This window comes from Citrobacter sp. B72 (genome assembly GCF_016894305.1).
Lineage (GTDB): Bacteria > Pseudomonadota > Gammaproteobacteria > Enterobacterales > Enterobacteriaceae > Citrobacter > Citrobacter portucalensis.
The window spans coordinates 1-53,640 of record NZ_CP069803.1; the positions used below are offsets into that span (position 1 = coordinate 1).

Genomic DNA, 53,640 nt, shown 5'->3' on the forward strand with positions numbered 1-53,640 from the left:
GTGAGTAAGCAGAATTCTGAAGCTACTACACTTTACCGCCAGGTAAAAAATCCGAATCCAGTGTTCATTCCTGAAAAGGGAAAGAAAACTCTGCCATTCTGTGAAAAAATTCGCGAGAAAGCTGTTGGCTTCACTCAGCGTGCAGAGTTTCAGGCTCTGGTTGCTATGCTGATCGCCCGTGGTGAGCGCAAAAAGCGCCCTCCAGTGTTGCGCATACGGGCTCTGGAAGCAGCTGTTCAGGCAATGTGCCATTATTTTAATCCCCTGGCTAATCGCGTTGGTTCATCGCTTACTACCATGAGCATTCGCTGCGGGCTGGCCACGGAAAAAAAACGTCTGTCGATCACCCGCCTGACGGGGGCTCTGAAGTTTCTCGCTCAGCTCAATCTCATTACCTATAACACCGAATACGACAAAGAAATTGGCTGCAATATCCCCACAGACATAACTTTCACGCCTCTGATGTGGCAGGTACTGGGGGTGTCTGAGGAAGCCGTTGCTGCAGCCCGTCGCAGCCGTATCGAGTGGGAGAACAAGCAGCGTGAGAAGAAAGGGCTACCCCGCGCCGGTGCTGATGAACTTATCAGTGCGGCCTGGTCATTCGTGCGTGAACGCTTCCGACAGTATCATAAGTCACGTTATGAACACGGCATGAAACGGCACAGGGCGCGTAAGGATGCTCCCCGAACGCGTAAAGAGATTGAGCAACTGGTTCGTCTGCAGCTCCAGAAAGAAATCAGTAAGGGCCGCTTCTTCGGTACTCTTGATTCGGTGCGCGACGAGATAGAACGTCGGGTCACTGAGCGAATGAAGCTCTCGCGTGGCCATTATGCTCGACTCGGTGATGCCTTGCTCGTCACAACTTAACGCCTGCTAATACACAATCTATATGACCTGGTGCCCTGGTGCCGGTATACGCCTGCCTGCTTTCCAGCTTGTATTGCCGTTTTCACCTATTCGAGTCCCTGTTTTATGTCTCTGAATGACAAACTCGTCCGGTAGCTCTCAGAGTGAATAAACTTAAACAAAATCCGACCTTTGTTGGTCACACATTTCTGTGACCGATCGCCCAATGTTTCGCCGCTTTTCGTTGTTCTTCTACTTATCCACACAAACTACAAGAGGGTATTGCTTCAATCCACTGGAAGGATATCGTTCAAACCACTAAATGGTTTTTTTACAAACTACGATGATCCTTTTAAACACCCGATCTTCTTTCTTTTAAACTTCAGTTATTACTTACTTTTAAAAATAAAACCTATTCAGCACCTGTCCTGTGGACATGTGTATAACGCCCGCCCTTGCAGCGGACGCTGTCCGCGCCGGTTCGGTTCAGGCGCTTTGCGCCTTAAAGTAGCTCCCGCCAAAAATGGCGGGCAGGGTGCAAAACTTTATAAACTGCCAACATCTGGTAACTGACCTTCCAAATCTTCAACTCCTCACACAAACTCACCACTGAAAAGCGCCGCCACCCGGCCCAAAGGGCCGGAAGACATCGCTTTTAATGATGGATGTTGTAACTAGATTCTGAGCCGCTTTAATTTATACTGTCGACAGGTCCAGGATAACACGCCCGTAAGCGGTCCTAACGGCCCGCTAACGCGGAGATACGCCCCGACTGCGGCTAAGCCTTGTCGTGACCACTCCGACGGCGCACATAGCTTTCTGTACAGCCTGTTTGCGGATTATGGCTTAACAGGGGGAAGGGATGGATTGGTGGAACCTATCAGAACTGTAACCGGCTACGCCGGGCAACGGCGCCACTCACTTTCAGTGTAATATTTAACATCTGTTGGCGCCTTTATGCCGCCACGCGGCATAATTATTCTCCGTTTATACCGGTAGCCGCTGGAACTGCCGAAATTTCCGTTGAGCATAAATTTTAGCGTTCGACAGCATGTGTACAAAAGACCTCGTCAACAAGACAACAAAGTAATAGCTGTTTGTAGCGTAAATATTCAGGGGTGATATTTATGGGTTAGTGTTTTTTACGGGACAACTACAGTAATATGTGATACCGATGCAGTGGATATTATTAACGGTATCGACTATGTATCAAATAGCTGGATAAAAGTAATAGTTGAATAAGGTATCAATACCCGTAATCTTACGTTCAAACCACCAAAATGGGGGGTATCATGTGCAAACTAAACAAAGTTCCTCTCAGAGTACTGGATGATGAGGAAAAGAACTACGCGCTGAACGAGGGAAAGTTTGGGATAGGGTTTTGAGGGAGTACAACGTGTGGCATAGCTCAGGTGGCGAACAAGCGTCCGCCATCCCTAAAAGGTATGGGCTTCAGATGGATTGTTTTCTCGAATTCTTATACTTTGTAAAAATAACTTTGTTGAAAACAATATTAATAACCCAGCAGATAAGCACTCCTAAAAAAGCTGCACCATAGATGCGTTGGTTCGGATCTGTAATCCAGTTTAATGGCCACACCGCATCAATTTGCGAATTATTATTTGACACAATTAGTTGAATTTCAGATAAACATGCGTAAGAAAAGGAAAACGTTATTACATACAGGACTGCAAAATAAAATGGTTTAGGAAAGGTTCTGTCACTCTTCTTATTCATTTTAGAACTCCTGAGGAAATTGTTAATGATATATATTTAATTAGACTTGTTTCTACTGCACATATATAAATTTATAGGTTATGTTCTGATATGTCCATTAGTTTTAACTTAAGTGCATTTTATTTCCGTCAATATATATCTGCGTGTTGCTATGTATAACAGGAAAAGAAAGGAGAAGGACGCGCACTGGCACTGGCAGTCAAATCGGCCGCCTGGCATCGTGAGAACTCGTAGCACAGGATGCAGGCATTTTCACACAGGCACAGGTAATCGGTTTCCCCTGCTGTCGGCAACGTTCGGATTCAGGGCGTCATTGAGAGAGCCTTATCCCTGATGTTGCTTCCGCCAACGCCAGGGTTCTGTCTGGTCGGGGGCTGACCAGAGTCCGATTGCCAGACGTCTGGCTTCGTCTTCGAGGGCAGCGTAGTCAGGTTTGATGGGTTTTCCGTGATATCGGTACGCCCAGGCCAGTCCCTTACGGATCTGTTCGGCATTCACGTCCTTAGCGTCAAGCCACACCGTACCCAATAGCCGTCCATAACGATCCGTATCTCCTCCCGTGACGGTTACGGTTCGCTGCGCCACCATCGATGAAAGAGCCTGACGGGAGCGCTGGCCAAAGGGCTGGCTCTTTTCGGGTGCATCAATGCCGGCCAGACGAACACGGGTCACTCTGTTCCCTGTTTCAAGAATCTCAACGGTATCTCCATCCAGCACGCGCACAACCCTGCCGCTGACATCCGCGCTGGCAGAAAACGTCAGAACGATCATAACTATTGAACATAACAGGCGGATCATGCATATAGGGGTCTGACGCTCAGTGGAACGAAAACTCACGTTAAGGGATTTTGGTCATGAGATTATCAAAAAGGATCTTCACCTAGATCCTTTTAAATTAAAAATGAAGTTTTAAATCAATCTAAAGTATATATGAGTAAACTTGGTCTGACAGTTACCAATGCTTAATCAGTGAGGCACCTATCTCAGCGATCTGTCTATTTCGTTCATCCATAGTTGCCTGACTCCCCGTCGTGTAGATAACTACGATACGGGAGGGCTTACCATCTGGCCCCAGTGCTGCAATGATACCGCGAGACCCACGCTCACCGGCTCCAGATTTATCAGCAATAAACCAGCCAGCCGGAAGGGCCGAGCGCAGAAGTGGTCCTGCAACTTTATCCGCCTCCATCCAGTCTATTAATTGTTGCCGGGAAGCTAGAGTAAGTAGTTCGCCAGTTAATAGTTTGCGCAACGTTGTTGCCATTGCTGCAGGCATCGTGGTGTCACGCTCGTCGTTTGGTATGGCTTCATTCAGCTCCGGTTCCCAACGATCAAGGCGAGTTACATGATCCCCCATGTTGTGCAAAAAAGCGGTTAGCTCCTTCGGTCCTCCGATCGTTGTCAGAAGTAAGTTGGCAGCAGTGTTATCACTCATGGTTATGGCAGCACTGCATAATTCTCTTACTGTCATGCCATCCGTAAGATGCTTTTCTGTGACTGGTGAGTACTCAACCAAGTCATTCTGAGAATAGTGTATGCGGCGACCGAGTTGCTCTTGCCCGGCGTCAACACGGGATAATACCGCACCACATAGCAGAACTTTAAAAGTGCTCATCATTGGAAAACGTTCTTCGGGGCGAAAACTCTCAAGGATCTTACCGCTGTTGAGATCCAGTTCGATGTAACCCACTCGTGCACCCAACTGATCTTCAGCATCTTTTACTTTCACCAGCGTTTCTGGGTGAGCAAAAACAGGAAGGCAAAATGCCGCAAAAAAGGGAATAAGGGCGACACGAAAATGTTGAATACTCATACTCTTCCTTTTTCAATATTATTGAAGCATTTACCAGGGTTATTGTCTCATGAGCGGATACATATTTGAATGTATTTAGAAAAATAAACAAATAGGGGTTCCGCGCACATTTCCCCGAAAAGTGCCACCTGACGTCTAAGAAACCATTATTATCATGACATTAACCTATAAAAATAGGCGTATCACGAGGCCTGTGGGAGGAAAATAAAGTGTCATCCTAACTACAGGACCCTGCAACGTAGCAATTCCTGCAAAAATCCATTTAAAACAATGACTTATTTCAATTCTGCCATCTGCAAGCGTTTTGTGGGGATGGAGGCCGGAATCATTAAAGTATCATCCTAATTTTCGCTCAACCTTGGAAAATGCTGAGAATCGTAAAAATAAAGTTTCATCCTTTCCGCTACTAGTTCAAGGCTTTCTTCCGGCCGCCGGCAACAACGCTGCTTGGCTGAGGCGATCCACTTGCGCTACCGCTCACTGATCAGATCGAACTTGAACTCGACGAGCAGCCAACCATCAGGCCGAGCGTGATCGCCAAAAAAAACGGATCATGCGAAATCCTTCGTTGAGTTTGGCGCGGGTTTTAGCAAATCAGCTGGCCCGCGATCCGGTTGAGAGTGATCCGAAGCGGTCCTTGACGACCGGCACAAATCGGCCGATTCTGTTGAAAAAGTAGCTTTAGCGGCAGCCTGCCGATCAGGTGTGCCTGCTGTCGAAGTGGCTGCAAGCCACTTCAAGTTGCCTTCCGGCGTTTCACTGAGCGTCCTTGCTCAGGTTTAAGGGTTAATTTGAGGGTTTCTGCTCGTAGCAGGCATACCTATCCCGTCAGCGGTGGCCCTTGAGGCAAAAGCTTGGCCATGCGGCGCAGGTTCTGCACCATCGCAGCCAAGGTGAATTCGTCAGTGGCACCCGTTAGGCCACGCAGTCGTAAACGGTCGAGTTTCATGATCCGTTTGAGGTGGGCGAAAAGCATCTCCACCTTCTTTCGTTCGCAGCGAGAGACGAGGTACTCCGGTGTCTTGGCGATGCGTCGAGCCACGTCGCGGGCAGCCTCATGGATGCTGCGGACGATCTTCCGATTCGGCGTGTTGGGGCAGCATTTCGCTTTCAACGGGCAGGTGGCGCAGTCGGTTTGGCTGGAGCGGTAAATGACGGTTTTGGCCTTAGTTACCCGCGACCTTTGCTGGGTGAAGGCGCGCCATTCACTGCGTAGCGGTTTGCCGGCTGGGCAGCGATATTCATTGGCGTCCTGACTCCAGTGAAAGTCGTTACTGGAGAGGCTGTCGTCCTTGCGCTCGGTCTTGTCCCACACCGGCACATGCGGTTCGATGTCCTTTTCTTCGACCATCCAGGCCAGCATCGGGGCGGTGCCATAAGCGGTATCGCCGATAAGGCGTTCCGGTGTGAGATCGAACTGCGCCTCGACACGCTCGACCATCGTCCTAGTCGAATCGACTTCGGCGGTACGGTGCGCCGGGGTAGCTTCCACGTCCATGATCACACCGTGCTCAGTGTCGATCAGGTAATTCGTGGAGTAGGCAAAAAAGGCCGGGCCACCTGGCGCTGCTGTCCAACGGGACTGAGGATCAGTGAGCGAAATTTTCTTGGGAAGAGCCTCAGCCAGCGCCTCTTCATCAAGGGCTTCGAGGTACTCGCGCACTGCGCGGCTGCTGAGCTTTGGATCGTTCCAATCGACCTCATCTCCCGCCACCCCACGTTGCCGGCTGGCATCCGCCTTAATGATGCTGGCGTCGACGGCGAAACCTTCACCCTTGACTAGGCCGGCTGCCATGCAGCGCCGCAGCACCTCATTGAATAACCAGCGGAATAGATCGCTGTCACGAAAACGCCCATGGCGATTCTTCGAGAAGGTCGAGTGATTGGGGACTTCGTCTTCCAGACCCAACCGGCAGAACCAGCGATAGGCCAGGTTCAGGTGCACCTCTTCGCACAATCGCCGCTCGGAACGAATGCCATAGCAGTAGCCGACGACCAGCATGCGCACCATCAACTCCGGGTCAATCGAGGGACGCCCGATGGGGCTATAGAAATCTGCCAGGTAGGCACGTAGATCACTGAGATCCAAGCACTGGTCGATGCTGCGCAGGAGATGTTGGGCCGGGACGTGATCTTCCAGATTGAACGAGTAGAACAGGCGCTGCTGTCCTCCCGGTAACTGTCCCATCATGCTGTTCGCCCCCACGCTCGCTGACAAAGCAATTTTGCCAACGGCATGGGGAGGCCGCTACTTTTTCAACAGAATCGGCCGCACACAGCCATTCGGCTCAACAGAACCCTGCCTTTACCCCACCAAACTCCGGAAACTCGCCCGGTAGTCCGTCGGCTTGAGATGCACATGTTGGCTGAGGTCGCCGGGTAGCGTGAACAGGCGCGGACCGTCCCGAAACTGGAACACGCGATACAGATGGAATTGATCGCCCGCCTCCTTGGAGAATTCGAGTTCGTTGTGGCTGACCAAGAAAGACGAGCCTACCCCGCCATTGGTGGTTTTCACCTCGATGAAGCGCTCATGGGCGTCCTCTTCGAACGACAGGATGTCGAACCCCGCACCGTCTCCCTGGGTGTCGGACACCCAATCCAGCCGCTGAAAAAGCTCTGGGTGGCCGAGCTCGGTCAGGCGTTGCTGTTCGTAGCCAATCACCCACTGCTCCCCTGCCCGGCCCAGCTTGCGGTTGGCTTCATCGCGAGCGGCATAATCGAACTTTCGCGGTAGGCGTTGCCGTAGAGATGCCGGGGTACGCACAAGCACTTCACGGGCGGGTGGTTCTACCAAAGCCGCTCGGTAGGTTTTGTCACCCGGAAGTTTTACCTCCTCCAGGGCATCGACAAGAGCGCCGACCGTCTGCTGATGTTCCAGAACGTAGGCGTGTACGGATTTACGCAGCAGCAGTTGGCTGTTGCCGCGTGGCTTGTAGCCGTTGATATAGGGCAGGCCCAGGGCATCGAGTACGGCGCTAATGTTCTGGTGCTTGAGCTCGACTGAAGACTTGCTGCGACCGTTCAGCAGTTGGCGCAGTGCCTGGTTGTGCTCGGACTTGTGGTACGGCTCCCCAGCCGCCTCGGCACGCAGCATGTCGAAATAGTCTTCGACCGTGGCCAGGACCTCTTCTTCGGACCAGTCTTCGCCGATGCGAATGATGCGAAACCCGAGCCGCGTCAGCGCCGGAACGACGGTCGTCTCGCCACCGGAGAAGCTGTCAGCAGTGAGCGGGCCCTGCTCGGGAAATTGCTTGCCGAAGGCCACACCGGCGATGGCCTTGGAATCGCAATCGGTGCCGGTCTTCGGATCACGTACCAGGAAGTCGCGGGACTTGCCGTAGCCGTGGCGCGCCAGGAATTTCGTGCGGCCCAGTTGCACGAACTCATCGATGGCAGCCTGCACGGCGGCGGGGCTTCGAAGCTGGGAGAGTTGAGACACAGGGTCCTTCCTTACTGTCATGGTGTGCCGGGAACCGCCGAGCCACGAGATTATGAGTAGCCCCTGAACAGAAACGTCACGATAAAAGCCGTGAACGCCACCAGGCCCATTAAATCCCTTGCGTATTTGCAGCCCGTGCTGTCCAAACCTGTACCAGGTCCGATCAACACGCTCCAACCATTGAGGTACGAAAACACCGCCTGACCGAACAAAAAATGCGTGATAGCCGCCGCAGCCATGACGCCGGAATCGTCAGACAGGCTGTAGCTGTTGACCATTGCCCTGTACGCCTGCATCTGAAATGGCTATTGCCCTGATGGGAGCCGGCTTTTCAGCCACCGACACCAGCGATGCCGTCAATATTCTTTACCCGATAACCATGACCGTACAAGCTAACAAGGCCTGGCAAGCCAGCGGACTTAAAAAGTCTTTTTTTCTACCATCCCACAAAAAAGTTCGTGGTGGAGAAAAGATAAGCTATGCAAGGCTTTAGGAGACGTGGTTTTTCAGGATGACGAAGAACGATTCGGCGCTAGGTGCAACATAGGTGCATCGCACGAGCGCTAGGAACGGCGAAAAAAGGCGGACGTGGCGAAATCGGTAGACGCAGCAGACTTTAAAATTGGAGTGCCCGCGGGGAAATCCGCGGAGTAGAACCGCTCAAAGTCGGGGAACGCTAACGGGCAATACCCTAAGCCAATCCCGAGCCAAGCCCCTTCGGGGGAAGGTGTAGAGACTGGACGGGCGGCGCCTAAAGCCTTCGGGCAATGGCGAAGGGACAGTCCAGACCACGAACGTCATCAGACGGCGGCGAAAGTCGAGGTGGTACGAAAATCTGCTTCTCTGTGAGAGTACGGGTTCGAGTCCCGTCGTCCGCACCACAAAGCCAAACATCCCTGCGATGATCGACCTCTGGGCGTTTGGTCGTGAGCCCGCCACCCTCGCGCTACGCTTTGCGCAGGCGTCGAAGGCGATCAGGTGCGCCCATCGATTCCGTCGAGCACCATCGCTGCGAGTTCATCGCTGGTGTGTGCACCACTATCGAGAACACGGGTTGTGCATGGAAGCCGTTCCCTTGCGGCCAAGCATCGGGCGACATTCGCTAATCGCCACTCTCGAATCTCCGCATTTCGATTCGGGTCAGGATGCATGGTCTGGTTCGCGATCCGGTGACGCAATAGGTCCTCGTTGAGCGTCAGAAAGATGTGCAGCAGCTGATCGTCGATCCGCCTTACCCCGTCGAGTATCTCAGTCAGATAGTCCGGGTGCACGAGCGTCATTGGGATGATGATGTCCTGCGAGTAATTCCTTCGAATCTCCCTGACCGCCGCGATCGTAAGTCCCCTCCACAAGGGGAGATCCTGATAGTCTCCGCTCGCTGGCATGGGGACCGTTTCTTTCACCACGAACCCGATTTCCTCGGGGTCAAAGATCAGCGATTTGGAACGCCGATCGCGCAGCCGCTTAGCGAGCGTCGTCTTTCCGGCGCCGAAAGGTCCGTTGATCCAGATTATCATTGTCGACGGCCTCTAACCTGAAGGCTCGCAAGAGCGCTCGACGGCCTCGTGCGGAGGCACGATCGGAGTGGTTCCGAAATGCTTCTCAAGATAGGTGACGCCGAACGTCACGATGTCCTGCGCGTCGAACAGGTAGCACTGAGCAAAGCCCACGACACCTTCTCGATGGCGACCGAGCTTCACGTAAGCATTTGCTATAGTTTCAACCGCATCCGGCTTTCCTTCGATAGCAAAGCAATCGAGAATGCCGTTTGAATCGTAATCCGATGCCGTTTTCCAGGCGACTTCACCGTCTCTTCCAAGCATCGGCATCTCATACGTCACCCACCGTTTGTTGGGGATATCGGCAACCGCCTCGGCGTAGTGCAATGCGGTAACGGAGTTTAGCGGCGCACCCAACAGCAGGGCCTTCCCGCCAAGGCGAACGAACCGCTCGACGGGCGATCCTTCCCCCAAGGCGTGACCGAGTTCGTGAGGCTCCGTCAGCGTTTCAGCCAGCGGACCAACCGCGACCATCGATGCATCGGGGTGCGCGCTGCGCCGCGCGCCGGGGGCTTGAACCAGAAATTGATTCAGCAGGCCGAACCCACGGTAAGTCCCGGCTGTTGCGGGATCGAACGGCAGCCAGGTACGGCGGGCTTCGTCATCCAGCCGAGCGCCATTCAGAGTCTCCTCGTAGGGTGATCGGTCCCACGACGCGTATCCCATCACAGTGCCAGTCGGCCCAACCGCGGAGCGTAACGCGGCAACGACCGTCTCCGCTCCTCCTTCGACCGGACCAATCGCTTTAAGTGAGGCATGCACCATCAAGAGGTCACCGGTTTGGACTCCGAGTTTTTGAAGCGCCTCCGTTATTGCCTTCCGCGTATGCATCGCGATATCTCCTCTAAACTGCAAAACACTATACGGGGTCTGACGCTCAGTGGAACGAAAACTCACGTTAAGGGATTTTGGTCATGAGATTATCAAAAAGGATCTTCACCTAGATCCTTTTAAATTAAAAATGAAGTTTTAAATCAATCTAAAGTATATATGAGTAAACGGCACTGTTGCAAATAGTCGGTGGTGATAAACTTATCATCCCCTTTTGCTGATGGAGCTGCACATGAACCCATTCAAAGGCCGGCATTTTCAGCGTGACATCATTCTGTGGGCCGTACGCTGGTACTGCAAATACGGCATCAGTTACCGTGAGCTGCAGGAGATGCTGGCTGAACGCGGAGTGAATGTCGATCACTCCACGATTTACCGCTGGGTTCAGCGTTATGCGCCTGAAATGGAAAAACGGCTGCGCTGGTACTGGCGTAACCCTTCCGATCTTTGCCCGTGGCACATGGATGAAACCTACGTGAAGGTCAATGGCCGCTGGGCGTATCTGTACCGGGCCGTCGACAGCCGGGGCCGCACTGTCGATTTTTATCTCTCCTCCCGTCGTAACAGCAAAGCTGCATACCGGTTTCTGGGTAAAATCCTCAACAACGTGAAGAAGTGGCAGATCCCGCGATTCATCAACACGGATAAAGCGCCCGCCTATGGTCGCGCGCTTGCTCTGCTCAAACGCGAAGGCCGGTGCCCGTCTGACGTTGAACACCGACAGATTAAGTACCGGAACAACGTGATTGAATGCGATCATGGCAAACTGAAACGGATAATCGGCGCCACGCTGGGATTTAAATCCATGAAGACGGCTTACGCCACCATCAAAGGTATTGAGGTGATGCGTGCACTACGCAAAGGCCAGGCCTCAGCATTTTATTATGGTGATCCCCTGGGCGAAATGCGCCTGGTAAGCAGAGTTTTTGAAATGTAAGGCCTTTGAATAAGACAAAAGGCTGCCTCATCGCTAACTTTGCAACAGTGCCAGAACGTCTGTGTTGAGCGACGATCTGTCCTAGCAACTTTAGCGAAATTTGGATATTTTTACTCAACTCTTCTGCAGAAGGTAATGGCAATGATCTTAATTAGGGCACCCGAATTAAAAGATATACCGTCTTTAAACAAACTTTTTTTACAATTGGGCTATCAGACAGATGCTGAACGCTTAAAACAACATATTAATCAGATGAATACCAATCTTAGTATCCTAGTTGCTGAATCAGAAAAGGAACTCTACGGGGTTATTGTGGTGAATTTTATCACGCCTGTTCATGAAGACGGCTTATGGGCATTAATTTCAGCTCTGGTCATAGATGAATCGTCGCGAGGGGCGGGAATCGGTCGGAAACTTCTCATCGCCTCTGAGCGACTCGCCCTTGATAAGGGATGTTCTCAGATTGAGCTTTCAAGCAGTGAAAGAAGAGTCAGAGCGCATAAGTTTTATGAAAGCAACGGTTATAAGGAAGTGAGAAAACGTCTTGTTAAACTCCTCGCTAACATGCCCATTGCTAACTAATTCCCCATCAGTTTTGCAACGTCCGCTGCTGGCACGGTGCGGACAGAAAACCAGGTCATAAGGTCCGCTTTGAGCGAAGTATAGTCATTCGCACCCTGAGAATTACACTTTTAAGTGATTCAGGGTATGCGCTTACTGGTTACGAATATTGAGCGAGAATCACGTGATGATCGCTGCTTTTCTTTCGAGCCAGTGGGTGTTCCACGTTCGCTAACGAATACTCAGGGCATGCAGATAAACTGCTGGCTATATTTCTTTCGAAGAGCGTGGAATGCATACCAATCCCCGATAAAAAGGAGTTGGTGATGACTGCGACTAATCAATTTGCTGCGCATGTTGGTCTGGACTGGGCAGATAAAAAGCACGATGTCTGTGTTCAGTTTAAAAACGGTGAATGTACATTCCAAGTGATTGCCCATACGCTCCTCCTTGTATCTCGAAAGTGGATTACTATGAACTGGCTTAGATTTGGCAAGGTGTGTGTAGTCCGATTCCTCCCGGGGTTATTGAAGCCCGTAGCATAGCGATTGACGCACAGGCTGAGCCGTTCATCTGAAGCCCGAACAGTTGTCCGAACTTCAAATCGTATTTGCAAGGAGGGGTATAGATGAGCGTGTCAAATCAACGTTGTGCAGGCATAGATGTTTCAAAAGGTACTCTGGATATTGCAATCAGCAATATTGCCAGCCAGCTCGCTGTACCAAATGGAACTGACGGGTTTACTCAAATTATCGGAGAATTAAAGAGAAATGAGACAAGATTGATCCTCATGGAAGCAACAGGAGGGCTGGAGTCAGGTGTGGCTTGTTATCTTCAATCAGAAGGCTTTGACGTTGTCGTCATTAACCCCCGTCAGGCTCGAGATTTTGCCCGTGCAATGGGCTATCTGGCGAAGACTGATCGTATAGATGCCAGAGTATTGCTTCAGATGTCGGAAGTTATTAACCAGCACCCGGAGCGGGAAAAATACATTAGTCCCTTGCCTGATGCCCACAGGCAGATTCTGGCTGCGATGGTGGTCAGACGCAGACAGCTTACAGCCGAACGAAACCGATTACATCCCTCGCATCCTCTGAGCCATGCAAGCATTAGATCAATTATTTCGGCTCTAAAGGGCGAGTTGGCGCGTATTGAAAGTGAAATGGCGATTCACATCAAGGAGCATTTCTGTGAATTATCCGAGCTTCTGAACGCAGTTAAAGGCATTGGAACTGCGACAGTCGCCGTGCTACTGGCAGAAGTTCCGGAACTTGGCTCACTGTCACGACGAGAAATTAGCGCCCTTATTGGGGTTGCTCCAGTAAACAGGGATTCCGGTACGATGCGCGGTCGCCGAACAGTATTCGGAGGGCGAGCTTCAGTCCGTACAGCGCTCTATATGTCAGCCCTGGTTGGGACGAGGCACAACCCGATAATTAAAGAGTTCTATACACGCCTGGTTGCCGCAGGAAAACCCAAAAAAGTTGCACTGACAGCCTGCATCAGAAAATTGTTGACCATCCTGAACGCAATGCTGAAAAGGAATGAAGTATGGGATCCAATGTATCACCAACATGCTTCGTAAACGGGCGCTAAAGACAGTTGCTATGCTCACTTTAGTTTCCCTGAACTGATTTGTAACAACGCACTTAGCTCTTACCCTCAAGTCTCACAATCAGCGTACGTAGAAAATCCCTTAATCGCTGAGCCGGAACTGACAGCTGTTGTCCGTTGTTGGTGACCACGCCGACGTCCATGTAGGTGATACAGTCCTCAATCGTCCGGCGAATGACTCGTTGACCATTTAGCGACCAGGGGCGGTAGACCAGATCGGATAAGATGGTGATACCGTTACCTTGGGCGACGAGGCTGCGAACAGCTTCAAAGGAGTTACTGCGGAAGTGGATGCTGGGCTGATAGCCAGCGTGCTGCCAGAGTTGGGTGATCACCGTGGGATACTGGTCGGTTTCGAGCATCAAAAAGGGCAGCGTCTCGATATCCTGTAGACGGATAACAGACTGACTCAGCAAAGCATGTCCCGGGGCGATCCACAACTGGCGCAGCGATCGAATAATGGTTTCGACCCCAAGGTTGCTGTCGCGCTCAATGTTCGAAGTGAGCAGTAGACAAAAATCAACCTGCTGCTGGCGCAGAGCGGTCAGCAGGTCAGGTGCCGTGGCTTCGAAATAGTCGATTTCCAGTAAGGGAAAACGGTTTTCAATGTCACTAAGCATCTCCGGTAGTAGGTATGCCGAGAGCGTCTGAGCTATCCCTATCCGCACTTTTCCGGCAGTCGTTTCCGGTTGGCGATGCAAATCCTCCAGGGCAATGTAGCTGTTGCTGATGATCGTGCGGGCATGCGTCAGAAAGCGCTCCCCTGCCAAAGTGAGCCGGATCCCTTTTGGCTGACGCAGAAAGAGCTGCGCATTAAGTGCTTCTTCCAGATTCCGTAACGCGACTGTCATGGAAGACTGCGAAACGTGACAACGACTGGCAGCTTTAGAAACTTGCAATGTCTCTGCTAATGCGATGTAAAATTCAAGTTGCCTGAGGGTAAATTTCATAGTTTAAAACGATTCCATCTGAGCAAAACTTTATATTAGCATCTCCATTTTCTTCGCGGTAATGTTCCGGGGAACAAAATCGTATTATTGAGGGTTGTAGTTATGCCTTATTTATTACTCACTATCGCCGCGTGCTTTTGGGGCGGAAATTATGTGGTAGGACATCTTTTAGTCAGTCTTGTTGACCCTGTTCTATTATCTTCTGCTCGCTGGATATTCACTTCCATATTGCTTGTAGCTCTCTACTACAGGCAGATTCGTGGGCAATGGAACGCTATGCAGCGCTCTTTTCACATAATCATTTTCCTGGCTTTGTTTGGCCAGGTATTATTTCCACTGACCCTGTACATTGGCTTGCAATATACATCATCGCTTAATGCTGCCATTTATTTATCTACGACTCCGGCATTGGTTTTATTGATCAATAAAACCATTTTCAAAGAAAAAATAACAGCTCAGAATATCGCCGGGGTTATTATCAGTTCTTTCGGTGTGGTCTGGCTGGTGATGCAGGGGGATTTATGGCACCTAGATACCCTAAAGCATCTCAATCGTGGCGATCTGTGGACGATGGGCTCGGCAGCAAGTTGGGCATTATATTGCGCGTTTCTGCGTCTTAAACCTCGTGAAGTAGTGGGGAATGCGTTTGTGGCTGTTAGCTCAATGATTGGTGCTGTAGTGCTTCTTCCAATATTGATTTTCTCTATGGCAAAAAATGGTATTCCGGCGCTTGCCGAATTTAGTCACAGCGGTTTGGTTATTGGTCTGCTGTACCTGATTATTTTTCCGTCGTGGCTCTCGTATTTGTTGTGGAATAAAGGCATTCAGGCGATTGGCGCGACGCGTGGAGAAGTGTTTTCCCATTTCATCCCGCTGAGTGGTGGTTTATTCAGCGTGATGTTTCTCAGTGAGCCATTACATTTATATCATCTGGTTAGCGCGCTACTGATTATCTGCGGTATTGCACTCTGCTCAGGCAAATCAGCGAAAAGAGCATTCAACGCTGTCGTGTCATAAACAAAACGCACTGTGACCAAAGTCACCTCCGCTTCTGAAACAAAGCAGACGTTTGAATCTGAAATCACTAACGACATCGAGAAGCTTCTGAATGCCGCTTCAGCGGCATAGAGGCGCCAGATGAAGCTGTATGTGTCTGTGAAGCTAAATGGCGCCGTAAGCCCGGGAGAGCAGGCTACCGGACTATAAAATACTGCCTGTCCATCTCCTGTCCTCATTAGCCTTAACCAGCTTACAGCACTGAAGAAGTTAAGGTAATACCTTTTTAACCCCGGTGAGTGGGTTTTACGGCGCTTGCGACGTAAAGGGCGTGATTTCCGGGGCTTTGACGGCGGCAGCTTGCTGCTGACGCTTAGGGGGATGTTCTTCAGTTATATGGGGTTCTAGGCTGGAATCCCAGAAATTTCCGCAGTGCAAAGGCGACAACATTCGAACCAGTCTGCACAATAACTTACGCTCGTTATTAGTGCTGTTGTCCAACTGCTGCCGCGATTTTATCCAGAAAAGACCCTACAACATGATCTCGCGACTATTACCTATTTCTTAGTCAACCAGGGAGACGCCGTGCTCCAGAAGATGATATCCGCACCAAGATAATCTTCTGCGAATTGTACAAACTCATCCTTGCTAAATGGCTTACCCGTATTAGGGTTCCTGTAAGTCAAGGTCGGTTCCTGTACTGCCATAGCAATGAGATCCAGCTTGCTTTTGTGTTTATTGAAGAACGGATATGAGTTCTCCATTTGTGCCTTGCGGTTGGGGACGACATCCGAGCCACCAAGTCCAATATTGTTGGCACTGGCAAACTCAAACAGCCGCCCCATATAATTGTGGTCGTTGTTCCATTCGCACGGCCAGAAATTGACATATTTTACTACGTGTGATTTGACGAACACATTTCGCGCAAAGGTGAGATTTTCCATTTCTCCTGCGAAATAGTTATCGCTGGCGAATCCTTTAGGTAGCTTTTTCTTGTCAAGATCAATAGCTGAGTCGCAATTTAGCGGGTGTCATCTTATATGGGCGTCCGCCTTTCCGTCCAGCGTCTGCTGTATCGTATCTACCGCCTCAAAACGGGCATTAATACTCCCATCAAACTAGGCCAGAGGGAGACGGACCAGATGATGGAACACCCGGGCTGTCCACTGCATATTAAAATTGACGGACAGCGTAATACTAGCCCACTGGCGAGCCAGCGACAGCAACATTTGGGTCAGTGACAGCAGCAACAAGGCAATGATGATAACGCTCAGCAGGCTTCGATCGGCGGCAACCAGGACCTCATCGATCACCAGTTGGTGGAGAAGAGGACTTCCTAATGTCAGTATCTCCAGCGCCAAGGCGAAAACGCTGATGCGGGACATTGCCGCCAGCAGGCTGGGTGTTTTGCCTGTCAGCTGGCGAAGACGAATTTTCTTTCTTTCATCTCTAGCCGTGAAATCGCTGGCTGGCATCAGCTCCAGCGCGACGCCAGTGAAGTGTTTCTCTGCGTCCGGCAGGGAGATTGTCACCTTCCCCTTATCGGGATCATGTATAACCAGCCGGCTCCCACGAACCTTATGAAGCACAAAGAAATGATTCATGTTCCAGTGGAGAATACAGGGGAGAGAAAGGGACTTCAGGTCTTCCGGCTCCAGCCTGACGGCGCGGGAAGACAACCGGATACCGGCTTCTGGTAAGTTTCGTGGGCTGAAGCCAGCTAAAGTAGGAAGGTCAAAAAACAACCTTAACGTACAATAATTTTCGATATCCAAACTGACCCCTCATAGACCCGGTTAGATTTCCCGATTGCCAGCTCAAGATCTTTTACCGTCAGCCCCTGCTGTTCCATCCTGAACTTAATAACTTCAATCGGGTCAGGGGCTTCAATAGGGAAGTGTTTATTTTTGTATTCATTAATCAACACACACATGATTTCAAAACCTTAGCCATAAGCCTGCTTCTGAGTCTACAGGTGGATTATCTTAAATTTGACAAAAGCTTTAGAAGGCTAATAGCTTGACATAAATACATATAATTAGTTACTCAATATTACGCTTAATGATTATCAAACCAAACGAATTCACTCTAACCTGAGAAAGAAATCAATATTATATCTTTTAACTAAATATTTAAAAGGATGTAAGAATGAAAAGGTTAATTAGATCACTCAATGTGTTTCTATTTCTATACGCGAGCTTTGTGCATTCTTCTACCAATGTTTTTTCGTGCTCTAAACTCATTCCTGATAATCATAGTTATGTCGTCACAGATAAGTATGATATAACAAGAGGGCAAAAAAACACAAGAACACTTAGCATAACAGATAAATCGCAAAAAGAAATACCTAAAAAAGACTTGGAAAAATTAAAACCATTCATCAATTGCGTTAAGAAAAATATAAGTTAACCTTTCGCCATTGATAACGGGGGGCTTAGATCATCCAACTCATCTAATCATATATAGACAGTGAGTTTTTCGTTTCTGTTGCATTAATTTGGTAACTATAACTGACAAGACGAAGAGAAGCCGTTGTGACAGGCAGTGTAAGAGCAAGCAACGGTGTCTTTATTCCAGATGGGCGCTTTAATCAATAAAGCAATCATCGTTCTGAAGGCGTTAATCGTCTTTCTTGAACTGATCCGCATGTTCTTCTGAGCGTGACCGAAACGTCACTAAAGCCGGGGGGCAACCACTCCCCGGCTTTTAACATTTCAGCGGGTTTGTTTAGTCAGAGGAAGGTGCGGACAAATTCCTGCACCTTCAGCAGTTAATTTATGCATTCATCCGAGGATCGTATCCGAGCCGTCGAACTCTATTACCAGTATGGTAAGAAAGCCTCCGTTGTCGTCATGGAACTGGGATATCCTTCCACAAATCATCTGGGACGCTGGGTTCAGATTTATGAATAACATTTTGCTGAACGGCCATTATACCTTCCAGAGCTCCAATGAAATTATTGACTTGGATATGCTGGTCGCCGGGCTGAAACTGGGGTGACGGAAATTTCGGCGGTTCTGGCGTAGAACCCCTTTAAGCAAGCCAATGATATCGTCAAAAATCAGTGTTGCAAAAACGGGAGTGGCCATATATTGGATATCCAAACTCTCCCCTAATACATTAATTACACCATCCGCATTTAGTTATGCTTTTAATTTCTCTAAAGTAACTTCCTACGTGCCATATCATAAAGATCATAATCACCAGACCACAAATAGCCTTGCGCAGCAGTAGCATTCGTGCCTTTTGAAATGGATAGTAAAAAATAATTCTCTACTCCTTCAATAATGCACTTCATTCCTTTCACTTTGACATAATCAATAATTGATGATAATAAAACCTTATCCATGTCATCGTTTGACAATACATGCAATAACTGTGTATATAATTTAACCACAGAAAAAACCAGTACTTAGCAAATCATAGTTAGATGATTTTGTACCAAAGTCATCGAGCCAAAGTGGACAAATGGTCATAAGCTGAAATAAAATATTATCATAAGCAGTTGATGTTACATTTCGAGAGAAAAATTTCTCTGATATCTCAAGCGAAATGCTAGAACCTAACAACTTAATATCGTTTTATATTTTCTTATCAGCAATTATTGATTCAGCAATACTGTAAGTAATATTGACAGAAGCAATAACATTACTTGAAATTAAAAACTCATAATGTTCTTTCAAGCGACGCAACTGGTACTTAAAAATATGAAAAATCACTTCATCACTTATAGTTTCAAAAAAACAGATGCAGAAATACCCCCCTCTTGATGCGTGAGTTATTCTACTTAATACCTCTATAGCATACAATGCTCCGGACATTGACAATATAGGTTCATAGTAAGCCATAATAATTCACGTTTCGCCATTGTAATTTAATTGCATACCCTTCACTCTCATTGGTTATATATACATTGAATTATCAATGTATATAATAATCGCAATTAAGTTGATAGAGGCAACTCCTCAACTCTCTATTTGTCATTCCAATTTTTTTTGCCAGTCGATCTAAAATAATATATTCACTCATATATTTAAGCCTGTTCCTGCATGGGAGTAAAGGGTTATTGAGGAAGTTAAAAAAAACTTTTAATTCATGCTCCGTAAATGACGGGAGATAATCTAACTCTTTCTCAAAGAAGTTCTCAGACTTTAATTTACATAAAATGCTGGGAAGATTTTCATTTTCAGAAATAATTCTGATGGTATTATTAAGGCTTTTATAAATATACTGTAAGCCAAAAGCATTAAGAGGCATTAATAAAAATAAGTCAATGTATTCCTTGAGCAAACTAAGTCTTTTTAAAAAAAAAGGCAACTCCCTAGGACCATTACTTCCACAATCAAAGGTAACAATGACAGTTTTTCTTTTGATCTCTTCATTTAAGAATAAACAACGATAAATAACTGATTCAATATCAGATGGTTCCTTGAAAATCCTTACATTTGAAAACAAACCTGATTCTAAACATAAATTGTACAACCCATACCCAGAAAGATTATCATGGCTTAGAATAAATACATCATGACAAGTATGTTTCATAAGTCACCAATATATCTTTTTTTAAATGATACCCATTAGCGTAAAAGCAGTCAACTTAGTAGAGGGTTTTAAAAATTTTCAATTTCATTATACATATCCTATTAAAAATAAAGTTAATGCCGTCATTCATAGATAAGATTTGTATACTTTAAAAGTATGAAAACATGCTCTGCGTCAATTTTTAAACAGCAGCAATAAGAACAAATCCAATCTGGACAAACCTCTTTTCGTGATTAAAGTCACAAAATAAATTACAGGGACTTAATTATAGTTAACATTATACAACTGCTAATAATGATTAGATGTTATTAATCATATCTGATTATTAATGGGATGATTATTTTTTATTCCATGGTTTTATTCAATACCATCGAAACAATCTTTGATTCATAACTAATCTTTTCCATGCATAGCTGTAACGGCTCGCAATCTGCCAGTGTACCTCGCCATGTGGTAACGGGACGAGCACATTTATCTCTCCTATCCGGCGTCAGCCATCGACTAGCCTTTCTGATGATGGCTTCGCGGCATATCCTCACCGCCATAACAGCCTGGCGGCTGCAGTATTCCACGGTCAGCCTGACCCGTTATAGGGCGAGGCGTACAGGCTCTGGGTATATCGGTAACGAACTGCTGGAGCAGTACCCGGCCGCTAACGACGATCTGCCGTAGGCTTCGTAATAAATTATCAGGGACATATACAACTGCGTGACGATCTGGCTGCGCTATCCAGCACCATGAGCGACTTGCGCCTGCATATTCGAGCTCTGGAAGTTAAGTATCACGACGGATGTCCCGCGCTGGTTGATGCGCTGGTCGCTGATTTCCTGCGCAATCTCAACGAGCAGTATCTGACGGTTTACATGCGCGTACTGGCGTTCAGCGGCTGTTTTCACGACTGACTGCGATCGGACGGTTTACGGCACGCTAACGCGGAGATACGCCCCGATTAAGGCTTACTCTGGACCACTCCGACGACTCACATAACCTTCTTCGTGGCTTAAATTGGGATTGTTCAAGCTTGGCAGGGTGAGAGATTATTACGGCTTACGCCGTAATGCTTTTTTCATCCTCACTTCGCGGAATAAACACGCACATAATATGTGGAAATATCAGGGTAAACAGGCTGACTAGGAGCGGTACGAGAAAGTTCTGTATTAAAAAACTAAGTATCCGCGAAACAGCCGATGCGACAGGTTACAGTCCCTCTCTGATATGTACGATTTCAGTTACTGCAAAGGAAAACTCTGTCAGCAGTGGAGTAGTTAAGTTACAACTATATTACAAAAGGGATATGATTTTTCAGGCTTTTTCAAAGTGATCCAGCTTCATCTCCATGATCCACCATTCGGCTACTTACATGAGTAATTCCGGGTCATCATTCTTGTTGGCAAAAAAAGCATAAAATGACACGCCAACATCATCCCCTTTTGCCGCTGTCTTAGCTTCACATACCTTCACAATCTTCGCTCAAATGCTGGCTCTCATTATCTTTCTCTTATAGTTGCTGAGGACACATGCTCTCAGACGCTGTCGAATGGGCAGAATTGGTTAAAGATCCTCACGCCCGGGAACCCCAACGGACAATGCGACTGTGGAGTCGTTCAATGGCAGGCTACGGCAGGAGTGCCTGAATGAAAACTGGTTCATGTCGCTGGAAGATGCCCGGTCCAAAATCGAGGCTTGGCGCATACACTATAACCAGAAGCGTCCCCATTCTACTCTGGGATGGATGACCCCGTCCGAATTTGCAGAAAAATCTGTCGGTTGCCAGAATATGTAACCAACATGAAGCCGGTTATTCCTGATTATGACTGGAGCATATTCGGGGGCGGGGTCAGAAGCCGGATATTCCTAATTATGAATGGATCACATACTGGGAGCGCGTCAATATGAAGACATTACTATCATCGGTGTGTATGAATCAACGGGGAGAAGGTCAAAGGAAACCGGAGCGACAGAAATAGCAAAGATGATAAGTATCGCACGTTCCACGGTCAATAAAATCATCGAAGAGTCGAAAATGTGAATGTCGGCAGTCGGTTTTTTTAAAAGGTCAATATAATGAAAATAAAAGATTTTTACCGACCACGTTAGCATTATCGTGGAAATGTGCGCGAAACCCTTAATGCGACAAAGCCTATCAGAACGCATTGGCGGAAAAGGTCAACGAGATACTGAAGACGAAGTTTTTGCTGTCACGCCCGGCAGATCTGTAGCAGGCAAGAAAGATGGTGAGGGAATCAATAGCAATTTACAACAGAGTTCAGCCTCACTAGGCACTAAAATACAAAACGCCCGATACGGTGCATCAGGCGTTTTACAGGCATAAAAGTGTCAACCTATGCTAGGACTAGTCAGTCGAAATCCCGGCGCAGATACGCGGTGCATATCCCTGATTCAAAGCCCTTCGGTGACAATTTTAGCGGCAGCAGCCAACACGTCTTTGCGGGCTTCTGCATTCTGCTGTGGCTGAGTGAAATAGGTTACCAACACCAACGGTGCGTGGTTCGCTGGCCAAATCACGGCGATATCGTTAGTGGTACCGTAATCACCACTGCCGGTTTTATCACCGACCACCCACGTGGCTGGCAGACCTGCGCGAATGCTGGCTCCGCCGGTAGTGTTCCCCTTCATCCATTCAACCAGTTGAGCACGCTGTGGTTCACCCAGCGCCTTGCCCAAAGTTAGGGTTTGCAGGCTTTTTGCCATCGCCAGCGGCGAGGTAGTGTCACGCTTATCGCTGGGAATGGCAGTATTTAAAGTAGGCTCGGTACGATCGAGACGAAAGGTTTTATCACCAATAGTACGCGCATACTCTGTCACTTTTGCCGGGCCGCCAAGATGCTCAAGGATCTTGTTCATCGCCGTGTTGTCACTGTACTGGATGGCGGCGGCACTGAGCTCTGCAAGGGTCATCCCGGTATCCAGGTGTTTTTCGGCGATCGGGTTGTAGTTGACCAGATCGGATTGTTTGATTTCCATCCGCTTAGCCAAAAGATTTTTATCCATCTCGCTCTGTTTTAACAACGCCGACACCGCCATCACCTTGCTAGTGCTACACATGGGAAAACGTTCATCCCCACGATACAGGATCTGCGAATTATCGGCGGTATCGATCAGCGCCACGCCAAGGCGGCCACCGGAGTTTTTCTCGAGCTCGGACAGTTGCTGCTGAATATTCGCTTTGGCATTAGCGGATTGAGCCCATAATGGTGCGCTACCGAACAGCAGCGGCATAACCGTAGCGACCATCAGGGTGGTTTGACGTAATGTATTTTTAACCATGTTTTGCCTCACATAAAATGGATTAACTCAGCGGGTTGTTCTGCAGATGGCGAGAACTATCTTCTTTTAGACCGTTATTGACAAGCGACAAGAATTTTCTCTAACATAAAGAAAATCTTTTGGATAATACCTATGCGTTCTAACCCTCCCCTGAATGCTCTACGTGCTTTTGAAGCCTCTGCCAGACATTTGAGTTTCACTCGGGCAGCGCTGGAGCTCTATGTTACCCAGGCTGCCGTTAGCCAACAGGTTCGGCTGCTTGAAGAGCGCCTGGGCATGGTGCTGTTTAAACGATTACCCCGTGGTTTAGAAATGACAGAGGAATCACGGGCGCTGTTTGCCGTGTTAACCGACGCCTTTGGCCATATTGAAAAAGCCTTCCGGCAGTTTGAAGGGGGGCAGTTCCAGGAGGTGCTTACCGTGGCTGCCGTCGGCACTTTTGCCGTGGGCTGGCTGTTACCACGTCTCGATCGGTTCAGGCAAGAGCATCCTTTTGTCAAACTGCGGCTGCGCACCAACAACAACGTTGTTAATCTGGCCGCCGAAGGGCTTGATTTCGCCATCCGTTTTGGCACGGGTTTGTGGCCATCAACCCATAACGAGATGCTGTTTAATGCTCCGCTGACCGTATTGTGCACGCCAGCTACGGCTAAGCGGCTCGTTACCCCAGCCGATCTGCTGCAAGAGGATTTACTGCGTTCTTACCGTGCTGAAGAGTGGGAAAACTGGTTTGCTGCCGCTGGCTTGCAGGCTGTGAGAGTGAATGGCGCCATCTTTGACTCATCCCGTCTGATGATCGAGAGCGCTATCCATTCCGGCGGTGTGGCATTAGCCCCAGCGAAAATGTTTGTCCGGGAGCTAACCACCGCGCAGCTGGTGCGCCCATTTGCTACCGAAATCAATATGGGCAGTTACTGGTTAACCCATTTAAAATCGAAAGCAATGACCCCGGCGATGGAAATATTTAGCGAATGGTTACTGAAAGAAGCGGCAGAAGATAATACGTAGGGGCGCAGCATGCTGTGCCCCTCGGGTTTCCAGACTTATTGCTTGTGGTGAGTCAGGCGGGTAGCAAAAAAATGGTTTTTCGGAAGAAATGCGGGCTTCCGAAAACAAACAGAGACAGGACATGTCCGTTCAAACATTCAGGAACAGGTAACGGGATTTAACGGAACCTGAATGCCCCCCGATAACTGTCATCATCTTGGCTGAAGACACAGGTATTAGGGGAGCCAAAAGCAGGCGCGTTGCCTGTGATGGATTATGTTGTAACTAGAGTCCTGAGTTGCTGTAGGATATATCACTGAAGGTATTGAATAACACGCCCGTAAGCAGCCCTTACGGCTCGCTAACGCGGAGATACACCCCGACTGCGGCTTCGCCTTGTCATGAGCACTCCGACGGCTCACAAAAGCTTCTGTATCGCTTTTAGCAGGTTTATGTCTGGCAGGGTACAGGGATGGATTGGCTGAACCTATCAAACCTGTAACAGGCTGCGCCGGGTTAGGGTGCCAATCACCAATAAAGCTATATTCAGCGTTGGCTGGCACCTCCATGCCGCTAAGCGGCATTCAAATAACTGGATGCGCACTGCTCGGCAGTTTATATTAGGGACTCCTGAGTGCTGCCCTTTCGTCTTTTCACCAACAAGCATTTGCTTTATTCTTGGGAAAGTATTTCCGACAGTGACAAGTTTGGAGGCAGATTGCCATGCATCGACTTTACACATACCTTTGTGCTATCCATGCACTGCCGTCATCGGTAAAAACGGTCAATAAAACGGAAACCCTCAAGCGATTCTCTGAAGGGGAAAACACGATAGAAGAGTGCGAAATCCTTTACGTGTTTAATAATGACGTTCAGATTTTATATAGAATGGAATCCGAAACCTTCCAATCGAATGACGTTTGTCATGAGTGTTGGGTCAGTTATGATGTGGTACATGATGGCGGATACGCCATTTCACCGCAGAAAAAGCAGTTTTATAATCGTTGCCAAGAAAATTTCTGGCTGAAAATGCAGGCTCAACTTGATGGGAAATATAAAACACCAGCCTCTTGATGGTTAGGAAAATGAATCATCGTTATTAAAAATATCCTTACCATGAATGGTATCGTTGGGTGCTAATGCAATTTGTGCCGATAAAATGTGGTTTTCGGTGCATTTCTAGCCTGAAAGACGTTTTTCAGACTCACTTATCCCGCAGCCTGTGACATGTGACAGAAGCCATCGTTTCCGGTCAATGCTGTGCATCTGCCACTAACTCCGTGGCGTGTCAGCCAGCCTATGCACCGCTGAAGCGTAGCCGATTGCCGTACAGAAGGCATTTATTCGGATCCGTGTGCAGGAACCCTTTACGCGGCGAAGCCCGGCTGCTCCGTTTATTTCCGCGCCTCCATCTGCAGAGCCTCATACACTTTTGGCAGCAGTTCGCACCGTTTCCGGTTGGACAAGAAGCCATAGTAGCGGACCTTCTTAAAATTCTTTGCCGGGATATGACTCATATAGCGCCCGAGCATCTCTTCCTGTGTCTGCGTCTGCTGCCGGTAATGCTGAGATACAGTCCGTCAGCAGTCCTAACCTCGACGTACTCACCCCAATCTCGCACATGAACACAGAGGTGCTTTTAGCGTGTACGCCTTTGCAGCTTCCGTATTAAGTTCCCTGGTATCACTGATATAGGTGTTCTTAGCCGGAACCCCAGATTTTTCCGTTACCCCAGTTTCAGCCCCGCAACCAGTGCATCTAGGTCAATAATTTCATTGTTACTCTTGAAGGTGTAATGCCCGTTCAATAAAATATACTGCCAGGCTACCGGTGATATCCGGGTCAGTGCCTCAATACCCTTGTTGTTGCCTTCTGCTTCCAGCAGTTCCAGTAATCGTGAAAGGATCTCGGAGTTGTAATAAACGCTCTCGTAGCAGATCAACTGCCCGCACTGATTGCAGATTTCCGTTTAAAGGTCATTTTTCCCGGTTAGCTCCTTCTTTCTACCGACTTTGGCGACTGCAGCGCGCAGCTAGTGATACGATTCAATCCGGTTCTGGGAGCGACGTATATCGCGTTCCAGCTGCGGATCTCGCGAATACTTCAGCGTGTAATGCTGCGAACAAGCCGGTCATATTCAAATACTGCCTGTCTTGTCGGGTTAGTTGTTGTGTGAGTACACAGTTTGCAGAACAGCGTTCCCTGCGTCATTTCCTTCAGTCCTAGCGTGGCGACAATACGCTCGAGATTGCTTTTTTCCCCGGGTGATAAGGTCCAGGTCAATTTGCCCGACGGGCTGAATCAGACATCGAGGGTTCTCTGGTGCAGTACAGCACCTGCAGCTGCCTGTTCAGGTCGGTGAAATGAGGTTCAAAGCACAAGCCAAACCAGTGCAGGATCGCAAAGTTGGCTTTGTTGATGCTGTGCATATCACCGGTGATGGCTGTGGGTTTCACCTCTGAGGTATTGCGATACCAGATATCAAAAACATGGTGACCTTCATAGTCATTTGTACCAATCAGATAGCCATAGATCGGGATGTGGTTACACAGCAGCATGTAGGCTACCATACCTTTACCGCAGCCGAAATATTTACGCGAATACCTGGCTTTACTGTCTGTCGTTCAACGCCAAATTTTTGCCCGTCAACGGCACCATAAAGGGTTTCCGGGTCAAACGAATAGAGCGGGAAAATCGGCAGTTCCTTAACGGTATCTGTAATGCATTCTTTGGCTGTGAGAAGCGACGCCAGGCGAAGGTACTGTTCGTACATTGTTTCCAGAACATGGAACGGAATATCGCTGGTTCGTGCCATCACGTGATGACCATGATTCATCGCCTGAGCAACGATGACCGCTATCAGGCTGTCTGCATCAGCGTATTTTTTTGCATAACGAATAATGAAACGGAAGTTTTGCTCGCTGGTCCTGTTCGTTGTGTCGTTTTCGGCCAGTGCAGATATCAGTGGCCGGATTGTGCGCGTCCTGGACGGTGATACCGTTGAGATGCTTGAGCCGGGAAAACAACTGACGCTCATTCGCCTGGCTGGCATCGATGCGCCGGAAAAGAGTCAGCCCTTTGGCTAGCGTTCCCGTCAGGAACTCTCATCGATGGTGGCTCAGCGGCATGTAAGCGTCACCGGAAGTGATAAGGATCGCTATGGACGTTTGCTCGGCACCTTGTGGCTTGGCGTGACGGCTGTGAATGCCGAACAGATACGCAAAGGCCTGGCCTGGACATACCGCTACCACGGAAAACCCGCCCGGCCAGACTACGCTGTTCTGGAGGCTGAAGCCCGCCGTCAGTCAGTCGGACTCTGGTCAGAACCAGGTCAGACAGAGCCCTGGCGCTGGCGTAGTCTGCATCAGGATGGGCTAAAAAAGAATAATGATTAAGGAGATTTCTGAATGACGTTAAAATTAACAGAAAGCAAGCTGGAAAACCTTGTTGATACTTTAAATGCCATTATATGTGGTGAAGTAAATATTACGCGTGAGCAGCGTGAAAATATGGTCAGGACGGTTGCAATTCTGGGAGGCTTAACGGAACGACAGCGCCTCATCACTGCGGAAAAAGAAGCTAAAACGCAGGTAAAAGAAGAAAAGAAAAAAACCACGCCTTCCGGATGAAGTGTTTCCGCGTTCAGGAAAACCGTGGGCACCGGAGGACCTGGACCTTATTCATTCGATTATTGCTGATATTTCGGATGACAGAATCGATGATCATATACTCTGGCTGTCGAAGAAACTGCAGCGCACCCCTTATGCCATCACCCTGAAAATTGTCAGTGAAGGCCGTATGAACGAGGAATGGGCTAAAGGGTGGAAGCCTGCCGCAAAATCTATTTGTGCGGATTTTGCTCTGGTCAGGGCAAAGACTTCAGCAAACAATACAGATAATTAATGAACGTTCGTCACTCATATGAAATGAGTTGATAAATTAACTAAAATTTATAACGTTAATATGAATATTTTATCAAGAATTTTCCTGCTCAACTAAATATAATATTCATGCAGCCGATAATAAGAGTGTAAGAAAGGGGGCGGTGTGAACGATTTTCATATTTTAAGTATTTGTATTCAGAATAAGGATGTGGCAGGCGCAATGCGCGTGCTGTGTGATAAATCAGAATTTGCGGTGCGCAAGATTCTGGAGAAACTAAAGGTCAGGGTCACAACGCAAACCGGCAGGGCATTCTGGCATTATGTTCAGGGCTGGCTGTTAACCGCGTGTCGCCAGGGGAATCTACAGCATGAATCGTTCAGTACCCGACGTTCTTCCCACAATCCGGAATGCCAGCCAGCTCAGTCCCGCTGCTCTCGATATGGCCAAGCTCCTCGCACTTCTGGCCATGATTATCGACCACACCAATACGGTGTTTCTGTCGCCAGCCTGGCCGGTGATGTATGCGCTTGGCCGGATGGCCTTCCCCCTGTTCACGCTTATATGGGCGATGAACGTACAGCGCACCCCGGAACGACTGCAGAAGAGAGCCAGTCGCCTGTGGATCTGGGCAGTCATCACTCAGCCGGTGTTCAGCCTGGCCTTCTGGCATCACCAGCCCTGGTGGGCCCTGAACATTCTGTTCGTGTTTGCCGGCGTCACGCAGCTGATTGCCCTGCAGTACCAGCACGGCCTGAAAGGAATGTTTGCGGGATATCTGCTCCTGGCCCTCATGATTTGGCCCCTGCAGCCGGCAAGCTACGGGCTGGCAGGAATAACGCTGGCCATCAGTATGGCAACGGTTTCTGGCAGCGATACACCCGGAGTGCAGCGGCTGGCAGCCATCACTGCTGTGCTGTCACTGATTTGTTTAAACGGGTTATCGCATCTCCTGGATATGCCCGCAGAAACATTATTACTGGCCACGCTGCCTACTCTGGCATTCCCCCTAGCAGTGGTTTCATTCTGCAGGCAAATCTGTCCGGAGGGCCGCAGGCGTTTCATGCCGCGTAATTTCTTTTATTATGCTTACGCCGGCCACCTGGGGATTATTGGTCTGGTACAGTCTGCTTTTGGCTGACTTAGGATGACGTGATGGCTATCAGTGAGAAAGAGCTGATAGCCCGTAACCACCTGAGAGGTTATCGGTCGGGCTTAACTGGTTATTAGCGCAGGGCATGTTAAACTTCCCGCAGGGAAAAGGAGAGAAGCATGAACCATGAAAGTGATCTGACGAACCACGGCTTCAGTGAAGAGGACATTGTCCGGCTGCGGGCCAGTTCAGCTAAAACGGGTACGGAGATGGATACCCTACTGAACGATCTGGCAAACCGTTTTAAGGCCCTGATATGGGTGCTGTCAGTCATGTTACTGATTTTTGTGGCCACACTTTTGGCTGGCTCGAGGATGCATGCCATTTCCTTTGGCGTGGCTATTCTTGTTCTTGGCACTCTGTTTACGATTACCATGCCTTTGAAGCTGGCCTATAAATCATGGCATTACCGCCGGAATCTCATTTCCCAGCGTCATCAGAAGTGATCAGATCGAAAACAACCTTAGCCTTTACCCCCCATCCCACAATTTTCATTGTCAGTTTGCCCCGGGACATGGTGTCGATTTTCCGGTAAAAATCGGTGCTTATATAGTTAAACAGACGCCATGTTCCAGGTCTGGCCATTAATCCATAGACACTGTAGATATTGCCTGCAAGCGCGATCCCGTTGTATATCCCCAACCCTGTTGACGGTTCAAATCCCATGAATTTAGCGATATTCATGGCACCATCACCAAACATACCCTGCGTGTCAGGTTCATTCAGGAACTGACGACCAACTTCACGGGTTATCGTGTTGGCCGAGTCGACAATCAGAATAGCCCCGGCAAGAACGCCAACGGGGGTCATTGAGGAAGTCAGCACGAAGCCAAATACGCCCTGCATACCTGCCAGCACCACTTTAATTCCTGAGATGACATAACCGACCATCCGGTCTTCATCCCTGACGTATTTGATCTGGGCATATAGCTTCGCATAACCGGTCTGGAGCTGACGGCTCTGCTCAAGCAGACTGGTGTTTTCGGCCTGCAGGTTACGCAGGCAGGTCATGCACTCTTCGTCAGACTTTGCCCGCCGGGCACGCTCAAATTCGCCATTAATGACAGATTTAATTTCATCGATGAATTTGAGACGCGTCAATCCATCCCCCAGATGTCGGGCGCCAACAATATTAGCGGTATTGACGAGTTTGCGGGCCTCCAGATTAATCATGGTTTCTGCCCAGACTCGTGCCTGGCTTTTGTTTCCCGGAAGAATTATATCCATTTTTCTCATCCTGATTGAAAATTACCCATTAAAGCTTATCGCGCTCCCGGATTTAGGCAACCCTGCTTTAAAGGGTAAATGTATGCCGCGAAGCGGCATGGAGACGCCAGCCGGAGCTGAACCGGGTGATTCTGGTGAGGGGCGTCGTAACCGGCATCAGCCGTTACGGATTGATAGGTTCTGCCAATCCCATCCCTTTCCCTGCAAAGCTATACCCGCTTAAAGCTTTCCGATTGCTAATGTGCGCGGTCGGAGTGAGCCCGTCGAGGCCAGAGGCCGCTGACGGGCTGTATCTCCGCGTTAGCGCCGTGAGGCGCTTACGAGCGTGTACAGCGGGCTTGCCGCGACGCTAACTGCAGCTGCTTTGATTTCTAGTTACAACATCCCTCTTAAAGCGAGGGTGTTCCGGCCCTTTGGGCCGGGGCGGCGTCGGTTTAGCAGGGGTCAGGTATGTATGCGGTGCCTGGTTCTGGCGAGAACGGGGCCCGGCGCTTGCGACGGGAGGTACTTTTGATTTCCTTCTGAGCGCGCGGCCGTGAGGCCGCTGCACGCGAAGGCATTTTACGTTATCCACAGAGTGGCCGTAGACAAAGATCTACTCTGGAATGTAATGAACAGAGAGATAAAAAAGGTGAAGTAAGACTGTTTTGCGGAATGTCTTTTATTCATTTCCGGGTTACTCCACTTATTCGTTTGCGGATTTCTGTGTAAAAAAAAGAGACTGTGGCCATTGCGGGCCATAACGACCGGCAGAACGTCATGGTGACCGGAAGACGAAAGGAGTGAAAGATGAAAAATGAGCATAATGGCCGAAAAAATCCAGCACGAAAAGCCCCGGTGAGGGGCCTGTAAACAGGAAGACTGCTGTGTCGTCTGTGACTAGTCCGGTGGAGAAAGCGCCAGATCCAGCTGGTAAAGATGCTGGATAGCCAGAGCCTTCAGGCGCTCAGATGTGCACCAGTACGCTTCGTCAGGCGGCAGGGTGCGGTAAATCCATTCAGACATTGCATGGAGTCGTTCATGGGGTCGTCTCAGAAAACGGAATCTATGGTCACTCCCGTTTTTGCAACACCGATTTTGACGACAAGTTGGCTTGCTTGAATCTATCCGGCGTCTGAATGGGATTTTATTCCCGCGCCTCGATGAGTTCCGCGCCTGATGAACCTCCAGAAAATATACGGCTTCAATGAGCCTTTCCGTTTTACAGGTTCCTCAACAGGCCGGTGGGCCGTTAGTATCATCAATATCAGTATTCGCAAAACCAGATGAATGATTGTTTAAACTGGTGTATTTCTGCCTTTATGCTTCGTAAGTTTGCTGTCGCGCCGTCAGTGCCCAGGCTATTCTGGCCAGCTTGTTTGCCAGAGCACAGGTGACGACAAAGTTGCTTTTCCGACACAACAACTCCCTGACCCAGTCGGCCAACTTGCCAGACTGGTGTTCCAGTTTTTGTATGAATACCCTGGCACACTGAACCAACAAAGTTCGGATCTTTTTGTTGCCCCGCTTGCTAATCCCTAACAATGTCGTCCGACCTCCCGTGCTGTACTGTCGGGGTACCAGCCCTGTTGCCGCCGCAAAGTCACGGCTGCTGGCGTACTGCTTCCCGTCGCCAATCTCAGTTGAAATAGTACTGGCAGTCAGCGTTCCAACGCAGGGAATACTCAGCAAGCGCTGTCCAACCTCATCTTCGTCCAACTTTCGTTTCAACTGAGATTCCAGATCTTTAATCTGCTCAACAAGATAGTGATAATGCTGTTGTAATTTCAGCAGTAACTGGCTGAGATAAAGAGGCAAACTACTGTCCTCAAGAAGGGTACTCAGTCGACTAATAACGGCAGCACCTCGCGGAACGCTGATACCAAATTCCAGCAGAAAAGCATGCATCTGATTAGTTGTTTTCACCTTATCCTGAACCAGGGATTCACGGACACGATGCAGAGCTCGCATTGCCTGCTGAGATTCGGTTCTGGGCTGCACGAAACGCATAGATGGACGTGATGCTGCTTCACAGATAGCTTCAGCATCAACGAAGTCATTTTTGTTGCTTTTAACGAATGGGCGGACAAATTGCGGTGATATCAGCTTTGGAAAATGCCCTAACTCTTCCAGCTTGCGTGCCATAAAGTGAGAACCGCCACAGGCTTCCATCGCGATGGTTGTTGCCGGGCATGTCGCCAGAAATTCGATTAGCTTTGGTCGGGTGAATTTTTTACGGTAAACGGCCTTCCCACGATGATCCTGACAATGAATATGGAAAGAGTTCTTACCCAGATCGATACCAATAAGCGCAATGTTTTCCATGATGGTTCTCCGAATGAAAGCCTGTCCTCAGCATAGTACTGGGAAGGAGGGAGTGACCATCTCATTAAATAAAGCACGCTAAGCCGTAAGTAAGCGTGCTCCTGTGAAAGCCACAGCTAAAACTGCGTAGTACACATAGAGGTATTTTTTTCTAGATTTATATCGAATTTCGTTATCGAATTTCGCTTATTATTGATCAACTCGTTGCAGATCATGAAGGCGAAAGTATGACGAATAACCCTACCGATGACAGCAGACCATGGTCGGTCTTTCTTATTTTTCTGCGGCTTGGATTGACATCTTTTGGCGGCCCCATTGCGCACTTGGGCTACTTCCGCGCCGAATTTGTCACACGGCGGCGCTGGCTCTCCGAACGGAGCTATGCTGACTTGGTCGCGCTTTGTCAGTTCTTGCCAGGGCCTGCAAGCAGCCAGGTCGGCATAGCGGTAGGACTGTCTCGGGCTGGATACAGCGGGGCGCTGGCTGCTTGGGCTGGCTTCACGCTGCCGTCTGCCATAGCCTTGATCCTTTTTGCGCTCGGCATCTCCAGCTATGGCGATTACGTCTCGCAGGGCGCGTTGCATGGCTTAAAAGTGGTGGCTGTGGCCGTGGTCGCTCAAGCAGTATGGGGCATGGCGCGTAACCTATGCACGGATGGGCTGCGAGTCACCATCATGGCAATTGCTACCTGCGTCGTTTTACTTGTGCCGTCCGCGTGGGGACAGGTTGGCGTGATTGCTATCGCAGGCATCGCAGGCCGGTTATTGTTCAAGCCAGCGAAAGTTGTTGAGCATGACCCCCTACCTATCACGGTCAGTCACCGGGCCGGCGTGCTTTGGCTCTCGCTGTTCTTTGTCTTGCTGATTGGCCTGCCGGTGTTGGCCGAACTGATGCCAAGTCAAACCATGGCAATGGTGGATTCCTTCTATCGTGTCGGATCACTGGTGTTCGGCGGTGGTCACGTTGTGCTGCCATTACTGCAAGCCGAAGTGGTGCCCTCCGGCTGGGTCAACAATGAATCCTTTCTCGCGGGGTACGGGGCAGCTCAAGCGGTGCCCGGCCCTTTGTTCACGTTCGCCGCGTTTCTTGGTGCCTCGATGAACACCGCCCCGTCGGGCTGGATCGGCGGCATTGTGTGTCTGCTGGCTATCTTCGCGCCCTCGTTCTTGCTGGTCGTCGGATCAATGCCATTTTGGGAGCGTTTGCGCCGCAATACAGGCATCCAAGCTGCGCTGGCCGGGATCAATGCCGCTGTAGTCGGCTTGCTGCTGGCCGCGCTGTATCAGCCTGTATGGACTAGCGCCATCTTTCAGCCGCAAGACTTCGGCTTGGCATTAGTTGCCCTTGTCGCACTTATGTTCTGGAAGCTCCCGCCGTGGCTGGTTGTCCTCGGTAGCGGTGCAGCTGGGTGGCTGTTGAGCGTCGCTCTGTGAGGCACAAAAAATGACTGACAAAGACCTCTACGGCGGTTTGATCCGCCTGCACATCCTTCACCATGCAGCCGAGGAACCTGTCTTTGGGCTGGGGATCATCGAAGAGCTACGCCGACACGGCTACGAGATGAGCGCTGGCACCGTGTACCCGATGCTGCACGGCCTGGAAAAAAAAGGCTATCTGACCTCACGCCACGAACGCACCGGGCGACGTGAACGGCGTGTTTATGACATCACTGAACAAGGCAGAACTGCACTTGCTGATGCGAAAACAAAGGTCAAGGAGCTGTTCGGAGAGTTGGTAGAAGGTGGTTGAGTTTTTGCTTCTATGTCAGGTTGAGCTATACCCTAACTGGATTGTCATTTTCAGAAGACGACTGCACCAGTTGATTGGGCGTAATGGCTGTTGTGCAGCCAGCTCCTGACAGTTCAATATCAGAAGTGATCTGCACCAATCTCGACTATGCTCAATACTCGTGTGGGCTCTGTTGCAAAAATCGTGAAGCTTGAGCATGCTTGGCGGAGATTGGACGGACGGAACGATGACGGATTTCAAGTGGCGCCATTTCCAGGGTGATGTGATCCTGTGGGCGGTGCGCTGGTATTGTCGCTATCCGATCAGCTATCGCGACCTTGAGGAAATGCTGGCGGAACGCGGCATTTCGGTCGACCATACGACGATCTATCGCTGGGTCCAGTGCTACGCCCCGGAGATGGAGAAGCGGCTGCGCTGGTTCTGGCGGCGTGGCTTTGATCCGAGCTGGCGCCTGGATGAAACCTACGTCAAGGTGCGGGGCAAGTGGACCTACCTGTACCGGGCAGTCGACAAGCGGGGCGACACGATCGATTTCTACCTGTCGCCGACCCGCAGCGCCAAGGCAGCGAAGCGGTTCCTGGGCAAGGCCCTGCGAGGCCTGAAGCACTGGGAAAAGCCTGCCACGCTCAATACCGACAAAGCGCCGAGCTATGGTGCAGCGATCACCGAATTGAAGCGCGAAGGAAAGCTGGACCGGGAGACGGCCCACCGGCAGGTGAAGTATCTCAATAACGTGATCGAGGCCGATCACGGAAAGCTCAAGATACTGATCAAGCCGGTGCGCGGTTTCAAATCGATCCCCACGGCCTATGCCACGATCAAGGGATTCGAAGTCATGCGAGCCCTGCGCAAAGGACAGGCTCGCCCCTGGTGCCTGCAGCCCGGCATCAGGGGCGAGGTGCGCCTTGTGGAGAGAGCTTTTGGCATTGGGCCCTCGGCGCTGACGGAGGCCATGGGCATGCTCAACCACCATTTCGCAGCAGCCGCCTGATCGGCGCAGAGCGACAGCCTACCTCTGACTGCCGCCAATCTTTGCAACAGAGCCTCCGTCGCCATGCTCACCTCGCTTTGGTGCACACGAGTATTGAGCATAGTCGAGATTGGTGCAGATCACTTCTGATATTGAACTGTCAGGAGCTGGCTGCACAACAGCCATTACGCCCAATCAACTGGTGCAGTCGTCTTCTGAAAATGACACATGGCATCTGACATCAAGTTAGGGTATGCCTCAATCTGACGGCTGCGAACCGCCAGGGACAGGCGCAATGTCAGATTCTGTCGCGGCCTTGGCGCGTGCCTGGAAGCGTTCATAGCAATCCAGCCCGCAGAAATGTTCGACGTATTCCGCGCCTTCCGGGGTGAAGGCGGCATCGAGCGGAATTTCTTTGCAGCATACGCAGCAGGTGGTGCAACTGGCAGTGTTCGGGGCGTTTGCGTTCATGGTGGTACTCCTCCAGATTGGTAGCGAAGCTCAAAGCTGCCCACTCTCGGCTGGCTGGGAAGCGGTCATGATCTTCCCTTGAAGGCCCGCAGCAGCCGCGTCACAGACAGGACAAACAAGCCGGTCAGCGTGAGGGCTGCAATACCCCAGTGCTCCCCGATGAACGCGCCGGCCGTCGTGCCGGCTAGCACAATGGCGAGAATCGGCAAATGGCAGGGACAGGTGAGCACGGCCAGCGCGCCCCACAAGTAGCCGGTGATCGGTTTGTGCGTCTCAGACGGCAAGTGCTCTGGGCTGTTCATGGCAGACTCTCCGCGTGCTGTGCCGGTTCGGTTGGCATGGCGGCCAGTTGCATTTCGAGGCTGGCCAGGGCCTCGCGCCGACGCTCGACGAGTTGCCGCAACACGGCAAGCTGCGCAGACGCACCGTCACCGTCCGCAGCATCCAGCGCCCGGCACAGCCGCGCCAGTGCGTCCAGGCCGATACCCGCTTCGAAGGCAGCCCGTACAAAGCGCAGCCGTTGCAACGCGGTGTCATCGAACAAGCCGTAGCCGCCCGTGGTGTACGCGACCGGCCGTAGCAATCCGCGCAGCAGGTAGTCGCGCACGATATGCACGCTCACCCCGGCATCAAGGGCCAGCCGGGACACTGTGTAGGCGCTCATTGAACACCTCCTTTTCCTCATCCGGCGCAGCACGAAAGCTGCTTCACGTCCTTGCTGAAGGTCTGCGCCGCGAGCTTCAGCCCTTCGACCATGGTCAGGTAGGGGAACAATTGGTCGGCCAGTTCCTGCACGGTCATACGGTTGCGAATGGCGAGCACCGCCGTCTGGATCAGTTCACCCGCTTCCGGGGCCACCGCTTGCACGCCGATGAGCCGTCCGCTACCTTCCTCGATGACCAGCTTGATGAAGCCGCGTGTGTCGAAGTTGGCAAGCGCACGCGGCACGTTATCCAGTGTTAGCAGGCGACTGTCGGTCTCGATCCCGTCGTGATGTGCTTCCGCCTCGCTGTAGCCCACGGTGGCGACCTGCGGGTCGGTGAACACCACGGCCGGCATTGCGGTCAGGTCCAGGGCCGCATCGCCGCCAGTCATGTTGATCGCCGCACGAGTGCCGGCCGCTGCCGCCACATAGACGAACTGCGGCTGGTCGGTGCAGTCGCCGGCCGCGTAGATGTTCGGGCTACTGGTGCGCATGCCCTTGTCGATGACGATGGCCCCCTGCGCATTGACGGCTACCCCCGCCGCTTCCAATGCCAGGCTGCGCGTGTTCGGTGTCCGGCCGGTGGCGACCAGCAGCTTGTCGGCGCGCAATTCACCGTGCGTGGTGGTCAGCACGAATTCACCGTCCATATGGGCGACCTGGCTGGCTTGCGTGTGCTCCAGCACCTCGATGCCCTCGGCACGGAAAGCGGCTGTCACCGCCTCGCCGATGGCCGGGTCTTCACGGAAGAACAAGGTATTGCGCGCCAGGGCCGTGACCTTGCTGCCCAGCCGGGCAAAGGCTTGCGCCAGCTCCAGCGCCACCACCGACGAGCCGATTACGGCAAGGCGTTCGGGAATGGTGTCGCTCGCCAGGGCCTCGGTGGAAGTCCAGTAGGGTGACTCTTTCAAGCCCGGAATCGGCGGGACCGCCGGGCTGGCACCCGTGGCGACCAGGCAGCGGTCGAACATCACGACGCGCTCGCCACCCTCGTTCAAACTAACGATAAGGCTCTGGTCGTCCTTGAAACGCGCTTCACCGTGCAGAACGGTGATGGCTGAATTGCCGTCCAGGATGCCTTCGTACTTGGCATGACGGAGTTCTTCGACACGGGCCTGCTGCTGGGCCAGCAGCCGCTCGCGCAAGATCGTCGGCGGTGTGGGTGGCATGCCGCCGTCGAATGGGCTTTCCCGGCGCAGATGGGCGATGTGGGCGGCGCGGATCATGATCTTGGACGGCACACAACCGACGTTGACGCAGGTGCCGCCGATGGTGCCGCGCTCAATCAGCGTGACCTGCGCGCCTTGCTCGACGGCCTTCAGTGCTGCCGCCATCGCGGCTCCACCGCTACCAATGACGACGACCTGCAACGGGCGTTCGTTGCCACTGGGCTTATCAGCGGCCCCTATCCAGCCGCGCATCTTGTCGAGCAGGCCGGCGCGGTTGTCCGTCGGTGGCGCATCGGCAAGCGTTGCCTCGTAGCCCAGTCCGGCCACGGCGGTAGTCAGCGCATCCGATGACGTGCCCGCCTCAATGGCGAGTTGCGCTGTGCCCTTCGGATAGGACACCAGCGCCGATTGCACGCCGGGCACTTTCTCCAAGGCTTCCTTGACGTGAGCCGCGCACGAGTCGCAGGTCATCCCGGTGATTTTCAGGGTGGTCATGTATTTTTCCTTTTCTGTGGTGGCTACGGCTGTTGCCGTCAGCCACGTTGTTCTGGCAATTCACAGCTGTCCGGCCCGCAGCGGCGATGTGCTGGCGAGATGAAATCCCAGACCGACACCCCAACCATCAAGGCCAGGCCGACATAGAGCAGTCCACCGCTCTGCCAGCCGTAAGCCCGCATTAAAAACACCGCTGCCAGCACCAAGATCGGGCCTATCGTGCCGAGCGCCGTGCGTCGCCACTGTCGATGATTGAGCCAAGCGATAGCATTGGCGAGTAACGCGATGCCGGCGAACATCGGCAGCAGGATGCCAATGAATAGCCCCTCGTACTGGCTCAAGAAGCCCAGTCCGATGGCCGCGCCAAAGCTGGCGATGGCAGGAAAACAGGCGGCGCAGCCCATCGCGGAAACGACGCTGCCGAGCGCGCCGGTTTTGCCAGCGATGCGCGTGATGAGTCCCATGTGTCGCTCCCGAGTTCGGTTAACGGATCAGCGTTTGAGGCTGGACGGATAGCCCGCGTCCTCGGTCGCCTTGGTCAACTTCTGGACGTTGGTCTTGGCATCGTCGAAGGTGACGACGGCCTGGCGCTTGTCGAAACTTACGTCGGTCTTGCTCACGCCCTCAACCTTGGAAAGCGCGTGCTTGACAGTGATCGGGCAAGAGGCGCAGGTCATGCCAGGCACGGACAGCGTGACGGTCTGGGTGGCGGCCCACACGGGGGCAACAACGGCAGCGAGGGCGAGGGCGGCAAACAGTTTTTTCATGATGAACTCCTGTGATTAATAGAAAAATGGCATGACGTAGGGAAATCCGAGCGAGACCAGGACCAGCGCGGCCACGATCCAGAAAATGAGCTTGTAAGTAGCTCGCACTTGGGGAATCGCGCAGACCTCACCCGGTTTACAGGCTTGCGCCGGGCGGTAGATGCGCCGCCAGGCGAAAAACAGCGCGACCAGCGCTGCGCCGATGAAGAACGGGCGATAGGGTTCCAGCACCGTCAGGTTGCCGATCCATGCCCCGCTGAACCCCAAGGCGATCAAAACCAGCGGCCCCAGGCAGCAGGCCGACGCAAGAATGGCGGCCAGCCCACCGGCGAAGAGCGCGCCGCGCCCGTTTTGTGGTTCAGACTTTTGTGGTTCAGACATACGCTTGTCCTTTCAAATTTGGTTTGGATAGCTTAAGCTTACTTCCGTAGTTATGTACGGAGTCAAGCGATATGCAAATTAATTTTGAGAATCTGACCATTGGCGTTTTTGCCAAGGCGGCCGGGGTCAATGTGGAGACCATCCGGTTCTACCAGCGCAAGGGCCTGCTGCCGGAGCCAGACAAGCCCTATGGCAGCATTCGCCGCTATGGCGAGGCGGATGTAACACGAGTGCGGTTCGTGAAATCGGCCCAGCGGCTGGGCTTTAGCCTGGACGAAATCGCCGAGCTACTGCGGCTGGAGGATGGCACCCATTGCGAGGAAGCCAGCGGCCTGGCCGAGCACAAGCTCAAGGATGTGCGCGAGAAGATGGCCGACTTGGCACGCATGGAGGCCGTGCTGTCTGAACTGGTGTGCGCCTGCCATGCGCGGAAAGGGAACGTTTCCTGCCCGCTGATTGCGTCACTGCAAGACGGAACGAAGCTCGCTGCATCGGCGCGGGGGAGTCACGGGGTGACTACGCCTTAGCGTGCTTTATTTTCCGAATTCTGAGACGACCCCTGATAGCCTTTTGAGGTGACAACCGTCAACTGTTCAGGTGCTCGTAGCGTGTACCTTCCCGCGAGAAGGTCTGATTCCACGGCACGCAGGTATACTGGGGAGGCCGCCACTACAAACCGATCGTCAGGCCTTGTCTGCATCAGCATTTTCAGGGAGGTACACCGTCGTTCCGAAAGTGGACGTGTTGTCAGTCGTTCCCAGTGAGTGCGATGGCAGAACGGCATCGAGGAAAATGTCGCCTCATACGGGACCACGGGATCAGAGGCATGTAGTAGCCCCAGGCCAGCTGAAATCACCCACATTTCGGCACCGTTTCGCGCCGCAGCTGCAACTGCCCTGCACCAGTGCTGGCCCGTATACAGTTCGCCGGCGGTCATGGGGGGCGATCCGCGACGGGCCTGCGCCAGTCTTTCCATCCAGAGCCCGTAAGCTCTCTCCACGTCACGTTCATCCGGAAAGACCGCATCACCTGCAGGCACGGTTTTGCGGCGCGTGCAGGTTACAATCAAATGGACGTTGCCTGTGCTCATGACGGCGTCCCCGCGCTGTGGTTGTTCCAGACGATCACCGTGGCCAGATGTTCCGCCACCTCCTGCCCCGTGTAGCCGGCCAGGATCGCCAACGCCCGGGCGCCTGCGTCACGGGACAGCGGACTGCAGAACCCGAATCCGTCCGTAATCAGGAGCCACTGCAGACGGTCAGTCCAGCGCTCGCCGGGTTGGCGGACCGGTGAAAACACAATCTCAGTCAGCTGCTCGCGGTTGCAGTACAGCTGTCGCTGTTCCAGTTCATCCAGCAGGCTGTTCAGCTCGCGCCGGTCATATTCTTCCTGACTCATCAGCGGCCAGCGGATAAGGCGGATGAGGCGGGAAGCCTGGTCCGGCGTGAACCCGAATCCGTCCAGCAACTCTGTCAGCAGCGGGCCGGCATCCTCTTCATACCGATCCGAACGAAGGGCACCAGGGGTCCCTTCCACCGTTTTCGCCAGTGCCAGAAAACGTTCCTGTAGCGGTTGTTCCTTATTACGCCTGCCGGGCTTCACTGCGTTAAGGTGCTCCGGGTTTGTGGCGGACAGCCCCTGCACATCGTATTGTCGCAGTGCCCTCAGCAGGTACCGGTACCAGGTTTCCGTCGTGTCTGCAGCCTGCCCGCCGGGAAACTCAGCCCCTTTCAGTGAAGGTGTACCCTGTTCCGGCGCGGTGCTTTCGTTGATCTGCAGGCGGATATCAATGCCGGCATCGTGACAGGCCTGTAACCACTCAGCCACCTGCAGGGGGTCGCCTTCCTGTCGCATCACTTGCCCGGCCGTGTTCCACAGCTGCAGGCAGGTGGTGCCGTCGAGACGGATAACGTAGTCGCCCCGGCACGCCAGGTGCCAGCGACCGTCCAGCTCCACCGGCCGGTCGTCACCGAACCTGTCAGACTCGTATACCGGCTTTATCCGGACCAGGGGCAGAACCCGGATCTCCGTCGTGCGTTGCTCCGCCAGGACACGCGCCTGTTCGTCAGCCAGAAGCGGAGCGGCCAGCGCACGGCCGGCGTCCGTCAGCTCGACGGCCAGCTGCAGGTTCGGGGCGCGCAGGGTGCGCAGCCAGCCTGCGGCCTCCATACGCCGGCAGGAGGCGCGCAGGTTCGGCCCGTACACCGGGGCGTCCCCGCCCTGCTCCAGCATCCGCTCAATATCCCGCGTGGCCACCGGTCCCGGACGTTTCGCATCGAGGGCGGCCAGCACAATCAGCACCCGCCGCTGCAGCGGCGATGGTCGGCGTGTCTTAGTCATTACTTATCCGTCTCTGGCCAGATGAGCTTTCTGAGACGCTGATGATCGGCGTCGATGAGCGCTTTGGTTTGTTCGTAATTTTTCATTGGCGCACCAGTAATGGCCAGTTCATACCAGAATCCCAGAAGGGTGCTGGCCTTACTCGATTCGCTGATGTATTTGGCGCCCTGGCTGTCCAGCTCGAATTCACGGATACGTTCTTCCGCTATCCGGGTCAGTTGCTCATAGCTGAGTGAAAAATTCACTTCTTTCTCATCCATCCTGCACGCTCCGTCTGAAAATGTCGCTTGAGTAAAAAATCATATCATGAATGATTTTCCACTCTGTGTGTAATAATCATATCAGATATGATTTTGCGATTAATGATAAATATCATATCCAGTATGATTTAATGTGAATTGCCTACTATCATATCCTTTGCGTGTTTTCCGCCGGGCAGATCCGATTTCTGGCTGTTCCGGATCTTCTCTCCGGCCTCCGGCGCGCAGCGGCGCAGAAACACAACATGTGCCATGCCATCAGCTGCGTTTTCTTCTATATGTTGTGTTTATCCCCTTCCCCGTGATCCGTCGCGCAGGGGCAGATATTGCCGCTTTGCTTATTTCGTGTGCGTGGTACACTTCCGGAAACTGTTAAATACGCAATAAATCGGATCACACCGAAACGGCCATCCGGTAATTTAACGGCGTGGCTATATGCCTGCTCATTATCCTCTTATAAATGATGACGGCAGGGGAAAATCATCCGGGTGACAGACGCAGGGTTGTGCGCAGACAGATCTGCCGCCCGTAATAATTACTCTGAGTGACTATTTTATGTGTAAACGATGTACTGCTGGTCGAACTGGTAACAGGACATTACTGGAAATAAGAATGGCTCTTGGTATCCCAAACAGCACTCCATTATGGATTAGGGATTTAGAATATCCGGTTAATCCGCGTTACCTGGTGAATTCATACGGTTTTGTTATTGCTATCCAGGAGCCAGACTGCGAATTCTGGCATCTAAGAGAGTTAAGCGACGTTTCTGATGTCAAGGATGGTTGTCTTCCCGATAAGGGGGAATTTGATGAAAAGCTGGCTGATGTTGGTGACACAATGCTGTATGACATTCGGCCTGACTTCTGGGCAAGCTTCAGATAGAAGCATTAACAGAGGGTAAGGCGGGATTTCTCAATAATAAAGGAACACTGGATGGAAAAGTTTAAGTTTGATCTGGAGACATTTGTTACCGACACGGAAGAGCAGGATTTCAGTCTTGACCAGCAGACGCTGAATGAACTGGCTGCCATGCGTCCACTTTACCCCGAACTGGCCCACTGGACCCGCTTTGCGTTTTTTGTGGCCTGGGGGGCTTACTCGCAGGACATTTACGCCATCAGTTGGGTGTACTGGCTGACCCGGAAGCGGGATGAGGGTTTTCTGGCCTACTGCTATGCCTGCCAGCGCTGGCCGGCGTTTGATTTTGGCGGGACTGGGCTGTATGACGACGATATTCAGGAACTGGCAGCGCAACATCCCTGGAATTGTTCTCCGCTGCCGCCGGCTCCCGGTTGGTTACCCGCCGCATATAAACTATAACGAGGAGCAACATGACAGTGTCAACATGGGATGGAATGGCTCTTGCCGATATTCCTGCTGATTATTTTGACGAACCTTTTGAAACGTGGACGGGTAAACTGCCGGTCCTGGTGCTTGCGTCGACTCGGACAGTACCGGTCAGCACCAACCGTCAGTGGCGGCTGGCCTCCGCATCCTGTGGCGGACACCGGGAGGATATCTTCCCTGCGGCGGTGCTGCAGCTGGATATCTGTCAGGAAATGGCCGGCGTGGTCAGGGGGATCGCCGATTCTGCTTTTACTGATGAGTATCTGGGGTATTTTGAGTCACTGCCTGAAGCAGAACGCCGGTCCATACTGTCTGATTATTCCCGGTATCTGGGAGCGGCAGGTCTCACATGCAGTGAAGATAATCTGTCGCTGTTCAGCCAGGATTTATATCCTCTGGACGCGACCCCCGCGAACCTGCACAGGCTGTCTTCTTCTGCCAGTGAGGCGGAGCTTGAACGTTGCCGCGACGGCCTGGTGATGTTTATTATCGGCCCTTCAGATTTTCCGGGGTGTTAAAGCAATGAGTCATCTCATGCCGGTCACTCAAACCAATGTTCCTGCAGCACAGCTACCTGTGGCCATCGATTACCCGGCGGCTCTGGCCCTGCGTCAGATGGCGATCGTCCAGGACGAACTGCCGAAGTATCTGCTGGCGCCGGAAGTAAGCGCCCTACTCCATTATGTCCCCGATCTGCACCGCAAGATGTTGCTGGCCACGCTGTGGAATACCGGCGCGCGCATTAACGAAGCGCTGGCGCTGACCCGGAGTGATTTTTCGCTGGCGCCACCCTACCCGTTTGTGCAGCTGGCCACCCTGAAACAGCGGGCAGAAAAGGCGGCCAGAACAGCAGGAAGAATGCCTGCTGGCAGCCAGGCTCATCGCCTGGTGCCGCTGTCAGATAAACAGTACGTCAGTCAGCTGGAGATGATGGTGGCCACGCTGAAAATTCCCCTCGAGCGCCGAAATAAACGTACTGGCAGAACAGAGAAAGCACGCATCTGGGAAATTACGGACCGCACCGTCAGAACCTGGCTGAGTGAAGCGGTTGAATCCGCTGCGGCCGACGGTGTGACATTCTCGGTAGCGGTGACTCCACATACTTTTCGGCATTCCTATGCCATGCATATGCTGTACAACGGTATTCCGCTGAAGGTGCTGCAGAGTCTGATGGGGCATAAGAGTATCAGTTCAACGGAGGTCTACACGAAGGTGTTTGCACTCGATGTGGCGGCACGGCACCGGGTACAGTTTCAGATGTCCGGGGCTGAGGCTGTTGCGATGATAAAAAAAATCTAAGATAGCAGTAAGATTCAGAAAAGATTGATTTGATGTTGTTTTAATATTAAAACAACATCAAATTGAAATTGCTTTCATTGTGTTTTAATGTTTTTAGTCGCTGATTTTCTTCTTGCCAGCAATTTGCAAACCATAGTCCAGTATGTTTATGCATGACATATTAATGAAAGCAGCGCGCGATTGCCCGTTCTCTGCAGCTGCTTCATCTATACGCTTAATCAGTTCAGGGTCCATCGTGATTGTGATCTGCTGTTTTTTACCTTTAACAACTCCCTTCGACGCGGGGAGTTTTGCATCGGGGGCTGAGTTTATGAAGTTTTCTACTGCCTCATTATTTGAAACAGATTGCTGGTTTTTGGGTTTTTTTTGGAGCGCCATTTCATATCACCTATACATTACTTTAATATTATTTTGATTGCATTTAACTATTCAAATAGTGTTGATATGAGAGTATCTAGCTCTTGCACTGCAATCTTTTCATGCGAACGTAATTTCAGTTCACTCACGGTCCTTCCACTGCCTGCAGCATTGGCGTAGACTTTTCTTTGATAGATGACTTTGTCGAGGATTGGGATGTCCTCTTTGTACTCTTCCATCATTTCCAGCATATCTCTGTTGTAGGAGGATCTGGCTTGAGTATCTGCTTTGTTCAAAAGCGAATAGCAGACCAACCCATCTCTTATGCTCCGCGCTTCTTTGATTAGTTCGGCGTTGGCATCCATAGCCCAAGCTTCGAAACTTCCCGGTGCTGAAGGGACTAAAAGGACGTCTGTGATTGTCAGAGCTGCCCTCATAGCAGTGGAGTCTCGGCCCCCACATTCGATGATGATATCGTCAAAGTTATCTTTCTGTTGTAAAACCTGGCTCCTTAATACCGGACCTTCAGGGTAATGCGAGCAAGCAATACCTGGCTCAACACCGTCCTCTGAACGAACCAAAATAGCTGTTTGCGACGAACCCTGTTTATCACCATCGACTAACCAAACTTTTTTCCCCTGAAGGGCTCTTTTTACGGCAATGTTGACCGCGAGCGTAGACTTACCTACGCCACCTTTTGTGTTAGCTATCGTAAGTATCATTGCAATCCCTTTTTAATATTAAAACAATATCATGATGATAGTTTTTTTGGCTGTCATGTCAACCGATAGCGATGCTTTTTGGTGAAAGTTACCTCAACTCAGTATGATATTAAAGTAATATTAAAATAATGTGTTTTCGATGTTCAAATGATTTGATTATGAGTTTGTTTTGATATTATCATGTTCGAAGGGACTCAAAGTGAGTAGTTGCACTGCCGTGAGAATAATTGTTAATACTCACTTTGAGTGTTATCGATATCTGGGCTAAGGAATGACAATGAATATTTTCTGTGACGACGGATCAACAAACGTAAAACTTGCCTGGTATGCCGGGAAAAAGCTGCAGACGTCAGTATCTGCGAACTCGTTCCGTACCGGCTGGAAGGTAGAGGGGCTGGGAAATCGACAGACTTTTAACTATGAGCTCGATGGCAAGAAGTACACCTATGATGAAGTCAGCAATCAGTCCATCCTGACGACTCATATTGAGTATCAGTACACGGATGTGAATGTTCTGGCTGTACATCATGCATTACTTAACAGCGGGCTGAAGCCACAGGCTGTTTCACTGACGGTGACACTGCCTATCAGTGAGTTCTATACAAAAGAATGCCAGAAGAATGAGCTCAACATTCAGCGCAAGATCGACAACCTTATGCGGCCGGTAAAACTGAATAAAGGTGAGACGTTCAGTATTGAACACGTTGAAGTTATGCCGGAATCCCTGCCTGCCGTGTTTACCCGTCTGGTAAAAGACAGTGTCGGGCCTTACGAGAAATCGCTGGTAATCGACCTTGGCGGGACGACTCTAGATGTTGGCGTCATTGTCGGGCAGTTTGATGCGGTCAGTGCCATTCATGGTAATTCGGATATTGGTGTGTCAATGGTCACTCAGAGTGCCCTCAGTGCGCTTCGTATGGCTTCAAGTGATACCAGTGCCATGGTGGCTGATGAATTGATAAAACACCGCCACGATATGGATTTTGTCCGTCAGGTGATTAATGACGAGAGCAAAATCCCACTGGTGATGGATACCATTGAAAGCGCAATCGCCAGTCTGGGGGCTCGGGTGGTGGATGACCTTGCCGATTTCCGTCATGTAAACCGGGTTTATATTGTCGGTGGTGGTGCACCGCTTATCGAAACGGCAGTCCAGGCGGCATGGCAACATCTGGGCCCGAAAGTGGTTATGATGGCCTCTCCACAGACCGCACTGGTAGAAGCGATCGCCGTATTTAAAGGGGAGTAATGAAGTGAGTGAGGAACGGAAAAAATTCACGTTATATCTGCATCCTGAGAAGGATGCAGACAGACAGGCTCTGGAAGTCATTGAAGCCGTTCCCCGTTCTACCCGGGGCGAGTTGTTCCGGAATGCGTTTATTTCCGGAATGGCTCTGCAGCAACTGGATCCTAGATTACCCGCGCTTCTGGCCGCGATGCTGAACAAGGAGTTTACAGCTGACCAGTTGACCGGGCTGCTCAGCCAGACCACCGGATGGAAACCTACGCAGGCTGATATTCGCTCAGTGCTTCAGGAACTGGGAGCTGGGCAGTTTACCCCTGCAATCAAGCCCGAAGTCGTAGAGGATGATGAGCAGCAGCGACTGGAAGAAGCCCGAGAAAAAATGAAGAGCTTTCTCTGATACTCAAATTGAGGCGCACGGTATATCAGTCCATTTAGTTGTGTATGCCGGCGACAGCATTTCTCTTTTCATCTGCCAGTCCGGCGCTATTCCGCGCCCAGCAAACCATACCCTCCCGAGCCCTGAATGGTTTATGCCATCCAGGGCTTTCATTAGCTCCTCGCTACATTCCCGCGGCTTAACGTCATCGAAAAGATTTAACTGTGCTACTCCCGTAGGGGTGAAGTCATTCAGCATTACTCCAGCCTTTGCATATCGATGCCCGTCGAGCCAGATACAGTCCAGGGCTTTTACTGAGGCATTAATGATGTCTCGGGTGTCGCGTGTAGGCACTAGAAGCTTTTCACTGGCCACGTTGCCGTAATAAGCTTCGTTGACTGCGAAAGGGGAGGTTTTGATAAAGACCGATATGTGCCGGCAGAACTGATGTTCTCCCCGCAATTTTTCAGCCGCGCGTTCGGCGTACTGGCAGATAGCCTGTCGCAACGCTTCGTAAGTCGTGATGCGCTCTCCGAATGATCGGCTGCAGACAATCTGCTGCTTTGCGGGCGGTGCCTCTTCAAGAGATATACAGGCCTCACCGTTCAGCTCGCGTACTGTCCGCTCCAGCACCACGGTAAAGTTCTTGCGTACAAAGGCAGGGTTCATGCGCGCCAGCTGCAGCGCAGTTGTCACGCCGTATGTATTCAGCTTTTTGCCTATGCGGCGACCAACCCCCCAGATTTCCTCCACTGGCTGCAGTGAGAGCAGTTTCTCTGTCCTACGGAGATTGCCAGTAGTCAGGGCCAGCACGCCCCCAAATTGCGGCCACTCCTTAGAAGCCCATTGTGCTGATTTTGCTAAAGTTTTTGTCGGTCCCATCCCGACACCAATTGTCAGTCCGGTTCCTCTTAGGACGTGCTCGCGCAGCTGCCGTCCGAAATCTTCAAAGTCAGTACAGCCATCGATGCCGCGAATATCCAGGAACATTTCGTCGATACTATACTGCTCAACGCGGGGCGCCAATTCTTCCAGATGTGCCATGACCCGGTTGCTCAGACTTGCGTACAGCTCATAATTACTGGAAAACGTTAGGACTTTCTCCGGGAACTGCATTGCTTTTAGCTGAAACCAGGGGATCCCCATTTTGATTCCAAGCCGCTTCGCTTCCTTAGATCTGGCTATAACACAACCATCGTTATTGCTAAGAACAACCACTGGTCTATCACGTAAGTCAGGACGAAAGACCTTCTCACAACTCGCATAAAAGCTGTTCACATCAGCCAGGGCGAACATCAATCATGTCCCCGGGTTTTGTGCACAAATGCCGTCACGACACCGAAGATCTGCAGGTTCTCCGGGTCTGGCCATAGAGTTGGGTAGGCTGGGTTCATCGCCTGCAGTCCAGGCCGTGGCCTCAGCAGCAATCTCTTAACCGTGAACTCTCCCTCTATCTCAGCTATGACGATGTCTCCGTGCTGAGCCTGTTCGGCTTTATCGACGATCATCAAGTCGCCCGAATGCAGGCCGATGTCGGTCATCGAGTTGCCGATAGCTCGTACAAAGTAGGTTGAGCTGGGCCGCGATATACAGTACTGGTTCAGGTCTAATTCGGCCTCCACGTAGTCCTGGGCCGGTGAGGGAAACCCAGCCTGGCAGCGATCGCTATAGAGAGGGATGGGCGTCAACTCTGGATTGCTGTCAGCACGTATAAACTCAAACATAACCACCTCAAATAACACTGTTTGCATATACAGTATTATTGCCTTATTGAAGACACTTTCAAGTATTGATTTTTTGCTGCCTTTAACCCTCTGTAGTTCCTGGAAAAACTCCACCGGTGATGTGGTACCTTGCACTCGTTGAGAGCTGGGTTACTTATCCACAGAATCGGGGGATAACGATGTGGGTATATCCAATGAAGTCACTTTGCTGCTCTATTGCAGTCAGATTATCTCCAGCCATCGCTTAAACAGTTGCACCGTGCCGGCAAAAATAAAGTCGCCTGCTGCTGCACCCGTTCGCACTCCCTCTGGTCGCTTGCGCTGCGGCTTTGCCTCCGGAACTTGATTTTTGCCTGATGGCACGTTGCCGCCTGTCGCTTATGGCGGGAGATATCCTCCCGTACGTAAAAGCTACGGCAGAAGAAGCCCGGTAAATCAAACGAAGGAGTACCCTATGAATCTTTATATGACTCTTGCACCAACCCGCAGCCGTCAGATCCTGTCAGAAAACAACTGGCCGTCGTCAGTCGTTGTCCAGCCTGATGCAAACTGTTATTGCTTCACTATTTCGGGCCATGTCACTACCGAATCTATTATGGCGATGCTGCCGGCGATTGCTTCACGTGGCCATCTTGATACCCGTGCGGTCCATGGCCTGCAGCAGATGTGCAGTGATCTCAACCTGTGTGCAAGCGTCAGCGGCGAAATCCTGAAAGGTGATCCTTGTGTTCGGGTTGATTTTGAGGAGGCGAACCCGATCTGTATTGGCCTGACTGAAGCGATTGAAGCCGATTTGATGGTCCTGTGCCGTCAGATCTTCATTGATGCCGGCATTATTAACGACATGACCGGAGCCCAGTATGAAGGGATTAATATTTTTGAGCGCCAGACACGCCACTTCTGGGTTTTTGGTGAAGCGTGGAATGATATGCCGCCGCTGATGCGCCCGGATGCTGAACAACAGCAACTATGGCTGACAGAAATTTTTCACCACGGGGCCGCAGTTGTTGCCGTTGGCCTCGCGATTTACCGTGATTTTGATATGGTCCGCGAAGGTGACCGCAGCGCCGGCATTTGCATTATTCGTCCGGGAGCGCCAGTACGCCATTGGCTACCGCTGAAAGCGCTTCATGCTCTGGCTGACGAGGTACGCCAGCGTATCATCCACGATCGGGAATTAACCTCCAGCTTTTCCTGAAGACGTCCCCGGGAAACCGGGGCTCATCATCTCTCCCCAGCCATCCACTGCCGGTATTGAACCGGCAGCGTCTGGTTATCCCATCTTCAGGCATGGGTGCGCCGTGCCTTCACTATAGCCCGACTGTGGTGAATGCAAGGGAAGCTGCGCCGCCAGCTGCACCCGGCCGCCTGTGATTTAACGTCTTATCGTCGTTCCTTCCGTCGGTTTTCCGCTCAATTTTCACGGAAAACCCGTCCGGAACGCCTCTGCTATTACCGGCTACCGGCCTTGCTGGCGCCCTTGCATTAACCACTGATCGTCGGGCTGTCGTGTCGGCACGGCGCAGATGGGTGCCGGGTTAAGGAGGGAAATATGTTTAAGCTGACGTGTATTACGCTGGATGATGGCCAGCATGCGGTGTTTCTCAATGGCCACTGTCTGGCCAGTGACGATGTAAGTGGCCATAAGTTTTCCCTGGGGGAGATCCTTGAGCGTCTGTCCCGGCTACCAGGCGTTCAGACCGAAATGGTGAAATGGCCGGTACCGCCAGGAGACTGGGAGTGGTTTGATGTGGCCAACGCAGTTTTCCCGACACCTGGTCTGTGGCGTCGTGAAATGACTGTATCGGGGATGATTGCCAGATTGCAGCAACATCCTCTGGATGCACTTTGTACAGGGACGTTCTGGCTGGCCGACGATTTCCTTTCGCTCGATAACACGCTGGACAACGAGACGATTGAGGCTGCGATGGCACTCGCTGATGAATGCCATGATGCCAATATCGGTTTCAACTGGGATCACCTGCAGTGGGCGATTGAAGAGGCAAAGAAATAATGAATACCTGGTTGATTGGCGTCGATATCGAAGTTTCTGATCTTGAGTTTCCGGCATATTTCCTGATCCAGGCGGAGAGTCTGGCGCTGGCGGAAGCCGGGGTTGTTTATATGGGGAGAACCTGGTGGCAGGAATGCCTGGAAGAGAGTGATGGCTGCCGATGGGCTTATCGTTCCGGAAAGTCGGTCTGGTTTAACAGCATCACACTGCTTGATGATGTTGAAAGTTCTATCCTGCAGGAGCTTAAATTCCTGGATGCCTGGGTTGTTACCGGTGATCTGACAAGCCCGCGGGTTCAGAATCAGTTCAACGAACACTGGGACGAATTCACCCGCTAACCGTGGCCGGGCTGCATTGTCAGCCCGCCAAATCAGCCATAAGGATGTCGTGGACTCCGCTTTTTATGCCGCGCCGGTGTCGCGGCGGGTGTCAACGCCGTGCCTCCACTATAGCCCGACTGCGGTTAATGCAAGGGACATGGCCGGGCCATCTCCACCATCGCCCGGTCGCAGTAAATTTTTTATGTTTTTCAACGTTCTTCCCGTCGTTCTCTCGCTCAGGTTTCGCTCGATAACCGTCCAGACCGTTTCTGCTTTTATCTGCGCTGCGGCCTCCGGTTCCGCCCTTGCATTTCCCGCGGATCGTCGGGCTGTCGTATCGGCACGGCGAAGCAGTCGCCGCGTCGAGACAAGGAGAAAACTATGACCACCGCTTATCGCTTTATGCACCGTCACACCCGTAACACGCTGGTTGCCCGTGGCTGGCCAGCCACGATGGATATCGATACCAGCCTGAATTATTCGCGTGGGGAAGGCGTCGCTTTCTATGGCCAACTGGGGGCGTCCGATCTGCTGCGCCTGTTGCCTGAAATTGCGCTGCGTGGCCTGATGCCGGATAGCGCACTGAATGAACTGCTGCCATTAGTTAGCGGGAGCGATCTGATTGTTCGTCTTTACCGCAACTCGCTGGGCCACCGCAAAGCCCACGCTGGCACGATTTCGCTGGAATACGATAACTGTCCTGCCGGGATGTCGGTAAAACAAATCCTGTGCCTCCTGAAAGCCCTGCGAGACGAAATCAACCATGTCTGTAGCTGTGTCGCCGCTGCCGGATACCGCCTGACAGAAGCCCTGCGTCCTGCTGCTGATCCTCTGGTGTTTACCCGCCGGACGCGCAACTTCACGCTCTCCGTGATTGAAGTGGAAGCCGGAAGCGATGATACCGAGTGGGATAACGACACTCTCGACGCGCGCCTGAAAGCCGTCCTCGACGGGCAGGAAACGTTTCGTCGCCTCCAGATCCGTCTCGAATGTCGCGGTCGCGTTGTTGGTGTCACGGACGTACCGTTCGCGCTGCGTCACCCGGACAGCCCATCACGCGTATGGTTTGAGCGCCGCTGGTTACGTGATGCGGTCAGCGAGGCCCGCGTCGAAATTGACGCGATGATGCGGTCATTCTCCGGAATCCGGATTGCTGCGTGACCGACGGGCGGGGCAGATTGCCCCGCAGTTCTGAACAGGAATCGGATGTCGCGCTGCTCCGCTATACCAGCGCGACCTCCACGCTGTTACGGGCGCGCGCGGGATGAGATTTCGTGCGGTCTGCGGCTAACGCCGTGCCTTCACTTTAGCCCGACCGCTGCGTATGCAAGGCACGTGGCTGGCGCCACCTCCACCGTCACCCGGTCGCAGTTATTTTTGATGATTATCGGCGTTCTTCCCGTTGTTTTTCTGCTCAAAAATTCGCAGAAAAACCGTCCAGACCGCCTCTGCTTTATCTGCGCTGCGGCCTCCGCTTCCGACCTTGCATCCTCCGCTTTTCGTCGGGCTGTCGTGTCGGCACGGCGTAAGCCGGTACTCAGATAACCTGGACTATGGAGGGAACACCCATGAACACTATCAGCACCACCACCCCGGCGGTATACGTTGGCACTTATCACAAATACAACTGTGGCAGCCTGGCCGGAAAATGGTTTGATTTGACCGATTTCGACGAGAAAGAAGACTTTCTGGAAGCCTGCCACGCGCTCCACGCGAATGAGCATGACCCGGAACTGATGTTTCAGGACTGGGAAGGCATTCCTTCTCAGTTTGCCTCTGAAAGCTCTGTGGACTGGGATTTCATCGATGCCTACAAACAGGCGAAGGATGTAGGTAAGGACGCGGCATTTATCGCGTGGGCCGAATACAGCGGCGAATGCGACTTTGACGCGTTCGAAGACGCCTACTATGGCGAGGCCGTGAGCGAAGAAGATTTTGCTGTGGACTACGTGAACGAACACAGCCTGCTGGCGGCTATCCCTGAGAGCCTGCGCGGCTACTTTGACTATGACGCGTTTGCCCGTGATTTGTTTATCGACACTTTCAACTTCATTGATGGCTATGTTTTTCGTCGCTAATTCAGATAAGGCAGGGGAAACCCTGCCGGAAAAAGGTTCCCTATGAAAATGACACCTGAAACACGCAAAATTCTGAAACACTACAAAACTCTGGTAAACGAACGCCGCAGGGAATTAGGCCTCAGACCTATAACGACGCCAATGCTCCTTGACGATATTTGTGATTTGTTGACTCGTCGCGAG

At 51.4% G+C, this 53,640-nt stretch carries 60 protein-coding genes and 14 pseudogenes (1 of these 74 only partly in view); 37 read left to right on the forward strand and 37 right to left on the reverse strand.

Annotation, left to right across the window (positions count from 1 at the left end):
* On the forward strand, positions 1-867 hold the full coding sequence (gene repA / locus JQN59_RS25640) for a plasmid replication initiator RepA (protein WP_087879578.1): 867 nt from the start codon (positions 1-3) through the stop codon (positions 865-867).
* Between the two features lie 1,431 nt (positions 868-2,298).
* Here repA and JQN59_RS25645 read toward each other — a convergent pair.
* The 6 genes from JQN59_RS25645 to JQN59_RS25670 form a co-directional block, all read right to left on the reverse strand.
* Complete coding sequence (locus tag JQN59_RS25645; protein ID WP_053389728.1) at positions 2,299-2,583, reverse strand: hypothetical protein; 285 nt, start codon at positions 2,581-2,583, stop codon at positions 2,299-2,301.
* Positions 2,584-2,907: 324 nt separating this feature from the next.
* Complete coding sequence (locus JQN59_RS25650; protein ID WP_238784824.1) at positions 2,908-3,354, reverse strand: thermonuclease family protein; 447 nt, start codon at positions 3,352-3,354, stop codon at positions 2,908-2,910.
* Between the two features lie 181 nt (positions 3,355-3,535).
* Positions 3,536-4,396 carry a broad-spectrum class A beta-lactamase TEM-1 gene (locus tag JQN59_RS25655; RefSeq protein WP_000027057.1) on the reverse strand — a complete coding sequence of 287 codons (861 nt, stop codon included), beginning with the start codon at positions 4,394-4,396 and terminating at the stop codon, positions 3,536-3,538.
* An 820-nt stretch (positions 4,397-5,216) separates the two neighbouring features.
* Positions 5,217-6,587: an IS1182-like element ISCfr1 family transposase gene (locus JQN59_RS25660; protein ID WP_000971921.1), complete on the reverse strand. Its 1,371-nt coding sequence runs from the start codon at positions 6,585-6,587 to the stop codon at positions 5,217-5,219.
* A gap of 114 nt (positions 6,588-6,701) precedes the next feature.
* Entirely contained in the window at positions 6,702-7,838 is a 1,137-nt protein-coding gene (locus JQN59_RS25665) for a DUF3883 domain-containing protein (RefSeq protein ID WP_000080861.1), read from the reverse strand.
* 50 nt (positions 7,839-7,888) lie between these two features.
* Positions 7,889-8,116 (reverse strand): hypothetical protein, encoded by a 228-nt coding sequence (locus JQN59_RS25670; protein WP_000248278.1) that lies wholly within the window; start codon positions 8,114-8,116, stop codon positions 7,889-7,891.
* A gap of 23 nt (positions 8,117-8,139) precedes the next feature.
* Here JQN59_RS25670 and JQN59_RS25675 point away from each other — a divergent pair, with 23 nt between their 5' ends.
* A complete protein-coding gene (locus JQN59_RS25675) occupies positions 8,140-8,331 on the forward strand; it encodes a hypothetical protein (RefSeq protein ID WP_000951934.1) in 192 nt (63 codons plus the stop codon).
* Between the two features lie 481 nt (positions 8,332-8,812).
* Here JQN59_RS25675 and JQN59_RS25680 read toward each other — a convergent pair whose 3' ends face one another.
* Together JQN59_RS25680 and aac(3)-IId are read right to left on the reverse strand one after the other, a co-directional pair.
* Positions 8,813-9,355 carry an AAA family ATPase gene (locus JQN59_RS25680; protein WP_000587837.1) on the reverse strand — a complete coding sequence of 181 codons (543 nt, stop codon included), beginning with the start codon at positions 9,353-9,355 and terminating at the stop codon, positions 8,813-8,815.
* Between the two features lie 12 nt (positions 9,356-9,367).
* Positions 9,368-10,228 (reverse strand): aminoglycoside N-acetyltransferase AAC(3)-IId, encoded by an 861-nt coding sequence (gene aac(3)-IId, locus JQN59_RS25685; protein ID WP_000557454.1) that lies wholly within the window; start codon positions 10,226-10,228, stop codon positions 9,368-9,370.
* A 232-nt stretch (positions 10,229-10,460) separates the two neighbouring features.
* Between aac(3)-IId and JQN59_RS25690 the strand changes: the two genes are divergently transcribed.
* From JQN59_RS25690 to JQN59_RS25700, 3 genes are all read left to right on the forward strand, one after another.
* Positions 10,461-11,165: an IS6-like element IS26 family transposase gene (locus JQN59_RS25690; RefSeq protein ID WP_001067855.1), complete on the forward strand. Its 705-nt coding sequence runs from the start codon at positions 10,461-10,463 to the stop codon at positions 11,163-11,165.
* Between the two features lie 141 nt (positions 11,166-11,306).
* Complete coding sequence (locus JQN59_RS25695; protein ID WP_099531297.1) at positions 11,307-11,747, forward strand: GNAT family N-acetyltransferase; 441 nt, start codon at positions 11,307-11,309, stop codon at positions 11,745-11,747.
* A 607-nt stretch (positions 11,748-12,354) separates the two neighbouring features.
* Positions 12,355-13,311, forward strand: a complete 957-nt coding sequence (locus JQN59_RS25700) for an IS110 family transposase (RefSeq protein WP_099531301.1) — start codon at positions 12,355-12,357, stop codon at positions 13,309-13,311.
* A gap of 64 nt (positions 13,312-13,375) precedes the next feature.
* Here JQN59_RS25700 and JQN59_RS25705 read toward each other — a convergent pair whose 3' ends face one another.
* A complete protein-coding gene (locus JQN59_RS25705) occupies positions 13,376-14,290 on the reverse strand; it encodes a LysR family transcriptional regulator (protein ID WP_099531303.1) in 915 nt (304 codons plus the stop codon).
* A 102-nt stretch (positions 14,291-14,392) separates the two neighbouring features.
* On the opposite strand from JQN59_RS25705, the gene JQN59_RS25710 reads away from it, so the two are divergent.
* Complete coding sequence (locus tag JQN59_RS25710) at positions 14,393-15,307, forward strand: DMT family transporter (RefSeq protein ID WP_099531307.1); 915 nt, start codon at positions 14,393-14,395, stop codon at positions 15,305-15,307.
* Between the two features lie 536 nt (positions 15,308-15,843).
* On the opposite strand, the pseudogene JQN59_RS25715 reads toward JQN59_RS25710, so the two are convergent.
* The 3 pseudogenes from JQN59_RS25715 to JQN59_RS27110 form a co-directional block, all read right to left on the reverse strand.
* Positions 15,844-16,302, reverse strand: a pseudogene (locus JQN59_RS25715) (hypothetical protein); the annotation flags it as partial.
* 105 nt (positions 16,303-16,407) lie between these two features.
* A pseudogene (locus JQN59_RS25720) lies at positions 16,408-16,977 on the reverse strand (cysteine peptidase family C39 domain-containing protein); the annotation flags it as partial.
* A gap of 92 nt (positions 16,978-17,069) precedes the next feature.
* A pseudogene (locus JQN59_RS27110) lies at positions 17,070-17,228 on the reverse strand (helix-turn-helix domain-containing protein); the annotation flags it as partial.
* A 635-nt stretch (positions 17,229-17,863) separates the two neighbouring features.
* On the opposite strand from JQN59_RS27110, the gene dinQ reads away from it, so the two are divergent.
* Together dinQ and JQN59_RS27115 are read left to right on the forward strand one after the other, a co-directional pair.
* Positions 17,864-17,944 carry a damage-inducible type I toxin DinQ gene (gene dinQ / locus JQN59_RS27305; RefSeq protein ID WP_350445702.1) on the forward strand — a complete coding sequence of 27 codons (81 nt, stop codon included), beginning with the start codon at positions 17,864-17,866 and terminating at the stop codon, positions 17,942-17,944.
* A 119-nt stretch (positions 17,945-18,063) separates the two neighbouring features.
* Entirely contained in the window at positions 18,064-18,198 is a 135-nt protein-coding gene (locus JQN59_RS27115; RefSeq protein ID WP_269447257.1) for a hypothetical protein, read from the forward strand.
* A gap of 248 nt (positions 18,199-18,446) precedes the next feature.
* Here the strand turns inward: JQN59_RS27115 and JQN59_RS25725 are convergent, their stop codons facing one another.
* From JQN59_RS25725 to JQN59_RS25735, 3 genes are all read right to left on the reverse strand, one after another.
* On the reverse strand, positions 18,447-18,683 hold the full coding sequence (locus JQN59_RS25725; RefSeq protein WP_172436302.1) for an EAL domain-containing protein: 237 nt from the start codon (positions 18,681-18,683) through the stop codon (positions 18,447-18,449).
* Positions 18,684-18,867: 184 nt separating this feature from the next.
* Positions 18,868-19,134: a hypothetical protein gene (locus tag JQN59_RS25730; protein ID WP_142351764.1), complete on the reverse strand. Its 267-nt coding sequence runs from the start codon at positions 19,132-19,134 to the stop codon at positions 18,868-18,870.
* Positions 19,135-19,207: 73 nt separating this feature from the next.
* Positions 19,208-19,828, reverse strand: a complete 621-nt coding sequence (locus tag JQN59_RS25735; protein ID WP_142351763.1) for a hypothetical protein — start codon at positions 19,826-19,828, stop codon at positions 19,208-19,210.
* Between the two features lie 737 nt (positions 19,829-20,565).
* On the opposite strand from JQN59_RS25735, the gene JQN59_RS25740 reads away from it, so the two are divergent.
* Together JQN59_RS25740 and JQN59_RS27120 are read left to right on the forward strand one after the other, a co-directional pair.
* Entirely contained in the window at positions 20,566-20,730 is a 165-nt protein-coding gene (locus JQN59_RS25740; protein ID WP_154590091.1) for a hypothetical protein, read from the forward strand.
* A 184-nt stretch (positions 20,731-20,914) separates the two neighbouring features.
* Positions 20,915-21,074: pseudogene (locus JQN59_RS27120) on the forward strand (recombinase family protein); the annotation flags it as partial.
* Positions 21,075-21,130: 56 nt separating this feature from the next.
* Here the strand turns inward: JQN59_RS27120 and JQN59_RS27125 are convergent.
* Positions 21,131-21,289 (reverse strand): annotated as a pseudogene (locus JQN59_RS27125) (DUF6500 family protein).
* A gap of 100 nt (positions 21,290-21,389) precedes the next feature.
* Here JQN59_RS27125 and JQN59_RS25745 point away from each other — a divergent pair.
* Together JQN59_RS25745 and JQN59_RS25750 are read left to right on the forward strand one after the other, a co-directional pair.
* Positions 21,390-21,611: pseudogene (locus JQN59_RS25745) on the forward strand (integrase core domain-containing protein); the annotation flags it as partial.
* Between the two features lie 358 nt (positions 21,612-21,969).
* A pseudogene (locus JQN59_RS25750) lies at positions 21,970-22,179 on the forward strand (integrase core domain-containing protein); the annotation flags it as partial.
* A 49-nt stretch (positions 22,180-22,228) separates the two neighbouring features.
* On the opposite strand, the gene JQN59_RS25755 reads toward JQN59_RS25750, so the two are convergent.
* Entirely contained in the window at positions 22,229-23,116 is an 888-nt protein-coding gene (locus tag JQN59_RS25755) for an extended-spectrum class A beta-lactamase SFO-1 (protein WP_032489477.1), read from the reverse strand.
* A 132-nt stretch (positions 23,117-23,248) separates the two neighbouring features.
* Between JQN59_RS25755 and JQN59_RS25760 the strand changes: the two genes are divergently transcribed.
* On the forward strand, positions 23,249-24,124 hold the full coding sequence (locus JQN59_RS25760) for a LysR family transcriptional regulator (protein ID WP_032492461.1): 876 nt from the start codon (positions 23,249-23,251) through the stop codon (positions 24,122-24,124).
* 702 nt (positions 24,125-24,826) lie between these two features.
* A complete protein-coding gene (locus tag JQN59_RS25765; RefSeq protein WP_058671248.1) occupies positions 24,827-25,177 on the forward strand; it encodes a hypothetical protein in 351 nt (116 codons plus the stop codon).
* A gap of 332 nt (positions 25,178-25,509) precedes the next feature.
* On the opposite strand, the pseudogene JQN59_RS25770 reads toward JQN59_RS25765, so the two are convergent.
* Positions 25,510-25,644, reverse strand: a pseudogene (locus tag JQN59_RS25770) (transposase); the annotation flags it as partial.
* Between the two features lie 185 nt (positions 25,645-25,829).
* Positions 25,830-26,999, reverse strand: a pseudogene (locus JQN59_RS25775) (Tn3 family transposase); the annotation flags it as partial.
* A 4-nt stretch (positions 27,000-27,003) separates the two neighbouring features.
* Here JQN59_RS25775 and JQN59_RS27195 point away from each other — a divergent pair.
* The 6 genes and pseudogenes from JQN59_RS27195 to JQN59_RS25795 all read left to right on the forward strand — a co-directional run bounded on the left by JQN59_RS27195 (position 27,004) and on the right by JQN59_RS25795 (position 29,584).
* A complete protein-coding gene (locus JQN59_RS27195; RefSeq protein WP_306416660.1) occupies positions 27,004-27,189 on the forward strand; it encodes a thermonuclease family protein in 186 nt (61 codons plus the stop codon).
* A 15-nt stretch (positions 27,190-27,204) separates the two neighbouring features.
* A pseudogene (locus tag JQN59_RS27200) lies at positions 27,205-27,498 on the forward strand (thermonuclease family protein); the annotation flags it as partial.
* Between the two features lie 12 nt (positions 27,499-27,510).
* Entirely contained in the window at positions 27,511-27,732 is a 222-nt protein-coding gene (locus tag JQN59_RS27130; RefSeq protein ID WP_204511152.1) for a hypothetical protein, read from the forward strand.
* A gap of 1 nt (position 27,733) precedes the next feature.
* Complete coding sequence (locus JQN59_RS27135; RefSeq protein ID WP_204511150.1) at positions 27,734-28,006, forward strand: hypothetical protein; 273 nt, start codon at positions 27,734-27,736, stop codon at positions 28,004-28,006.
* Positions 28,007-28,355: 349 nt separating this feature from the next.
* Entirely contained in the window at positions 28,356-29,126 is a 771-nt protein-coding gene (locus JQN59_RS25790; RefSeq protein WP_058671244.1) for a TraX family protein, read from the forward strand.
* 131 nt (positions 29,127-29,257) lie between these two features.
* Complete coding sequence (locus JQN59_RS25795; RefSeq protein ID WP_058671243.1) at positions 29,258-29,584, forward strand: hypothetical protein; 327 nt, start codon at positions 29,258-29,260, stop codon at positions 29,582-29,584.
* Here the strand turns inward: JQN59_RS25795 and JQN59_RS25800 are convergent.
* From JQN59_RS25800 to JQN59_RS25810, 3 genes and pseudogenes are all read right to left on the reverse strand, one after another.
* Complete coding sequence (locus tag JQN59_RS25800; RefSeq protein WP_058671242.1) at positions 29,559-30,365, reverse strand: DUF4225 domain-containing protein; 807 nt, start codon at positions 30,363-30,365, stop codon at positions 29,559-29,561. The two genes, JQN59_RS25795 and JQN59_RS25800, sit on opposite strands and share 26 nt — an antisense overlap.
* Positions 30,366-31,244: 879 nt before the next feature.
* Positions 31,245-31,385, reverse strand: a pseudogene (locus tag JQN59_RS25805) (plasmid replication initiator RepA); the annotation flags it as partial.
* Positions 31,386-31,664: 279 nt separating this feature from the next.
* Positions 31,665-32,669: an IS110-like element IS5075 family transposase gene (locus JQN59_RS25810; RefSeq protein WP_000427619.1), complete on the reverse strand. Its 1,005-nt coding sequence runs from the start codon at positions 32,667-32,669 to the stop codon at positions 31,665-31,667.
* Between the two features lie 227 nt (positions 32,670-32,896).
* Between JQN59_RS25810 and chrA the strand changes: the two genes are divergently transcribed.
* From chrA to JQN59_RS25830, 4 genes and pseudogenes are all read left to right on the forward strand, one after another.
* Entirely contained in the window at positions 32,897-34,102 is a 1,206-nt protein-coding gene (gene chrA, locus JQN59_RS25815; RefSeq protein ID WP_000184001.1) for a chromate efflux transporter, read from the forward strand.
* A 10-nt stretch (positions 34,103-34,112) separates the two neighbouring features.
* On the forward strand, positions 34,113-34,418 hold the full coding sequence (locus JQN59_RS25820) for a PadR family transcriptional regulator (RefSeq protein ID WP_000130000.1): 306 nt from the start codon (positions 34,113-34,115) through the stop codon (positions 34,416-34,418).
* 43 nt (positions 34,419-34,461) lie between these two features.
* Positions 34,462-34,527 (forward strand): annotated as a pseudogene (locus tag JQN59_RS25825) (EAL domain-containing protein); the annotation flags it as partial.
* 117 nt (positions 34,528-34,644) lie between these two features.
* Entirely contained in the window at positions 34,645-35,409 is a 765-nt protein-coding gene (locus tag JQN59_RS25830; RefSeq protein WP_001389365.1) for an IS6-like element IS6100 family transposase, read from the forward strand.
* A gap of 139 nt (positions 35,410-35,548) precedes the next feature.
* Here JQN59_RS25830 and JQN59_RS25835 read toward each other — a convergent pair.
* From JQN59_RS25835 to merT, 8 genes and pseudogenes are all read right to left on the reverse strand, one after another.
* Positions 35,549-35,614: pseudogene (locus tag JQN59_RS25835) on the reverse strand (EAL domain-containing protein); the annotation flags it as partial.
* A gap of 32 nt (positions 35,615-35,646) precedes the next feature.
* Positions 35,647-35,874: pseudogene (locus tag JQN59_RS25840) on the reverse strand (DUF3330 domain-containing protein); the annotation flags it as partial.
* Between the two features lie 50 nt (positions 35,875-35,924).
* Entirely contained in the window at positions 35,925-36,161 is a 237-nt protein-coding gene (merE, locus tag JQN59_RS25845) for a broad-spectrum mercury transporter MerE (protein ID WP_001087807.1), read from the reverse strand.
* A complete protein-coding gene (gene merD, locus JQN59_RS25850) occupies positions 36,158-36,523 on the reverse strand; it encodes a mercury resistance co-regulator MerD (protein ID WP_001277466.1) in 366 nt (121 codons plus the stop codon). Before merD ends, merE begins: the two co-directional genes overlap by 4 nt.
* A gap of 17 nt (positions 36,524-36,540) precedes the next feature.
* Positions 36,541-38,226, reverse strand: a complete 1,686-nt coding sequence (gene merA / locus JQN59_RS25855; RefSeq protein WP_000209296.1) for a mercury(II) reductase — start codon at positions 38,224-38,226, stop codon at positions 36,541-36,543.
* A gap of 38 nt (positions 38,227-38,264) precedes the next feature.
* The gene (merC, locus tag JQN59_RS25860; protein ID WP_000522996.1) at positions 38,265-38,690 is read right to left on the reverse strand and encodes an organomercurial transporter MerC; all 426 of its coding nucleotides are present in this window, start codon (positions 38,688-38,690) and stop codon (positions 38,265-38,267) included.
* A gap of 27 nt (positions 38,691-38,717) precedes the next feature.
* Positions 38,718-38,993, reverse strand: coding sequence for a mercury resistance system periplasmic binding protein MerP (merP, locus tag JQN59_RS25865; RefSeq protein ID WP_000732275.1), 276 nt, complete (start codon positions 38,991-38,993; stop codon positions 38,718-38,720).
* A 15-nt stretch (positions 38,994-39,008) separates the two neighbouring features.
* Complete coding sequence (gene merT, locus JQN59_RS25870; RefSeq protein WP_004200999.1) at positions 39,009-39,374, reverse strand: mercuric ion transporter MerT; 366 nt, start codon at positions 39,372-39,374, stop codon at positions 39,009-39,011.
* A gap of 71 nt (positions 39,375-39,445) precedes the next feature.
* On the opposite strand from merT, the gene merR reads away from it, so the two are divergent.
* Positions 39,446-39,901, forward strand: coding sequence for an Hg(II)-responsive transcriptional regulator (gene merR / locus JQN59_RS25875; protein WP_001166628.1), 456 nt, complete (start codon positions 39,446-39,448; stop codon positions 39,899-39,901).
* Here merR and JQN59_RS27310 read toward each other — a convergent pair.
* The 3 genes from JQN59_RS27310 to JQN59_RS25885 are packed head-to-tail and all read right to left on the reverse strand — an operon-like array spanning position 39,898 to position 41,974.
* A complete protein-coding gene (locus JQN59_RS27310; RefSeq protein WP_099530134.1) occupies positions 39,898-40,464 on the reverse strand; it encodes a DUF6884 domain-containing protein in 567 nt (188 codons plus the stop codon). The genes merR and JQN59_RS27310 overlap by 4 nt on opposite strands.
* Positions 40,461-41,714 carry a hypothetical protein gene (locus JQN59_RS25880; RefSeq protein ID WP_053389731.1) on the reverse strand — a complete coding sequence of 418 codons (1,254 nt, stop codon included), beginning with the start codon at positions 41,712-41,714 and terminating at the stop codon, positions 40,461-40,463. Before JQN59_RS25880 ends, JQN59_RS27310 begins: the two co-directional genes overlap by 4 nt.
* Positions 41,714-41,974 (reverse strand): hypothetical protein, encoded by a 261-nt coding sequence (locus JQN59_RS25885; RefSeq protein WP_099530132.1) that lies wholly within the window; start codon positions 41,972-41,974, stop codon positions 41,714-41,716. Before JQN59_RS25885 ends, JQN59_RS25880 begins: the two co-directional genes overlap by 1 nt.
* Positions 41,975-42,586: 612 nt before the next feature.
* On the opposite strand from JQN59_RS25885, the gene JQN59_RS25890 reads away from it, so the two are divergent.
* The 4 genes from JQN59_RS25890 to JQN59_RS25905 are packed head-to-tail and all read left to right on the forward strand — an operon-like array spanning position 42,587 to position 44,620.
* A complete protein-coding gene (locus JQN59_RS25890; RefSeq protein WP_053389733.1) occupies positions 42,587-42,856 on the forward strand; it encodes a hypothetical protein in 270 nt (89 codons plus the stop codon).
* A gap of 51 nt (positions 42,857-42,907) precedes the next feature.
* On the forward strand, positions 42,908-43,294 hold the full coding sequence (locus JQN59_RS25895; protein ID WP_053389734.1) for a hypothetical protein: 387 nt from the start codon (positions 42,908-42,910) through the stop codon (positions 43,292-43,294).
* 11 nt (positions 43,295-43,305) lie between these two features.
* Positions 43,306-43,839 (forward strand): hypothetical protein, encoded by a 534-nt coding sequence (locus JQN59_RS25900; RefSeq protein ID WP_069325153.1) that lies wholly within the window; start codon positions 43,306-43,308, stop codon positions 43,837-43,839.
* Between the two features lie 4 nt (positions 43,840-43,843).
* Entirely contained in the window at positions 43,844-44,620 is a 777-nt protein-coding gene (locus JQN59_RS25905; protein WP_053389736.1) for a site-specific integrase, read from the forward strand.
* A gap of 93 nt (positions 44,621-44,713) precedes the next feature.
* Here JQN59_RS25905 and JQN59_RS25910 read toward each other — a convergent pair whose 3' ends face one another.
* Both JQN59_RS25910 and JQN59_RS25915 read right to left on the reverse strand, forming a co-directional pair.
* A complete protein-coding gene (locus JQN59_RS25910; RefSeq protein ID WP_053389737.1) occupies positions 44,714-44,998 on the reverse strand; it encodes a ribbon-helix-helix protein, CopG family in 285 nt (94 codons plus the stop codon).
* 47 nt (positions 44,999-45,045) lie between these two features.
* Positions 45,046-45,699, reverse strand: a complete 654-nt coding sequence (locus tag JQN59_RS25915) for an AAA family ATPase (protein WP_048227675.1) — start codon at positions 45,697-45,699, stop codon at positions 45,046-45,048.
* Positions 45,700-45,976: 277 nt separating this feature from the next.
* Here JQN59_RS25915 and parM point away from each other — a divergent pair, with 277 nt between their 5' ends.
* A complete protein-coding gene (gene parM, locus JQN59_RS25920; RefSeq protein WP_048227674.1) occupies positions 45,977-46,948 on the forward strand; it encodes a plasmid segregation protein ParM domain-containing protein in 972 nt (323 codons plus the stop codon).
* Positions 46,949-47,018: 70 nt separating this feature from the next.
* Positions 47,019-47,342, forward strand: a complete 324-nt coding sequence (locus tag JQN59_RS25925) for a plasmid partitioning/stability family protein (protein WP_232926361.1) — start codon at positions 47,019-47,021, stop codon at positions 47,340-47,342.
* A gap of 3 nt (positions 47,343-47,345) precedes the next feature.
* Here JQN59_RS25925 and JQN59_RS25930 read toward each other — a convergent pair whose 3' ends face one another.
* On the reverse strand, positions 47,346-48,617 hold the full coding sequence (locus JQN59_RS25930; protein WP_053389739.1) for a Y-family DNA polymerase: 1,272 nt from the start codon (positions 48,615-48,617) through the stop codon (positions 47,346-47,348).
* Entirely contained in the window at positions 48,617-49,045 is a 429-nt protein-coding gene (gene umuD, locus JQN59_RS25935) for a translesion error-prone DNA polymerase V autoproteolytic subunit (protein WP_048227699.1), read from the reverse strand. The genes JQN59_RS25930 and umuD overlap by 1 nt, the downstream gene beginning before the upstream one ends.
* A 454-nt stretch (positions 49,046-49,499) precedes the next feature.
* Between umuD and JQN59_RS25940 the strand changes: the two genes are divergently transcribed.
* From JQN59_RS25940 to JQN59_RS25965, 6 genes are all read left to right on the forward strand, one after another.
* Positions 49,500-50,243, forward strand: a complete 744-nt coding sequence (locus tag JQN59_RS25940) for a hypothetical protein (protein WP_053389740.1) — start codon at positions 49,500-49,502, stop codon at positions 50,241-50,243.
* A gap of 354 nt (positions 50,244-50,597) precedes the next feature.
* Positions 50,598-51,059 (forward strand): hypothetical protein, encoded by a 462-nt coding sequence (locus tag JQN59_RS25945; protein WP_072206635.1) that lies wholly within the window; start codon positions 50,598-50,600, stop codon positions 51,057-51,059.
* Complete coding sequence (locus JQN59_RS25950) at positions 51,059-51,397, forward strand: hypothetical protein (RefSeq protein WP_053389741.1); 339 nt, start codon at positions 51,059-51,061, stop codon at positions 51,395-51,397. The genes JQN59_RS25945 and JQN59_RS25950 overlap by 1 nt, the downstream gene beginning before the upstream one ends.
* A 363-nt stretch (positions 51,398-51,760) precedes the next feature.
* A complete protein-coding gene (locus tag JQN59_RS25955) occupies positions 51,761-52,540 on the forward strand; it encodes a hypothetical protein (protein ID WP_145996429.1) in 780 nt (259 codons plus the stop codon).
* Positions 52,541-52,947: 407 nt separating this feature from the next.
* A complete protein-coding gene (locus tag JQN59_RS25960; RefSeq protein ID WP_053389743.1) occupies positions 52,948-53,457 on the forward strand; it encodes an antirestriction protein ArdA in 510 nt (169 codons plus the stop codon).
* Positions 53,458-53,499: 42 nt separating this feature from the next.
* On the forward strand, positions 53,500-53,640 hold the 5' portion of the coding sequence (locus JQN59_RS25965) for a hypothetical protein (protein ID WP_048227667.1). The gene runs 48 nt beyond the window's last position; 141 of the gene's 189 nt are visible here — the first part of the coding sequence; its start codon is at positions 53,500-53,502; its stop codon lies off the right edge, out of view.

What these genes read in the sequence shown, in the direction of transcription:
- JQN59_RS25645 (WP_053389728.1), bottom strand. Translation starts at nt 2,583, where the DNA reads ATGAATAAGAAGAGTGACAGAACCTTTCCTAAACCATTTTATTTTGCA.
- JQN59_RS25650 (WP_238784824.1), bottom strand. Translation starts at nt 3,354, where the DNA reads ATGATCGTTCTGACGTTTTCTGCCAGCGCGGATGTCAGCGGCAGGGTT.
- JQN59_RS25655 (WP_000027057.1), bottom strand. Translation starts at nt 4,396, where the DNA reads ATGAGTATTCAACATTTTCGTGTCGCCCTTATTCCCTTTTTTGCGGCA.
- JQN59_RS25660 (WP_000971921.1), bottom strand. Translation starts at nt 6,587, where the DNA reads ATGATGGGACAGTTACCGGGAGGACAGCAGCGCCTGTTCTACTCGTTC.
- JQN59_RS25670 (WP_000248278.1), bottom strand. Translation starts at nt 8,116, where the DNA reads ATGGTCAACAGCTACAGCCTGTCTGACGATTCCGGCGTCATGGCTGCG.
- JQN59_RS25675 (WP_000951934.1), top strand. Translation starts at nt 8,140, where the DNA reads ATGGCTATTGCCCTGATGGGAGCCGGCTTTTCAGCCACCGACACCAGC.
- JQN59_RS25680 (WP_000587837.1), bottom strand. Translation starts at nt 9,355, where the DNA reads ATGATAATCTGGATCAACGGACCTTTCGGCGCCGGAAAGACGACGCTC.
- JQN59_RS25690 (WP_001067855.1), top strand. Translation starts at nt 10,461, where the DNA reads ATGAACCCATTCAAAGGCCGGCATTTTCAGCGTGACATCATTCTGTGG.
- JQN59_RS25695 (WP_099531297.1), top strand. Translation starts at nt 11,307, where the DNA reads ATGATCTTAATTAGGGCACCCGAATTAAAAGATATACCGTCTTTAAAC.
- JQN59_RS25700 (WP_099531301.1), top strand. Translation starts at nt 12,355, where the DNA reads ATGAGCGTGTCAAATCAACGTTGTGCAGGCATAGATGTTTCAAAAGGT.
- JQN59_RS25705 (WP_099531303.1), bottom strand. Translation starts at nt 14,290, where the DNA reads ATGAAATTTACCCTCAGGCAACTTGAATTTTACATCGCATTAGCAGAG.
- JQN59_RS25710 (WP_099531307.1), top strand. Translation starts at nt 14,393, where the DNA reads ATGCCTTATTTATTACTCACTATCGCCGCGTGCTTTTGGGGCGGAAAT.
- dinQ (WP_350445702.1), top strand. Translation starts at nt 17,864, where the DNA reads ATGGGCGCTTTAATCAATAAAGCAATCATCGTTCTGAAGGCGTTAATC.
- JQN59_RS27115 (WP_269447257.1), top strand. Translation starts at nt 18,064, where the DNA reads ATGCATTCATCCGAGGATCGTATCCGAGCCGTCGAACTCTATTACCAG.
- JQN59_RS25730 (WP_142351764.1), bottom strand. Translation starts at nt 19,134, where the DNA reads ATGGCTTACTATGAACCTATATTGTCAATGTCCGGAGCATTGTATGCT.
- JQN59_RS25735 (WP_142351763.1), bottom strand. Translation starts at nt 19,828, where the DNA reads ATGAAACATACTTGTCATGATGTATTTATTCTAAGCCATGATAATCTT.
- JQN59_RS25740 (WP_154590091.1), top strand. Translation starts at nt 20,566, where the DNA reads ATGAGCGACTTGCGCCTGCATATTCGAGCTCTGGAAGTTAAGTATCAC.
- JQN59_RS25755 (WP_032489477.1), bottom strand. Translation starts at nt 23,116, where the DNA reads ATGGTTAAAAATACATTACGTCAAACCACCCTGATGGTCGCTACGGTT.
- JQN59_RS25760 (WP_032492461.1), top strand. Translation starts at nt 23,249, where the DNA reads ATGCGTTCTAACCCTCCCCTGAATGCTCTACGTGCTTTTGAAGCCTCT.
- JQN59_RS25765 (WP_058671248.1), top strand. Translation starts at nt 24,827, where the DNA reads ATGCATCGACTTTACACATACCTTTGTGCTATCCATGCACTGCCGTCA.
- JQN59_RS27195 (WP_306416660.1), top strand. Translation starts at nt 27,004, where the DNA reads ATGAAACGGAAGTTTTGCTCGCTGGTCCTGTTCGTTGTGTCGTTTTCG.
- JQN59_RS27130 (WP_204511152.1), top strand. Translation starts at nt 27,511, where the DNA reads ATGACGTTAAAATTAACAGAAAGCAAGCTGGAAAACCTTGTTGATACT.
- JQN59_RS25790 (WP_058671244.1), top strand. Translation starts at nt 28,356, where the DNA reads ATGAATCGTTCAGTACCCGACGTTCTTCCCACAATCCGGAATGCCAGC.
- JQN59_RS25795 (WP_058671243.1), top strand. Translation starts at nt 29,258, where the DNA reads ATGAACCATGAAAGTGATCTGACGAACCACGGCTTCAGTGAAGAGGAC.
- JQN59_RS25800 (WP_058671242.1), bottom strand. Translation starts at nt 30,365, where the DNA reads ATGGATATAATTCTTCCGGGAAACAAAAGCCAGGCACGAGTCTGGGCA.
- JQN59_RS25810 (WP_000427619.1), bottom strand. Translation starts at nt 32,669, where the DNA reads ATGGAAAACATTGCGCTTATTGGTATCGATCTGGGTAAGAACTCTTTC.
- chrA (WP_000184001.1), top strand. Translation starts at nt 32,897, where the DNA reads ATGACGAATAACCCTACCGATGACAGCAGACCATGGTCGGTCTTTCTT.
- JQN59_RS25820 (WP_000130000.1), top strand. Translation starts at nt 34,113, where the DNA reads ATGACTGACAAAGACCTCTACGGCGGTTTGATCCGCCTGCACATCCTT.
- JQN59_RS25830 (WP_001389365.1), top strand. Translation starts at nt 34,645, where the DNA reads ATGACGGATTTCAAGTGGCGCCATTTCCAGGGTGATGTGATCCTGTGG.
- merE (WP_001087807.1), bottom strand. Translation starts at nt 36,161, where the DNA reads ATGAACAGCCCAGAGCACTTGCCGTCTGAGACGCACAAACCGATCACC.
- merD (WP_001277466.1), bottom strand. Translation starts at nt 36,523, where the DNA reads ATGAGCGCCTACACAGTGTCCCGGCTGGCCCTTGATGCCGGGGTGAGC.
- merA (WP_000209296.1), bottom strand. Translation starts at nt 38,226, where the DNA reads ATGACCACCCTGAAAATCACCGGGATGACCTGCGACTCGTGCGCGGCT.
- merC (WP_000522996.1), bottom strand. Translation starts at nt 38,690, where the DNA reads ATGGGACTCATCACGCGCATCGCTGGCAAAACCGGCGCGCTCGGCAGC.
- merP (WP_000732275.1), bottom strand. Translation starts at nt 38,993, where the DNA reads ATGAAAAAACTGTTTGCCGCCCTCGCCCTCGCTGCCGTTGTTGCCCCC.
- merT (WP_004200999.1), bottom strand. Translation starts at nt 39,374, where the DNA reads ATGTCTGAACCACAAAAGTCTGAACCACAAAACGGGCGCGGCGCGCTC.
- merR (WP_001166628.1), top strand. Translation starts at nt 39,446, where the DNA reads ATGCAAATTAATTTTGAGAATCTGACCATTGGCGTTTTTGCCAAGGCG.
- JQN59_RS27310 (WP_099530134.1), bottom strand. Translation starts at nt 40,464, where the DNA reads ATGAGCACAGGCAACGTCCATTTGATTGTAACCTGCACGCGCCGCAAA.
- JQN59_RS25880 (WP_053389731.1), bottom strand. Translation starts at nt 41,714, where the DNA reads ATGACTAAGACACGCCGACCATCGCCGCTGCAGCGGCGGGTGCTGATT.
- JQN59_RS25885 (WP_099530132.1), bottom strand. Translation starts at nt 41,974, where the DNA reads ATGGATGAGAAAGAAGTGAATTTTTCACTCAGCTATGAGCAACTGACC.
- JQN59_RS25890 (WP_053389733.1), top strand. Translation starts at nt 42,587, where the DNA reads ATGGCTCTTGGTATCCCAAACAGCACTCCATTATGGATTAGGGATTTA.
- JQN59_RS25895 (WP_053389734.1), top strand. Translation starts at nt 42,908, where the DNA reads ATGGAAAAGTTTAAGTTTGATCTGGAGACATTTGTTACCGACACGGAA.
- JQN59_RS25900 (WP_069325153.1), top strand. Translation starts at nt 43,306, where the DNA reads ATGACAGTGTCAACATGGGATGGAATGGCTCTTGCCGATATTCCTGCT.
- JQN59_RS25905 (WP_053389736.1), top strand. Translation starts at nt 43,844, where the DNA reads ATGAGTCATCTCATGCCGGTCACTCAAACCAATGTTCCTGCAGCACAG.
- JQN59_RS25910 (WP_053389737.1), bottom strand. Translation starts at nt 44,998, where the DNA reads ATGGCGCTCCAAAAAAAACCCAAAAACCAGCAATCTGTTTCAAATAAT.
- JQN59_RS25915 (WP_048227675.1), bottom strand. Translation starts at nt 45,699, where the DNA reads ATGATACTTACGATAGCTAACACAAAAGGTGGCGTAGGTAAGTCTACG.
- parM (WP_048227674.1), top strand. Translation starts at nt 45,977, where the DNA reads ATGAATATTTTCTGTGACGACGGATCAACAAACGTAAAACTTGCCTGG.
- JQN59_RS25930 (WP_053389739.1), bottom strand. Translation starts at nt 48,617, where the DNA reads ATGTTCGCCCTGGCTGATGTGAACAGCTTTTATGCGAGTTGTGAGAAG.
- umuD (WP_048227699.1), bottom strand. Translation starts at nt 49,045, where the DNA reads ATGTTTGAGTTTATACGTGCTGACAGCAATCCAGAGTTGACGCCCATC.
- JQN59_RS25940 (WP_053389740.1), top strand. Translation starts at nt 49,500, where the DNA reads ATGAATCTTTATATGACTCTTGCACCAACCCGCAGCCGTCAGATCCTG.
- JQN59_RS25945 (WP_072206635.1), top strand. Translation starts at nt 50,598, where the DNA reads ATGTTTAAGCTGACGTGTATTACGCTGGATGATGGCCAGCATGCGGTG.
- JQN59_RS25950 (WP_053389741.1), top strand. Translation starts at nt 51,059, where the DNA reads ATGAATACCTGGTTGATTGGCGTCGATATCGAAGTTTCTGATCTTGAG.
- JQN59_RS25955 (WP_145996429.1), top strand. Translation starts at nt 51,761, where the DNA reads ATGACCACCGCTTATCGCTTTATGCACCGTCACACCCGTAACACGCTG.
- JQN59_RS25960 (WP_053389743.1), top strand. Translation starts at nt 52,948, where the DNA reads ATGAACACTATCAGCACCACCACCCCGGCGGTATACGTTGGCACTTAT.